Annotated in this window: 51 protein-coding genes, 1 pseudogene and 1 riboswitch (2 of these 53 running past the window's edge); of the genes and pseudogenes, 24 read left to right on the top strand and 28 right to left on the bottom strand. The window is 59.8% G+C overall.

Translation table 11 applies throughout. The annotated features are described in order from the left end of the window. Positions 1-182, bottom strand: partial view of an argininosuccinate lyase gene (argH, locus tag PH605_RS06955; protein WP_142844781.1) — the start only. 1,219 nt of this gene lie to the left of the window's left edge; 182 of the gene's 1,401 nt are visible here — the first part of the coding sequence; the start codon lies at positions 180-182; its stop codon lies off the left edge, out of view. Positions 183-206: 24 nt separating this feature from the next. Here argH and tlpA point away from each other — a divergent pair, with 24 nt between their 5' ends. Further along, positions 207-875, top strand: coding sequence for a thiol:disulfide interchange protein TlpA (gene tlpA, locus PH605_RS06950; RefSeq protein ID WP_065657062.1), 669 nt, complete (start codon positions 207-209; stop codon positions 873-875). 48 nt (positions 876-923) lie between these two features. Here tlpA and PH605_RS06945 read toward each other — a convergent pair whose 3' ends face one another. The 7 genes from PH605_RS06945 to PH605_RS06915 all read right to left on the bottom strand — a co-directional run bounded on the left by PH605_RS06945 (position 924) and on the right by PH605_RS06915 (position 6,241). Continuing rightward, a complete protein-coding gene (locus PH605_RS06945; RefSeq protein WP_003523331.1) occupies positions 924-1,805 on the bottom strand; it encodes a 3-hydroxybutyryl-CoA dehydrogenase in 882 nt (293 codons plus the stop codon). A gap of 116 nt (positions 1,806-1,921) precedes the next feature. Beyond that, positions 1,922-2,851 (bottom strand): electron transfer flavoprotein subunit alpha/FixB family protein, encoded by a 930-nt coding sequence (locus PH605_RS06940; RefSeq protein WP_078053341.1) that lies wholly within the window; start codon positions 2,849-2,851, stop codon positions 1,922-1,924. A gap of 25 nt (positions 2,852-2,876) precedes the next feature. Beyond that, positions 2,877-3,623 carry an electron transfer flavoprotein subunit beta/FixA family protein gene (locus tag PH605_RS06935; RefSeq protein ID WP_065657064.1) on the bottom strand — a complete coding sequence of 249 codons (747 nt, stop codon included), beginning with the start codon at positions 3,621-3,623 and terminating at the stop codon, positions 2,877-2,879. A gap of 184 nt (positions 3,624-3,807) precedes the next feature. After that, on the bottom strand, positions 3,808-4,581 hold the full coding sequence (locus PH605_RS06930) for a rhomboid family intramembrane serine protease (protein WP_142844780.1): 774 nt from the start codon (positions 4,579-4,581) through the stop codon (positions 3,808-3,810). A 32-nt stretch (positions 4,582-4,613) separates the two neighbouring features. Continuing rightward, complete coding sequence (locus PH605_RS06925; RefSeq protein WP_142844779.1) at positions 4,614-5,192, bottom strand: cob(I)yrinic acid a,c-diamide adenosyltransferase; 579 nt, start codon at positions 5,190-5,192, stop codon at positions 4,614-4,616. Position 5,193: 1 nt separating this feature from the next. Further along, the gene (locus PH605_RS06920; RefSeq protein WP_065657065.1) at positions 5,194-5,391 is read right to left on the bottom strand and encodes a twin transmembrane helix small protein; all 198 of its coding nucleotides are present in this window, start codon (positions 5,389-5,391) and stop codon (positions 5,194-5,196) included. A 16-nt stretch (positions 5,392-5,407) separates the two neighbouring features. After that, entirely contained in the window at positions 5,408-6,241 is an 834-nt protein-coding gene (locus PH605_RS06915; protein ID WP_078053342.1) for an SDR family oxidoreductase, read from the bottom strand. 179 nt (positions 6,242-6,420) lie between these two features. Between PH605_RS06915 and PH605_RS06910 the strand changes: the two genes are divergently transcribed. After that, positions 6,421-7,338, top strand: a complete 918-nt coding sequence (locus PH605_RS06910) for a YihY/virulence factor BrkB family protein (protein ID WP_142844778.1) — start codon at positions 6,421-6,423, stop codon at positions 7,336-7,338. Here the strand turns inward: PH605_RS06910 and gluQRS are convergent. Further along, a complete protein-coding gene (gene gluQRS / locus PH605_RS06905; protein ID WP_142844777.1) occupies positions 7,306-8,205 on the bottom strand; it encodes a tRNA glutamyl-Q(34) synthetase GluQRS in 900 nt (299 codons plus the stop codon). The two genes, PH605_RS06910 and gluQRS, sit on opposite strands and share 33 nt — an antisense overlap. A gap of 39 nt (positions 8,206-8,244) precedes the next feature. On the opposite strand from gluQRS, the gene PH605_RS06900 reads away from it, so the two are divergent. After that, positions 8,245-8,901 carry a DNA-3-methyladenine glycosylase family protein gene (locus PH605_RS06900; protein ID WP_161987827.1) on the top strand — a complete coding sequence of 219 codons (657 nt, stop codon included), beginning with the start codon at positions 8,245-8,247 and terminating at the stop codon, positions 8,899-8,901. Positions 8,902-8,906: 5 nt separating this feature from the next. On the opposite strand, the gene PH605_RS06895 is transcribed toward PH605_RS06900, so the two are convergent. Then, positions 8,907-10,325, bottom strand: a complete 1,419-nt coding sequence (locus tag PH605_RS06895; RefSeq protein ID WP_142844775.1) for a helix-turn-helix domain-containing protein — start codon at positions 10,323-10,325, stop codon at positions 8,907-8,909. 118 nt (positions 10,326-10,443) lie between these two features. On the opposite strand from PH605_RS06895, the gene PH605_RS06890 reads away from it, so the two are divergent. The 8 genes and pseudogenes from PH605_RS06890 to PH605_RS06855 all read left to right on the top strand — a co-directional run. Then, positions 10,444-11,976 (top strand): acyl-CoA carboxylase subunit beta, encoded by a 1,533-nt coding sequence (locus tag PH605_RS06890; RefSeq protein ID WP_142844774.1) that lies wholly within the window; start codon positions 10,444-10,446, stop codon positions 11,974-11,976. 102 nt (positions 11,977-12,078) lie between these two features. Then, entirely contained in the window at positions 12,079-12,975 is an 897-nt protein-coding gene (yghU, locus tag PH605_RS06885; protein ID WP_078053346.1) for a glutathione-dependent disulfide-bond oxidoreductase, read from the top strand. Between the two features lie 103 nt (positions 12,976-13,078). After that, a complete protein-coding gene (locus PH605_RS06880; protein ID WP_003520841.1) occupies positions 13,079-13,456 on the top strand; it encodes a hypothetical protein in 378 nt (125 codons plus the stop codon). A 36-nt stretch (positions 13,457-13,492) separates the two neighbouring features. Beyond that, positions 13,493-13,894: a hypothetical protein gene (locus PH605_RS06875; protein WP_142844773.1), complete on the top strand. Its 402-nt coding sequence runs from the start codon at positions 13,493-13,495 to the stop codon at positions 13,892-13,894. Between the two features lie 4 nt (positions 13,895-13,898). Next, entirely contained in the window at positions 13,899-15,902 is a 2,004-nt protein-coding gene (locus PH605_RS06870) for an acetyl-CoA carboxylase biotin carboxylase subunit (protein ID WP_142844772.1), read from the top strand. 132 nt (positions 15,903-16,034) lie between these two features. Further along, positions 16,035-18,176, top strand: a complete 2,142-nt coding sequence (gene scpA / locus PH605_RS06865) for a methylmalonyl-CoA mutase (RefSeq protein WP_142844771.1) — start codon at positions 16,035-16,037, stop codon at positions 18,174-18,176. Positions 18,177-18,189: 13 nt separating this feature from the next. Continuing rightward, a complete protein-coding gene (gene mce / locus PH605_RS06860) occupies positions 18,190-18,606 on the top strand; it encodes a methylmalonyl-CoA epimerase (protein WP_080857427.1) in 417 nt (138 codons plus the stop codon). Positions 18,607-18,778: 172 nt separating this feature from the next. Then, positions 18,779-20,320 (top strand): annotated as a pseudogene (locus tag PH605_RS06855) (glycerol-3-phosphate dehydrogenase); the annotation flags it as partial. 22 nt (positions 20,321-20,342) lie between these two features. Here PH605_RS06855 and PH605_RS06850 read toward each other — a convergent pair. Beyond that, positions 20,343-21,575, bottom strand: coding sequence for an ROK family transcriptional regulator (locus tag PH605_RS06850; protein WP_161987826.1), 1,233 nt, complete (start codon positions 21,573-21,575; stop codon positions 20,343-20,345). A 243-nt stretch (positions 21,576-21,818) separates the two neighbouring features. On the opposite strand from PH605_RS06850, the gene xylF reads away from it, so the two are divergent. The 4 genes from xylF to metE all read left to right on the top strand — a co-directional run bounded on the left by xylF (position 21,819) and on the right by metE (position 27,875). Beyond that, on the top strand, positions 21,819-22,859 hold the full coding sequence (gene xylF / locus PH605_RS06845) for a D-xylose ABC transporter substrate-binding protein (RefSeq protein WP_142844769.1): 1,041 nt from the start codon (positions 21,819-21,821) through the stop codon (positions 22,857-22,859). Positions 22,860-23,047: 188 nt separating this feature from the next. After that, positions 23,048-24,352, top strand: a complete 1,305-nt coding sequence (locus PH605_RS06840; RefSeq protein ID WP_374996978.1) for a sugar ABC transporter permease — start codon at positions 23,048-23,050, stop codon at positions 24,350-24,352. Positions 24,353-24,370: 18 nt separating this feature from the next. Then, positions 24,371-25,153: an ATP-binding cassette domain-containing protein gene (locus tag PH605_RS06835; protein ID WP_059753655.1), complete on the top strand. Its 783-nt coding sequence runs from the start codon at positions 24,371-24,373 to the stop codon at positions 25,151-25,153. A gap of 61 nt (positions 25,154-25,214) precedes the next feature. Then, a riboswitch (cobalamin riboswitch) is annotated at positions 25,215-25,426 on the top strand. 100 nt (positions 25,427-25,526) lie between these two features. Next, the gene (gene metE, locus PH605_RS06830) at positions 25,527-27,875 is read left to right on the top strand and encodes a 5-methyltetrahydropteroyltriglutamate--homocysteine S-methyltransferase (protein ID WP_142844767.1); all 2,349 of its coding nucleotides are present in this window, start codon (positions 25,527-25,529) and stop codon (positions 27,873-27,875) included. 191 nt (positions 27,876-28,066) lie between these two features. Here the strand turns inward: metE and PH605_RS06825 are convergent, their stop codons facing one another. From PH605_RS06825 to PH605_RS06795, 7 genes are all read right to left on the bottom strand, one after another. Next, on the bottom strand, positions 28,067-28,300 hold the full coding sequence (locus PH605_RS06825) for a hypothetical protein (RefSeq protein WP_065657079.1): 234 nt from the start codon (positions 28,298-28,300) through the stop codon (positions 28,067-28,069). Positions 28,301-28,394: 94 nt separating this feature from the next. Continuing rightward, entirely contained in the window at positions 28,395-28,832 is a 438-nt protein-coding gene (locus PH605_RS06820; RefSeq protein ID WP_003520859.1) for a helix-turn-helix domain-containing protein, read from the bottom strand. 123 nt (positions 28,833-28,955) lie between these two features. After that, positions 28,956-30,101, bottom strand: a complete 1,146-nt coding sequence (locus tag PH605_RS06815) for a hypothetical protein (RefSeq protein ID WP_142844766.1) — start codon at positions 30,099-30,101, stop codon at positions 28,956-28,958. After that, the gene (locus tag PH605_RS06810) at positions 30,098-30,811 is read right to left on the bottom strand and encodes a TfuA-like protein (protein ID WP_142844765.1); all 714 of its coding nucleotides are present in this window, start codon (positions 30,809-30,811) and stop codon (positions 30,098-30,100) included. The genes PH605_RS06815 and PH605_RS06810 overlap by 4 nt, the downstream gene beginning before the upstream one ends. After that, positions 30,808-32,004 carry a YcaO-like family protein gene (locus PH605_RS06805; RefSeq protein WP_142844791.1) on the bottom strand — a complete coding sequence of 399 codons (1,197 nt, stop codon included), beginning with the start codon at positions 32,002-32,004 and terminating at the stop codon, positions 30,808-30,810. The genes PH605_RS06810 and PH605_RS06805 overlap by 4 nt, the downstream gene beginning before the upstream one ends. 37 nt (positions 32,005-32,041) lie before the next feature. Next, positions 32,042-32,470: a hypothetical protein gene (locus PH605_RS06800; RefSeq protein WP_003520863.1), complete on the bottom strand. Its 429-nt coding sequence runs from the start codon at positions 32,468-32,470 to the stop codon at positions 32,042-32,044. 8 nt (positions 32,471-32,478) lie between these two features. Then, positions 32,479-34,431, bottom strand: coding sequence for a BTAD domain-containing putative transcriptional regulator (locus PH605_RS06795; RefSeq protein ID WP_161987825.1), 1,953 nt, complete (start codon positions 34,429-34,431; stop codon positions 32,479-32,481). A gap of 172 nt (positions 34,432-34,603) precedes the next feature. Here PH605_RS06795 and PH605_RS06790 point away from each other — a divergent pair, with 172 nt between their 5' ends. The 3 genes from PH605_RS06790 to PH605_RS06780 all read left to right on the top strand — a co-directional run bounded on the left by PH605_RS06790 (position 34,604) and on the right by PH605_RS06780 (position 36,905). Continuing rightward, on the top strand, positions 34,604-35,095 hold the full coding sequence (locus PH605_RS06790; protein WP_080857422.1) for a hypothetical protein: 492 nt from the start codon (positions 34,604-34,606) through the stop codon (positions 35,093-35,095). Positions 35,096-35,256: 161 nt separating this feature from the next. Further along, positions 35,257-35,565 (top strand): hypothetical protein, encoded by a 309-nt coding sequence (locus PH605_RS06785; RefSeq protein ID WP_236775008.1) that lies wholly within the window; start codon positions 35,257-35,259, stop codon positions 35,563-35,565. Between the two features lie 425 nt (positions 35,566-35,990). Continuing rightward, entirely contained in the window at positions 35,991-36,905 is a 915-nt protein-coding gene (locus PH605_RS06780; RefSeq protein WP_142844763.1) for a TIM barrel protein, read from the top strand. 79 nt (positions 36,906-36,984) lie between these two features. Here PH605_RS06780 and PH605_RS06775 read toward each other — a convergent pair whose 3' ends face one another. After that, complete coding sequence (locus PH605_RS06775) at positions 36,985-38,382, bottom strand: family 16 glycosylhydrolase (protein ID WP_142844762.1); 1,398 nt, start codon at positions 38,380-38,382, stop codon at positions 36,985-36,987. A 253-nt stretch (positions 38,383-38,635) separates the two neighbouring features. Here PH605_RS06775 and greA point away from each other — a divergent pair, with 253 nt between their 5' ends. Further along, positions 38,636-39,118 (top strand): transcription elongation factor GreA, encoded by a 483-nt coding sequence (gene greA / locus PH605_RS06770; RefSeq protein WP_078053359.1) that lies wholly within the window; start codon positions 38,636-38,638, stop codon positions 39,116-39,118. A gap of 9 nt (positions 39,119-39,127) precedes the next feature. Here greA and PH605_RS06765 read toward each other — a convergent pair whose 3' ends face one another. Then, positions 39,128-40,546 (bottom strand): O-antigen ligase family protein, encoded by a 1,419-nt coding sequence (locus PH605_RS06765; protein WP_161987824.1) that lies wholly within the window; start codon positions 40,544-40,546, stop codon positions 39,128-39,130. Positions 40,547-40,676: 130 nt separating this feature from the next. Further along, positions 40,677-42,014: an SGNH/GDSL hydrolase family protein gene (locus PH605_RS06760; RefSeq protein ID WP_161987823.1), complete on the bottom strand. Its 1,338-nt coding sequence runs from the start codon at positions 42,012-42,014 to the stop codon at positions 40,677-40,679. 411 nt (positions 42,015-42,425) lie between these two features. Here PH605_RS06760 and PH605_RS06755 point away from each other — a divergent pair, with 411 nt between their 5' ends. Then, positions 42,426-43,574 carry a glycosyltransferase family 4 protein gene (locus PH605_RS06755; RefSeq protein WP_142844758.1) on the top strand — a complete coding sequence of 383 codons (1,149 nt, stop codon included), beginning with the start codon at positions 42,426-42,428 and terminating at the stop codon, positions 43,572-43,574. Between the two features lie 56 nt (positions 43,575-43,630). After that, positions 43,631-44,731, top strand: a complete 1,101-nt coding sequence (locus tag PH605_RS06750; RefSeq protein ID WP_142844757.1) for a glycosyltransferase family 4 protein — start codon at positions 43,631-43,633, stop codon at positions 44,729-44,731. Positions 44,732-44,752: 21 nt separating this feature from the next. On the opposite strand, the gene PH605_RS06745 is transcribed toward PH605_RS06750, so the two are convergent. The 7 genes from PH605_RS06745 to PH605_RS06715 form a co-directional block, all read right to left on the bottom strand. Continuing rightward, positions 44,753-45,952, bottom strand: coding sequence for a glycosyltransferase family 4 protein (locus PH605_RS06745; RefSeq protein WP_142844756.1), 1,200 nt, complete (start codon positions 45,950-45,952; stop codon positions 44,753-44,755). Positions 45,953-46,008: 56 nt separating this feature from the next. Beyond that, complete coding sequence (locus PH605_RS06740) at positions 46,009-47,580, bottom strand: O-antigen ligase family protein (RefSeq protein ID WP_142844755.1); 1,572 nt, start codon at positions 47,578-47,580, stop codon at positions 46,009-46,011. Positions 47,581-47,659: 79 nt separating this feature from the next. Continuing rightward, the gene (locus PH605_RS06735; RefSeq protein ID WP_161987822.1) at positions 47,660-48,337 is read right to left on the bottom strand and encodes a hypothetical protein; all 678 of its coding nucleotides are present in this window, start codon (positions 48,335-48,337) and stop codon (positions 47,660-47,662) included. After that, positions 48,324-50,582 (bottom strand): polysaccharide biosynthesis tyrosine autokinase, encoded by a 2,259-nt coding sequence (locus PH605_RS06730; RefSeq protein ID WP_142844754.1) that lies wholly within the window; start codon positions 50,580-50,582, stop codon positions 48,324-48,326. The genes PH605_RS06735 and PH605_RS06730 overlap by 14 nt, the downstream gene beginning before the upstream one ends. A gap of 130 nt (positions 50,583-50,712) precedes the next feature. Continuing rightward, the gene (locus PH605_RS06725) at positions 50,713-51,564 is read right to left on the bottom strand and encodes a hypothetical protein (RefSeq protein WP_142844753.1); all 852 of its coding nucleotides are present in this window, start codon (positions 51,562-51,564) and stop codon (positions 50,713-50,715) included. A 181-nt stretch (positions 51,565-51,745) separates the two neighbouring features. Next, positions 51,746-51,919 (bottom strand): hypothetical protein, encoded by a 174-nt coding sequence (locus PH605_RS06720; protein WP_236781172.1) that lies wholly within the window; start codon positions 51,917-51,919, stop codon positions 51,746-51,748. Between the two features lie 124 nt (positions 51,920-52,043). Beyond that, positions 52,044-53,372, bottom strand: a complete 1,329-nt coding sequence (locus PH605_RS06715) for a hypothetical protein (RefSeq protein WP_142844752.1) — start codon at positions 53,370-53,372, stop codon at positions 52,044-52,046. 493 nt (positions 53,373-53,865) lie between these two features. Here PH605_RS06715 and PH605_RS06710 point away from each other — a divergent pair, with 493 nt between their 5' ends. The 3 genes from PH605_RS06710 to PH605_RS06700 form a co-directional block, all read left to right on the top strand. Continuing rightward, on the top strand, positions 53,866-55,089 hold the full coding sequence (locus tag PH605_RS06710) for a glycosyltransferase family 4 protein (RefSeq protein WP_125144886.1): 1,224 nt from the start codon (positions 53,866-53,868) through the stop codon (positions 55,087-55,089). 73 nt (positions 55,090-55,162) lie between these two features. Beyond that, positions 55,163-56,635: a lipopolysaccharide biosynthesis protein gene (locus PH605_RS06705; protein WP_142844751.1), complete on the top strand. Its 1,473-nt coding sequence runs from the start codon at positions 55,163-55,165 to the stop codon at positions 56,633-56,635. A 36-nt stretch (positions 56,636-56,671) separates the two neighbouring features. Continuing rightward, positions 56,672-57,549, top strand: the 5' portion of a protein-coding gene (locus PH605_RS06700) for a polysaccharide pyruvyl transferase family protein (RefSeq protein ID WP_125144884.1). The gene runs 70 nt beyond the window's last position; only the first 878 of its 948 coding nucleotides appear in the window; its start codon is at positions 56,672-56,674; the stop codon falls past the right edge of the window.

Raw genomic sequence — 57,549 nt, 5'->3', positions numbered from 1 at the left:
GAAATAATGCCTTTAGATGCCAGCATGGCGGCATGCGCCATAGAGCCGCGGATATCCTGGGCGTAAAGCTTCTTGTCGAAGCCGATGGAGGCATTTATCTCTTCCATGATGGCAGACGGCCCGGAAGCGAAACGCCCGCCCCACATCTGGTTGGAGGATTTCTGATCTGTGCCGTCAGCCATGTTCGCAGTGCCCTGGAGTATTCGATGACAGAAAAAAGGCCGTTCAGGCTTCCTTCCGCCAAGTTGGTTGCAATTGCTGCCGTTGCCGGTGTCTTAAGCGGCGCGGGCGCGGTCTGGTTCAGGCATATTGGGTCTGAGAGCCCGGTTCAAGGGGCAGCGGTGACTGACGCCGGTTTATGTGAGGGGGCGGCGAACCGCATCGCCTCGCTGAAGCCGTTTCTGAAGGGGCAGGTGGCGGCCATGTCGGCCACGGACACGCCGCGCGTCATTCCCCTCTCCTTCAAGGGGCCGCAGGCGCAGGATATGACGCTTGCCGATCTCAAGGGTAAGACGGTTCTTCTCAACCTCTGGGCCACATGGTGCGTGCCCTGCCGCGAAGAGATGCCGGCGCTGAACGCACTTGAAAAGGAAAAGGGCGGTAACGCTTTCGAGGTCGTGGCCGTCAACATCGATACCGGCGCGGATGAAAAACCGAAAGCCTTCATGGATGAATACAAGATCGATGCCCTGAAGCACTACCGTGACAGTTCCATGGGCGTCTTCAACGTTCTGAAAAAGGAAGGCCTAGCCTTCGGCCTGCCGGCAACCCTGCTGCTGGACGAAAACGGCTGCCTGCTCGCCGCCATGAACGGCCCGGCGGCATGGGACAGCGAGGATGCCAAGGCGCTGGTATCGGCGGTGAAGGCTAAATAATTTTTAAATTCGTGCGGGAGGGTTTTCCCTCCCTCATCCGGCATTCGGTCAGCGCGTCGGAACCGGAGTTTCGCCGCGATAGTCGTAGAAGCCTCGGCCGGATTTGCGGCCGAGCCAGCCGGCCTCGACATATTTGACCAGCAGCGGGCAGGGGCGATACTTGCTGTCGGAAAGGCCGTCATGCAGCACCTGCATGATCGACAGACAGGTGTCGAGACCGATGAAATCGGCAAGCTGCAGCGGTCCCATCGGGTGGTTTGCGCCGAGGCGCATGGCGGTGTCGATGGCTTCCACCGAGCCGACGCCCTCATAAAGCGTATAGATCGCCTCGTTGATCATCGGCAGCAGGATGCGGTTGACGATGAAGGCCGGGAAATCTTCGGCAACGGTGATCGCCTTTTCCAGCGTCCGCACATAATCCTTTGCCGCATCGAAGGTCTTTTCATTGGTGGCGATGCCGCGCACCAGTTCCACCAGCTTCATGACCGGCACCGGATTCATGAAGTGGATGCCCATGAACTGTTCGGGACGGTCGGTGGCGGAGGCGAGCCGGGTGATGGAGAGCGACGACGTGTTGGTGGCGAGCAGCGCCTCGGGCTTCAGGATCGGGCAGACCTGCGCATAAATCTTGCGCTTGATCTCTTCGTTTTCCGTCGCGGCCTCGATGACGAGGTCCATGGCTGCCAGATCGTTGATGTCGGTCGAGCCGCTGATCAGCGCCAGCGCCTGCTTGCGGGCGTCGTCGGAAAGCTTGCCGTTGGTGACCTGGCGGGCGAGATTGCCGTTGATCGTGGCAAGACCGGCCTCGATGCCTTCCTTGGAAAGATCGTAGATATGGACCTTGTAGCCGGCGATGGCGGAGACATGCGCAATGCCGCATCCCATTTGACCGGCTCCAATGACACCGATGTTCTTAAAGGGGGCGGTCATAGGCTGGTCTCCTCTCAGGGATTTTGTCTGCGTTATTGCCGGCGATGTTACGCATATCGCCGAAAAAGAGAAGGCGGCGCGTTTAAAAAACGCGCCGCCTCCAATTTATGCTTAAATTACAGCGATTTTTCGAGTTCCGGCAGCGCCTCGAACAGGTCTGCGACGAGGCCGTAGTCGGCCACCTGGAAGATCGGCGCTTCCTCGTCCTTGTTGATCGCGACGATGACCTTCGAATCCTTCATGCCGGCCAGATGCTGGATGGCGCCCGAGATGCCGGCGGCGATGTAAAGCTGCGGCGCAACCACCTTGCCGGTCTGGCCCACCTGCCAGTCGTTCGGCGCGTAACCGGCATCGACAGCCGCACGGCTGGCGCCAACGGCAGCACCCAGCTTGTCGGCGACGGGAAGAATGACTTCCTTGAACTTCTCCGACGAACCGAGCGCACGGCCACCCGAGATGATGATCTTGGCCGATGTCAGTTCCGGACGGTCGGACGATGCCAGAGCATCGGAAACGAAGCTGGAAAGGCCGGGGTTTGCGGCCGCACCGATGGTTTCAACTGCTGCCGAACCGCCTTCAGCGGCGGCTGCAAAGGCGGTCGGACGCACGGTGATGACCTTCTTCGCATCGGTCGCCTGCACCGTCTGGATGGCGTTGCCGGCATAGATCGGCCGCTTGAAGGTGTCAGGGCTGACGACCTCGATGATTTCCGAGACCTGCGCCACATCGAGAAGGGCCGCAACGCGCGGCGTCACGTTCTTGGCCGAGGCGGTGGCCGGCGCGATGATGACATCATAGGAAGGCGCGAGCGAGACGATCAGCGCCGCCAGCGGTTCTGCCAGCGCATTGGCATAGGAGGCGTCGTCGGCGAGCAGCACCTTGGATACGCCGGAGAGTTTCGCGGCAGCGTCCGCGGCGCCCTTGGCGCCTGAGCCAGCGACCAGCACGTGGACGTCGCCGCCGATTTGCGTTGCCGCCGTCAGCGTCTTTGCCGTCAGGTCGGAAAGGGTTGCGTTGTCGTGTTCTGCCAGAAGAAGAATGGCCATAAGAATATCTCCCTTTTCCGAAACCTTAGAGGACGCCGTCGGCTTTGAGCTTTTCGACCAGCTCGGCAACCGAGCCGACCTTGATGCCGGCCTTGCGGCCTGCCGGCTCCTCGGTCTTCAGCACCTTCAGGCGCGGTGAAACATCGACGCCGAAATCGGCCGGCGACTTTTTGTCGAGCGGCTTCTTCTTCGCCTTCATGATGTTCGGCAGCGATGCATAACGCGGCTCATTGAGACGAAGATCGGTGGTGACCACGGCGGGAAGCTTCAGCTCCACCGTCTGCAAACCGCCATCGACTTCACGGGTGACTGCGACCTTGCCATCTGCGGGCACGACCTTGGAGGCAAAGGTGCCCTGGCCCCAGCCGAGCAATGCGGCCAGCATCTGGCCGGTCTGGTTCGAATCGTCATCGATTGCCTGCTTGCCGACGATGACGAGGCCGGGCTGTTCGGCTTCCGCCACGCCCTTCAGAAGCTTGGCGACGGCGAGCGGCTCAACCGTTTCATCGGTCTCGATCAGGATGGCGCGGTCGGCGCCCATGGCGAGCGCGGTGCGCAGCGTTTCTTCCGCTTTGGCCGGGCCGATGGAGACGACCACAACCTCTTCGGCCTTGCCGGCTTCCTTCAGGCGCAGCGCCTCTTCCACCGAGATTTCGTCGAACGGGTTCATCGACATCTTCACATTGGCAAGCTCAACGCCAGAACCATCGGCTTTCACGCGGATCTTCACGTTGTAATCGACGACTCGTTTAACGGGGACAAGGATTTTCATCGGCGGCTTTCCTCAAACTCCTGTCCGCTTTGGCCAGTTGACCGCGCGGACCTCCAAAAACAGGTTGGCGACATGGATAAGCATTTTTCCCGCAATTACAACGGAGCAATCTTCATTATCACATGCACGTAAGGCATATCTTACGTTGACGTTCACGTAAATACTCTATCTCTTTCACAAGAGCTCATCTGCTCCCGTCATAGCCCCGTTCGATTTGCGACAACCCCGCCGTTTGCGACGGATTCTTGAACTGTGCCGCCCTCGGCGGAACAATGGTGCGGTCAAACAGGGGAACGCCTCGCCTGCGCATGAAGATCACCATGATTGCGCCCGCAATGATGCCACCCACATGCGCGCCCCAGGAAACGTTTTCCTCGAGCCCGAGCGCCAGCATCAGGAACTGCTGGCCGATCCACAGCGCCAGCGGAATGAAGGCGGGCAAAGGAAGCGGAATGCGCATGAAAACCAGCACCCAGACGCGCACCCTGGGATGCAACAGGAAATAGGCCGCGACAACGCCGGAAACCGCACCCGAAGCGCCGATCAGCGGCCCTTCGGAGGTGGGGGCGACGATACCGTGAAACAGCGCGCCGGCGATGGCGCAGACGATGTAGAAAATCAGGAAACGGAAATGGCCGAGCGCATCCTCGACATTGTCGCCGAAGACCCAGAGAAACAGCATGTTGCCGGCCAGATGCCAGAAATCGAGATGCAGGAAAGCATAGGTGACAACGGTCAGGTCATCGGGCACGACCTGCAGGGCGGGTTCCAGATAGGCGTAGTCGAACACCACTGCCGGAATGAAACCGAGGCCGAGGGCTGCGGCATTGGCCTGCGTGTCGCTGGCAAGCACCCCGGTAAACAGCCAGACCAGCACATTGACCACGATGAGGCCGATGGTGACATATTGCAGCCGGATATGTTTGAGGGAATTCGCATCGTGCAGCGGTATGAACATCGAACGCCCTTTGGTTGCGTCATTGAAACGCTTTAGCGGTTCTTGCCGGGAACCCACAATATATCGGCCTTGCCGGCATCATTGGCGAAGCGGGCGGCGACGAACAGGAAGTCGGACAGGCGGTTGGCATATTTCAGCGCCGCCGGGCTGACGATCTCATTCTCAGTAACGGAAAGTTCCACCATCAGTCTTTCCGCGCGCCGGCAGACGGTGCGCGCCATATGCAGGCTGGCCGCCGCAGCGCTGCCGCCCGGCAGCACGAAAGAGGTCAGCGGTTCAAGGGCGGCATTGAGATCGTCGATTTCGTTTTCCAGCCGCGTGACCTGGCTTTCGACGACGCGCAGCGGCTCATAGGAAAGCGGTTCGCCGCTGTCCGGCGTGGCGAGATCGGCGCCGAGATCGAAAAGATCGTTCTGAATGCGGAAAAGCATGGCATCCAGCTTTTCCATCCCGCCGGTATGAAGTCGCGCGACACCGATGGCCGAATTGGTCTCATCCACCGTGCCATAGGCCTCGACGCGAAGATCGTGTTTCAGGCGGCGCGGGCCGGAAACCAGCGCCGTGGTGCCCTTGTCGCCGGTACGAGTGTAGATCTTGTTCAGCTTCACCATGTCAGCGGCCACCGCCGGTGAGCCAGAGGGTGAACATGATCAGCACAATCGCCACGGCCTGCAAAAGCAGGCGAAGCTGCATCAGCTTGTTGGAGCGGTTGGCGTCCTGTCCCTTCAGCATGTTGAAGAGGCCGCGTATCAGCACGATGACGACGAGGCCCATGAAGATAAGGGCCAGAACGGTGGTGAAGCCGGACATGCGGTATTACTCCTCCTCAATCGAATCTGCGCAGCAGACGATAGAAAAGTCCGGCAGGCAAGAGCCGTTTCAGCACAAGCCCCTGTTTGGCCGGCACGGTAACGGGATAATGCGGTTTCGGCCTTTTGGCGGTCAGGGCATGTTTCAACACGGCATAAACGGCGTCCGGGCCGAGCTTGTGGCGGTTGACGGGGCCGGAACCATCCATGCGCGCCAGCTGGCGTTTATATTCCGCCGCATGGGCGGAATTTTCGAGATCGATGTGCTCGTTGATATGGGCAAGCGCCGTCGCGGTGAATTTCGAGGTGATCGGCCCCGGTTCGATCAGGCTGACATGGATGCCGCTGCCCTGAAGCTCCATGCGCAGCGTGACGCCCAGCCCCTCAAGGGCGAATTTCGAGGCGGTGTAAGCGCCGCGATAGCGATAAGGCACAAGGCCGAGGATGGAGGAGCAATTCACGATGCGCCCCGCACCCCGGGCGCGCATGAAGGGAATGACCCGCCGCGTGAGATCGTGCCAGCCGAAGACATTGGTTTCGAACTGCGCCCGCAGCGCCTCGACAGGCAAATCCTCCACCGCGCCCGGCTGGCCATAGGCGCCGTTGTTGAAAAGCGCATCGATGCGGCCGCCGGTCCGGGCTGCGACGGTGTCCACCAGCGCGGCAATCGTCTCCGGCTTGGTGTAATCCATGATCAGGGTCTCGATGCCCTGGTTTTCAAGCGCCGCCATGTCGGCGATGCGCCGCACGGTGGCGAAAACCCGCCAGCCGTCCCGGTGGAGCGCGCCGGCGCAATGGGCGCCGATGCCCGAGGAACATCCGGTAATGATGATGACGGGTTTTTCAGACATTTGCCGCTCCGGGAAACCGACTGTTGCTCTGGCCCGATTGCCCGGCCCGTTAAAATCCGTTCGCGCGAAATCCATGCCCTTCTGGAACCGAAAGGCCAGCTTGCGCGCTGTACAAAGCGAAGCTGATTTCCCATATTCGGCTCGAAGTTACAAATGAAATGCCGATGAATGGAGGTGACATGGTTGCCGCAGTGCGCCTGGCAGGCAAGGTTGCCTTCGATGCCTATTCCCATTTCGCCGAGGATGACGGCTGGGCGATGGCGAGCCATATGGCGCTGTCGATCCTGCTGGCCCTGTTTCCGTTCCTGATCTTCGGCACGGCTCTTGCCGGTTTTCTGGGGGCGGACCAGTTTTCCGAAACGGCAGTGCATCTGATTTTCGACACCTGGCCAGCGGCGATTGCCGGGCCGCTCGCGGCGCAGGTGCAGCAGGTGCTGACCATTCCGCGCGGCGGGCTGCTGACGATTTCGGTGCTGGCGGCGGCCTATTTTGCGTCCAATGGTGTCGAGGCGCTGCGCATTTCATTGAACCGCGCCTATCGTGTTACCGAAACGCGCTGGTGGTATGTCACCCGCCTGCTCAGCCTGTTTTATGTCCTGATCGCCGTCGTGGTCTTTGCCGGCATCAGCATCGTACTGGTCGCCGTGCCGGTCGCCACATCTTTTGCCGAGCAGCGGTTTCCGTGGCTGACGGATGTGCTGAACACCATCTCCAGCCTCGGTCTTTATGGCACCATCGTCGTGCTGACGGCGGGGCTGGTGGCGGCGCATCTGTGGCTTCCGGCCGGCAAGCGCCGCATCTGGGATGTCTGGCCGGGCATTCTCCTGACGATGATCTTCTGGGTCATCGGGGCCGCGATCTTCGCCTATTACCTCTCCACCTTCGCCAATTATGCCGCTACCTATGCCGGTCTCGCCTCAGTGATGGTGGTGCTGGTGTTTCTTTATATGGTCGGCGTCATCTTCATGCTGGGGGCTGAGGTGAATGCCGCGCTGATGAAATACAAGGTCCGCCAGATCATCCGCCGCAATATCGGTGGCAACGGCGCGCGCCGCGGGCAGGTACTAGACGAGACCGACAAGCCGGCGGATATCTGAGGGCGCAGCACCTTCCGAACGAAGGGCAGAAAGCCCGGTGCTGCCTTCGCTTTTCGAGAGCTTGCGCCCGTCCGCGCCCAGGATCAGCCGGTGATGGTGATAGGCCGGCTGCGGCAGGTTCAGCAGGTGTTGCAACAGCCGGTGAATGGCGGTGGCGTGATAGAGATCCATGCCGCGCACCACATGGGTGATGCCCTGCAACGCGTCATCCACCACAACGGAAAGATGATAGCTTGAAGGCGCGTCGGAGCGCGACAGCACCACATCGCCCCAAAGCGCTGGCAGGGCCTCGATCTGCCCCGTCTCGCCGTCGCCGCTCTCTTCCCAGAATAGAGGGATGCCGGCGGCGCGGATCGCCTTTTCCATGTCGAGCCGCCAGGCGTGCGGACGGCCGGAGGCGAGCAGCACATCCCGCTCCGCCCTTGGCCTCTCCCGGTCGATGGCCGGGTAAAGCGGCGCGCCATCGGGATCGCGGGGCCAGAGCCCGCCCTCCGCCTCGAAAGTACGAACGATCGCTCTGGTTTCTCCACGGCTTAGAAAAGCAGGGTAAGCAAGTCCTGCCTCGATCAGCCTGTCCAGCGCCACGCGGTACTCTTCGAAATGCTCCGATTGCCGCCGCACCGGTTTCTCCCAGTCGAGACCCAGCCAGCCAAGATCGTCATAGATCGCCTGTTCCAGCTCCGGGGTGCAGCGCGTCTGGTCGATATCCTCGATGCGAAGCAGAAAGCGGCCGCCATTGTCTCGCGCCATATCGTGGTTCAGGAAGGCGGAAAGCGCGTGGCCGAGATGCAGAAGGCCATTGGGGCTTGGCGCAAAACGGTAAACCGGTTTTTGACGGAAAGGCGAAGGCATGGTTTCTTCTGCCATGTTTTAAAGCACCCTACCAGCCGGCTGGCGGCATATGGAATGACGGACATGAAAATCATTACCGGGATGGACGACATCAGCGAAGGGCTGGAGCATCTCGCCCAACTCGATCCGGCTCTCGGCCTCGTCATCGGAAAAGCCGGCCCGCTGGAACTGCGCATTCATGAGCCCGGCTTTTCCGGCCTTGCCCATATCGTCGTCTCGCAGATGGTGTCGCGCGCCAGCGCCAATGCCATATGGGCGCGTATTTTTGCCGGCACCGGCGGCGCGGTCACGGCGGAAAATTATCTCGGCGCGTCGGCGGAATTGCGCGCCACTTTCGGCCTTTCGCGCGCCAAGGCGACGACACTGGAAGGACTGGCGCGCGCCGTCACGGAAGGGCAGATCGATCTTGACGGTGTGGTGCGCAAGGAGGGGCGTGTGGCCCTTTCCGAGCTTGTTGCGCTTCGCGGTATCGGCCCGTGGACGGCGGAGGTCTATCTGATGTTCTGCGGCGGGCATCCGGATATTTTTCCGGTTGGCGATGTGGCGCTGAGATCGGCGGTGGCTCATGCGCTTGCGCTGGAGGTGAGGCCGGAAGCGAAATGGCTGGCGGAGCGGGCGACAATCTGGTCGCCATGGCGGTCCGTGGCCGCGCGGCTTTTCTGGGGCTATTATGCCAACATCATGCGGCGCGCCATGGTGCCGCTGCCCTGAGCGGGTTAAAAATCGGCGATACTGTAGGGCAGGGCTCCGCGCGAGAGATGATCGAAATGCAGCTTCCGTTTCAGCGGCGGCACGGCGCGTTGCACGCAATCCACCCTCTCGCAGACCCGACAGGAAATGCCGATCGGTTTGAAGGAGGCCGCATTGCCGAGATCGAGCGTATCGGCATAAACGAAATTCTGCGCATGGGAAATTTCGCAGCCGAGAGCGATGGCATAACGCGGTCTTTCCGTATTGAAACCGGCGCCGGCCTTTTCGATCTGCGTGGCGATGGAAAGATAGCGCACGCCGTCCGGCGTTTCCGCCAATTGCCTCACGATCCTGTCGGAGCTTTCGAAAGCCTGATGGATATTCCACAGCGGACAGGCCGCGCCGAAACGGGCAAATTGCAGCCGCGTGGCGCTGTGGCGTTTGGTGATGTTGCCGGCGCGGTCGATCTTGGCGAAAAAGATCGGCACGCCCTTCATGCCCGGCCGTTGCAACGTGCTCAGCCGGTGGGCCACCTGCTCAAGGCTCGCGCCGAAACGCACGGCGAGAAGTTCGAGATCGTGGCGTAGCTCCTGCGCCGCCCGGTGAAATTGCCCATAGGGCAGGATGAGCGCTGCGGCGAAATAATTGTGCAGTCCGATACGACAGATTTCCGCAGCTTCCGCATTGCGGAAACCGGCGCCGGCCAGCACACTGTCCACCGTTGGGCCGGCGTGAAGCTGGGCGATCTGCAATGCAAGCTGAAAACAGCGGGTCGGCGCGGCCATGTAGGAGCTGAGGGCAAGGGTCTTGCCGGCAGGATCGAAGTGCCGGATCAGACCGCCTGCCGCCTCGGTTCGGGTGATATGGATGCCGTAACGGCTCTTCAGATGCGCCGCCAGAATGCCATAGGTCTCGCCGCCTTCAATCTCCAGTTCTTCCGCCAGCTCCTCGGCCAGAAGATCGATCTCGGCAACGTAATTGTCGACGAAGTGGAAGAAATCGCGCACCTCCTCATAGGGGGTTCTTTCCACCTGTGCGGTGCCCCGGCCCAGCCGGTCATCCAGCTGCACCAGCTGCTCGCTGTTCTGGCGATAGGCCTGATGGGCACGTAGCAGCGCATGGGCAAAACCCGGCGCGTTCTGGGCAATCAGCTTCAACTCCTGAAGCCCCGGTTCGTAATTCATGAACAGCGGGTCTTTCAGCGCCTCGCGCACGGCGGAAACCAGCCGGTCGCTTTCACCGGTCGCGAGTTCTGCCATGTCGAGCTGGAATTTTTCCACCAGCGTCACCAGAACGCTGGCCGAAACCGGGCGCTGGTTATTCTCGATCTGGTTCAGGTAACTCGCGGAAATGCCCAGCCGTTCGGCAAATTGCGCCTGCGTGGCGCGGGCGTTTTCGCGAAGGCCGCGAACCTTACGGCCGATAAAGAGTTTTTCCGTCGCCATGTTGCAACTTTGCAAAATTAAACATTGCAAATATTTATGGCACGCATACGCGCACGATCAAGGCTTCTTGGCGAATGTTTTCTGGGCTATTGATCGTGGCACAACGCATGGAGGAAACATGCCCGGCATTCTGGAGCAATTGGAAACGCGGCGCGCTGAGGCGCGGCTCGGCGGCGGCGTCAAGCGCATCGAGGCGCAGCATGGCAAGGGCAAGCTGACGGCGCGCGAGCGTATCGACGTGCTCCTGGATGAAGGTTCCTTCGAAGAGTATGACATGTACGTCACCCACCGGGCGGTGGATTTCGGCATGGCGGAGCAGAAGGTGGCGGGTGACGGTGTCGTGACCGGCTGGGGCACCATCAATGGCCGGCAGGTCTATGTGTTTTCGCAGGATTTCACCGTGCTTGGCGGTTCGCTCTCGGAAACCCATGCCCAGAAAATCTGCAAGATCATGGATATGGCGGTGCGCAACGGCGCGCCGGTGATCGGCCTCAACGACAGCGGCGGCGCGCGCATTCAGGAGGGCGTGGCCTCGCTCGGCGGTTATGCCGATGTGTTCAAGCGCAATGTCGTCGCCTCCGGCGTCGTGCCGCAAATCTCTGTCATCATGGGGCCTTGTGCGGGCGGTGCGGTTTATTCGCCGGCCATGACCGATTTCATCTTCATGGTGCGCGATACCTCCTACATGTTCGTGACCGGGCCGGATGTGGTCAAAACCGTGACCAACGAGATCGTTACGGCTGAGGAACTGGGCGGAGCCTCCACCCACACGAAAAAATCCTCCGTCGCCGACGGCGCTTATGAAAACGACATCGAAACGCTGGAACATGTGCGGCTGCTGTTCGATTTCCTGCCGCTCAACAACCGCGAAAAGCCGCCGGTGCGCCCGTTCCACGACGATCCGGCGCGGCTGGAAGCACGTCTCGATACGCTGATCCCTGATAGTTCCAACAAGCCCTATGACATGAAGGAACTGATCCACGCGCTGGCCGATGAGGGCGATTTCTTCGAGTTGCAGGAGGCCTTTGCCCGCAACATCATCACCGGTTTCATCCGTCTCGAAGGCCAGACGGTGGGCGTTGTCGCCAACCAGCCGATGGTGCTGGCCGGCTGCCTCGATATAGACAGTTCGCGCAAGGCGGCGCGTTTCGTGCGCTTCTGCGATGCCTTCAATATTCCGCTGCTGACGCTGGTGGATGTGCCGGGCTTCCTGCCGGGAACGGCGCAGGAATATGGCGGCGTCATCAAGCACGGCGCAAAACTTCTCTTCGCCTATTCGGAGGCGACGGTGCCGATGGTGACGCTGATCACCCGCAAGGCCTATGGCGGCGCTTATGACGTGATGGCCTCCAAACATATTGGTGCGGACGTGAATTACGCCTGGCCGACGGCGGAAATCGCCGTGATGGGCGCGAAGGGTGCGGCGGAAATTCTCTATCGTTCCGAGCTTGCCGATCCGGAAAAGATCGCCGCGCGCACGAAGGAATACGAAGAGCGTTTCGCCAACCCCTTTGTGGCGGCGGAGCGCGGTTTCATCGATGAGGTCATCATGCCGCATTCCTCACGCCGCCGCATCGCCCGCGCGTTTGCGTCGCTGCGTAACAAGAACGTGGAAACCCGCTGGAAGAAACACGACACCATTCCGCTCTGATCTGCTGCAGGGCTGGAAAAATGCTTCGGCCACCTTACTATATGTTTGTTCAGGCGCCCGGATGTCCGGATGTCCTCCCGAAACGCACAAGGACACATTTTCATGGCCGAAAATTCCTCCGCAGATAATTTCCCCGCCGGATATGAACCGCCCAAGGTCTGGACCTGGGAAAAGGGCAATGGCGGCCAGTTCGCCAATATCAACCGGCCTATCGCCGGCCCGACCCACGAAAAGGAACTTCCCGTCGGCAAGCATCCACTGCAGCTTTATTCGCTGGCGACGCCGAATGGCCAGAAGGTCACCATCATGCTGGAAGAATTGCTGGCTGCCGGCCACAAGGGCGCAGACTATGATGCCTGGCTGATCAAGATCGGCGAAGGCGACCAGTTCGGTTCCGGTTTCGTCGGCGTCAATCCGAATTCCAAGATTCCGGCGCTGATGGATCATTCGACGCCTGAGCCGACGCGCGTTTTCGAAAGCGGCTCCATTCTCGTTTACCTCGCGGAAAAATTCGGCGCCTTCCTGCCGAAAGAGGGCAATGCCCGCACGCAGGCGCTGAACTGGCTGTTCTGGCAGATGGGCTCCGCCCCCTTCCTCGGCGGCGGTTTCGGCCATTTTTATGCCTATGCGCCGGTGAAGATCAAATACGCCATCGACCGCTACGCCATGGAAGTCAAACGCCAGCTCGACGTGCTGGACCGGCATCTGGCCGAGAACCGCTACCTGGCGGGTTCGGAATATACGATCGCCGACATGGCCGTCTGGCCGTGGTACGGCAAGATCGCGCTCGGTCAGGCCTATGGCGATGCCGGTGCTTTCCTTGAGGCGGACGGTTACAAAAACGTCATGCGCTGGACGCTCGAAATCGGCGAACGCCCGGCGGTCAAGCGTGGCGTGATCGTCAACAAGACCTCGGGCGATCCGTCCGAACAATTGCATGAACGCCACGATGCCTCCGACTTCGAGACGAAGACGCAGGACAAGATCGGCAGGGCGTAACGAAAGATTAGAGCGCCAAAAGCGCTCTAACTATTTGAATTGGCGCATTTCCGGACGTAAAAGCAAGGCAGCTTTCACTGGAAATGTTCTGGAAGGACAAAAGATGGCGAACCTGCCCGAAATGACCAAACACAAGGGATTTCCCTCCGGCATGCCGAGCACGGGTGTCCAGTTCACCATCCGCCGCGCCAACCCCAAAGGGGTAACGCCTATCAAGATGATACCCCGCCGGGCGCGCAACGACACCAAGGAGCATCGCATCGATGCCGCCTTCCTGCATTCGCTCTGGCACCATTTCGGTGCCGAGCCCTTCGAGCGCGGCAATCTCGACGCCGCCCGCCTCAACCTGCTCTTCGGCCGCGAGGTGGTGCCGGCGGAGAAGAATTTCGATCCGCTTTCCTATCAGGCGATGCTGGTGATTGACGAGCGCGTCGCGCGGCAGAACTTCCCGGAATCCTTCGAGAATTTCTTCGAAATTTGAGGGCAGGCGGCGACATTTTTCCTGAGGGGGAGGAGCATGATTGTCGACATACTTCATATGGACCTGCAATGGCTGCGACGCTGGCTGGAACAACGTCGTGGTGGCAACGCAGGCAGGGCATCCGGCGGTCGTGATCCGAAACCAAAGATGACGCCGGAAGCCGCCCGGCTCGATCATCGGCAGATGTTGCGTTTCATGGCGCTCAATGCGGCAGTTGGCGTGCTGATCGGCGTCTGCGTCGGTGCAGGGCTGATCTTTCTCGACATTGGCGGTTTGGGCGCGCGCATCGGCCGCGCCGCAAATCCGGTCGTGCCCGTGCTGCTGGTCGTCATGCCCATTGCATCCCTGTTCGGCGCGGCCGCCACCGCCTCGGCAATCCTGATGATGCCCTATGAAAAGAAATTCCGCGACGACGATGACGATGCGAGGGGAGAATAACCGCATGATCAAGAAAATCCTCATCGCCAATCGCGGCGAGATTGCCTGCCGGGTCATCAAGACGGCAAGCAAGATGGGCATCGCCACTGTCGCGGTTTATTCGGATGCGGATGCCAATGCGCTGCATGTGAGACAAGCGGATGAGGCCGTTCATATCGGCCCGGCCCCCTCGTCGCAGTCCTATATCGTCATCGACAGGATTCTCGAGGCAATCGCGAAGACCGGGGCGGATGCTGTTCATCCCGGCTACGGTTTCCTTTCGGAAAATGCTGCCTTTGCCGAGGCGCTGGAAAAGGCGGGTGTCGTCTTCATCGGTCCGCCTGTTGGCGCCATCAAGGCCATGGGTGACAAGATCACTTCCAAGAAACTGGCCGCGGAAGCGGGTGTTTCCACCGTCCCCGGCCATATGGGGCTGATCGAAGATGCGGATGAGGCGGTGAGGATCGCCTCGCAGATCGGTTATCCCGTCATGATCAAGGCCTCTGCCGGCGGCGGTGGCAAGGGTATGCGCATCGCCTTTAACGATGCCGAGGCGCGCGAGGGTTTCCAGTCCTCGAAAAACGAGGCGAAATCCTCCTTTGGCGATGATCGTATCTTCATCGAAAAATTCGTCACCCAGCCGCGCCATATTGAAATTCAGGTGCTGGGCGACAAGCACGGCAACACACTTTATCTGGGTGAGCGAGAATGCTCGATCCAGCGCCGTAACCAGAAAGTCATCGAGGAAGCCCCATCGCCCTTTCTGGACGAAGCGACCCGCAAAGCCATGGGCGAGCAGGCCGTGGCGCTGGCGAGAGCCGTCGGTTACCATTCGGCCGGCACGGTGGAATTCATCGTCGATGGCGAGAGGAATTTCTACTTTCTGGAAATGAACACCCGCCTGCAGGTGGAGCATCCGGTAACGGAACTCATCACCGGCATCGATCTGGTCGAACAGATGATCCGTGTGGCATCAGGTGAAAAGCTCTCCTTCGGACAGGCGGATGTGAAACTGAACGGCTGGGCGATTGAAAGCCGGCTTTATGCCGAAGACCCCTATCGCAACTTCCTGCCCTCCATCGGCCGGCTGACGCGTTATCGCCCGCCGCAGGAGGGTGCGCAGGAGAACGGCACCGTCATCCGCAACGATACCGGCGTTTTCGAAGGCGGCGAAATCTCGATGTATTACGATCCGATGATCGCCAAGCTGTGCACCTGGGGCAAGGATCGCGGGGCCGCCATCGACGCCATGGGGCAGGCGCTGGATCGTTTCGAGGTGGAGGGCATCGGCCATAATCTGCCCTTCCTGTCGGCTGTCATGCAGCATGAGCGTTTCCGCGCCGGCCGCCTGACGACGGGTTTTATCGCGGAAGAGTTTCCGGAAGGGTTTTCCGGCGTTGAACCGGATGAGGCCACGGCGCGCCAGCTTTCCGCCATCGCCGCCATCATCCATCAGCGGCTACAGCGCCGCGCAGTCGAAATTTCCGGCACCATCGGCAATCACCGCCGCATCGTCGGTCAGGACTGGGTGGTATCGTTTGGCGCATCCCGTCACAGGGTCAGCGTTGAAACCGGCACGGATGGTACGGCTGTCCGTTTTAAAGACGGGGCGGCGCTCACCGTCGATACCGGCTGGCTTCCCGGCCAGAGCCTCGGCCTCTTCACGGTCGCGGGTGAGGTTATCGCCGCCAAGGTCGATCTTGCAGGTGCTGCGATCCGCCTGCGCTGGCGCGGCATGGATATTCGTGCCCATGTGCGCAGCCCGCGTGTGGCGGAACTGGCGTTGCTGATGCCGGAAAAATTGCCGCCGGATACATCGAAACTGCTGCTTTGCCCCATGCCGGGCGTCATCACCGGCATTTCGGTGGGTGAGGGCGATGAGGTGGAGGCCGGGCAGGCGCTGGCGACGGTGGAGGCCATGAAGATGGAAAACATCCTTCGCGCGGAAAAACGCGGCCGCGTTGCCAGAGTGGCAGCAAAACCGGGCGACAGCCTCGCGGTGGATGAAGTCATCCTCGAATTCGAGTGATGCCGCCGCCGTTTTTCCGGAACGCATGTGGGCCGGAGCGGTTTACGGTGTCGGACCTGCGGGCGGATCGTTCGATTTTCGTCACGATCACCGGCCACAGTGCTAAAATGAAATGCAGAAGGGGAGAGATGCATGTCGGGTGAAAAAACGGTGCGGGATTGGCTGCAGCTTGCCGAAAAAGAGCTGAAGCGTTCACCGGAAACGCTCGTCTGGCACACGCCCGAAGGCATTGAGGTGAAGCCGCTCTATACCGCTGACGATCTGCAAAAGATTTCCCATCTGGACAGCCTGCCGGGCTTTGCACCTTTCACGCGCGGCCCGCGCGCCACCATGTATGCCGGCCGGCCCTGGACCATACGCCAATATGCCGGTTTTTCCACGGCCGAAGCCTCGAACGCCTTTTACCGCAAGGCGCTCGCCGCCGGTCAGCAGGGCGTTTCGGTTGCCTTCGACCTCGCCACCCACCGCGGTTACGATAGCGATCATCCGCGTGTGGAGGGCGATGTCGGCAAGGCGGGCGTGGCGATCGACAGCGTCGAGGACATGAAAATCCTGTTCGATGGCATTCCGCTCGAAAAAGTCTCGGTGTCGATGACCATGAATGGCGCGGTCATTCCGGTGCTCGCCAGTTTCATCGTTGCGGGGGAAGAGCAGGGTGTGCCCCGCGCCGCCCTTTCCGGCACCATTCAGAACGATATCCTCAAGGAGTTCATGGTCCGCAACACCTATATCTATCCGCCGGAACCTTCGATGCGGATCATTGCCGACATCATCGAATATACGGCGAAGGAGATGCCGAAATTCAATTCCATCTCCATTTCCGGCTATCACATGCAGGAAGCGGGCGCGACGCTTACGCAGGAGCTGGCCTTCACGCTGGCGGATGGCCGCGAATATGTGCGGGCGGCGCTGGCCAAGGGACTGAACGTCGATGATTTCGCCGGCCGCCTGTCGTTCTTTTTCGCCATCGGCATGAATTTCTTCATGGAGGCTGCCAAGCTGCGCGCCGCGCGCCTGCTCTGGTCGCGCATCATGGAGGAGTTCAAGCCGCAGAAGGCGTCGTCGCTGATGCTGCGCACCCATTGCCAGACGTCCGGCGTCTCGCTTCAGGAGCAGGACCCTTATAACAATATCGTCCGCACCGCTTTCGAGGCCATGTCCGCCGTGCTGGGCGGCACGCAGTCGCTGCACACGAATTCCTTCGATGAGGCGATTGCCCTGCCGACGGAGTTTTCCGCCCGCATCGCCCGCAATACCCAGCTTATCCTTCAGCACGAAACCGGCGTCACAAAAGTCGTCGATCCGCTGGCCGGCTCCTATTATGTCGAAAGCCTGACTGACGAACTGGCAGAGAAGGCCTGGGCGCTGATCGAGGAGGTCGAGGCGCTTGGCGGCATGACCAAGGCGGTGGCGGAAGGCTTGCCGAAACGGCTGATCGAAGAGGCGGCAACGCGACGGCAGGCGGCGGTGGACAAGGGCGAGGAGGTTATCGTCGGTGTCAACCGTTACCGTCTCGAAAACGAGGAAGATATCGATGTTCTCGATATCGACAACGCCGCCGTGCGGGCCGCACAAATCCGCCGCATCGAAGAAACGCGCCGCCGCCGCGATGGCAAGGACGTGACCGCCGCTTTGGCAGCACTTTCCGAGATCGCCCGCAGCGGCAAGGGCAATATTCTCGAGGCCGCCGTTGTCGCCGCCCGCGCCCGCGCGACGGTGGGAGAGATTTCCGATGCGCTGCGTGCGGCCTTCGGCGACCATGCCGCCGTGCCGGAGGTGGTGAGCGATATCTACGGCGAGGCCTACAAGGACGAGCCGGAACTTGCCACGCTCGCCGCCCGGCTTTCCGGTGTGGCTGAGAGGATCGGCACCAAGCCGCGCATCATGGTCGCCAAGCTCGGGCAGGATGGCCATGATCGCGGCGCGAAGGTCATTGCGTCTGCCTTCGGTGATATCGGTTTCGATGTGCTGGCCGGCCCCCTGTTTCAGACACCCGTTGAAGCGGCCGATCTCGCTGTTCAGAACAAGGTGCATGTGGTCGGCATGTCGTCGCTCGCCGCCGGTCACAAGACGCTGGCGCCGCAGCTGGTCGAGGCGCTGAAACAGAAGGGCGCGGAAGATATCATCGTCGTCGTCGGCGGCGTCATTCCGCGGCAGGATTATCAGTTCCTGCTCGACCACGGTGTCTCGGCGATTTTCGGCCCCGGCACCAATGTCATGGATGCTGCGAACAAGGTGCTCGACCTGCTAGAAGGCATCAGGCGCAACGCGTGAGGGAAAGACGGCCATGTTCGGAAGATTGAATCACGTCGCCATCGCGGTGCCCGATCTGAATGCCGCCATCGCCCGTTATAGGGGGCTCGGCGCAGATGTCTCGGAACCGCAATCGCTACCCGAACACGGTGTGACGGTGGTTTTCATTCAGGCTGACAATACCAAGATCGAGCTTCTTCACCCGCTCGGCGAAGATTCGCCGATTGCCGCTTTTCTCGAGAGAAATCCGGGCGGCGGCACGCATCATCTCTGCTTTGAAGTGCCCGACATTGTCGCGGCGCGCGACGATCTCGTCAAAAAGGGCGTTCGAATTCTGGGTGATGGCGAGCCGAAGATCGGCGCGCATGGCAATCCCGTTCTTTTCCTGCATCCGAAGGATATGGGTGGCGTGCTCTATGAGCTTGAGCAGGTTTCCCAAACATACGGCTGAAACACAGACCCCGTAAGAGGCTGGCCATACGGTGAACGGCGCGCAGCTGCCGTTCGCCTTTGCCGGAACGTGTTTCGTTTGTTTTCTTTTGACATTCGTTTTATTTTCGTTTTTATGGCAATTGTCTTTCAACGATGGGGGTGCGATCCCCCGACGCTGTCGTGGAGGCTCTATGTCCGGCGAGAATATTTTCGATCTTTTTGTCATCGGTGGCGGCATCAACGGCTGCGGCATTGCCCGCGATGCGGTGGGCAGGGGCTATTCCGTCGCGCTTGCGGAAAAGGGCGATTTCGCTTCCGGCACGTCTTCCGCCGCCACCAAGCTTATTCATGGTGGCCTGCGTTATCTCGAGCATTACGAGTTTCGTCTGGTGCGCGAAGCGCTGATGGAGCGGGAAATCCTCTGGGCCATGGCGCCGCATGTCATCTGGCCCATGCGTTTCGTTCTGCCCATTCAGAAAGGCGGCGTGCGCCCGGCATGGATGGTCCGGCTCGGCCTGTTTCTTTATGACAATCTCGGCGGCCGCAGGCTTTTGCCGGCGACCCGCACGCTCGACCTTCGCAGGGACCCGGCGGGCGAGCCGCTGAAGCCGGCTTTCGCCACGGCTTTCGAATATTCCGACGGCTGGGTGGATGATGCCCGTTTCGTGGTCCTCAACGCGCGCGATGCGGCCAATCGCGGCGCGACGATCATGAACCGCACGCGGGTCGTTTCCGCACGGCGCGAAGGCGAGCTGTGGCTCATCGAGACGCTGGACGAAAAAACCGGACGCGCGGCCACGCACAAGGCGCGTATGCTGGTGAATGCCGCCGGCCCCTGGGTGGACAAGGTGCTTTCCGGCGTCTTCGGCCGCAACGACGTGCACAATGTCCGGCTCGTTCAGGGCAGCCATATCATCGTGCGCAAGAAGTTTTCCGACCCGCGCGCCTATTTCTTCCAGAACCCGGATAACCGCATCATCTTCGCCATTCCCTATGAGCGCGATTTCACGCTGATCGGAACCACGGACCGCGATTACAAGGGCGATCCGGCCAGGGTTCGCATCTCCGAGGAGGAGATTTCCTATCTCTGCAACGCGGCCAGCGACTATTTCAGCGAACCGGTCCGGCCGGAAGATATCGTCTGGACCTATTCCGGCGTTCGCCCGCTTTTTGATGACGGTGCATCGAAAGCGCAGGAGGCGACGCGCGATTATGTGCTGAAGGTTGAAGAGACAGCGGGTGAGGCTCCACTCCTCAATATTTTCGGCGGCAAGCTCACTACCTATCGGCGGCTGGCAGAACATGCGCTGGAAAAGATCGGTGCGGCGATTGGCGAAAAGGGCAAGCCGTGGACGGCGGGCTCCCACCTGCCGGGCGGCGATTTCGGTGCTGAGAGATATGAGGCGCAGGTGCGATCGCTCGTCTCCCGTTATCCCTTCCTTGACGGACGCCATGCCGAGCGACTTGTCAGAAACTACGGCACCAAGGCGGCGGAACTGTTGGGCAGCGCCACCGATATCTCCGGCCTCGGCCGGCATTTCGGCGGCACGCTTTATGAATGCGAGGTGCGCTGGCTGGTTGAGCACGAATGGGCCTGCGCGGCCGAGGACATTCTCTGGCGGCGAACGAAACAGGGCCTGCGCCTCAGCAAGGATGAGGCCGCTGATCTCGATGACTTCGTTGCTGTGCTGATTTGTGGCGGGCAAGAGGCCGAGGCCGTGGCGGAGCGGGCCCGAAAATCCGCCGGTTGCCCCGTCAGCTCCCGGAATTCCTCACCGGCCTCTCCGGGCCGTCGGCGCTCAGGATATAGTCGTCTGCGGCTGAAAGCGCGTGTTCCATGTGCCCTTCGAACACCAGTTCCGGCTCGTTGGGTGCTAAAGCGATTTTCGGCATGCCGCCGAAACGCACCGCCTGCGATTGCGCCAGACCGTCGCGCAGGCCGCTTTCCAGAAGATCGAAATAGCGGGTGCCGGGGCCGGTGATGAAGACCGGCATATGGCCATGCAGGCTGAAGAGGCGTGAAAGGCCGTTGCCGAGCGCAAGTCCGGCGGTGCGGAAGGCGAACCGCGCCATGCGGGCGCCGGTGCGGGCCGAGGCGGCGATCTTGTCCACCTCGGCGATCGGCACGAATTTCGCCGGTTCCGCCTGCGGCGGGGCTTCGAAAGCAGAACGCAGGATGGCGTAAAACCCGGAATAGGCCTCAATGCAGCCTTTGGTGCCGCAACGGCACAGTGCGCCGTCGGCCAGATGCAGCATATGGCCGAAATTGGGAGCGCTGACCTCGATTGCGCCGCCCGTCGAGCGGGCGATGCCAAGGCCGATGCTGTGGCCGAGCGACAGGGTGACGAGGGCTTCCGGCGCTGAGTTTTCCCGTGCCTGCTCCCGCATCCAGATGGCTTTTGCGGCCAGCAGCGTCTCGTTGTTCAGCGTCACGCGAATGCGGCCATCCCCGGAAACTAGCCGGTGGAAATCGATCCTTTCGTCACCGAGAACCGGCGACCAGACAAGCGTTGCCGCGGCCGCATCCACCAGTCCCTTGCTGCTGATCGACACCTGGAGGATATCGTGCCGGTCGATGCGCGAGCGATCGGCAAGTCTCGCGAGACCGGCGAGGATCGCGCCGCCGAATGTGCCTTTTTCAGCTGTAATCCTCTGTTCGGTGAAGCGGTCCACCAGCTTGCCGGCATAATCGACCAGCGAATATTGCACGCTGTCGGAAGAGATGATGACGATGGCGACATGGCAGAAAGCGCCGCGCGGGCCGAAGAGAATGCGCGGCCGGCCACGGCCGGCGGTGGCCAGCTGCTCTTTCCGCAGAATGAGACCGGCCCGCTCAAGCTCGGTGGTGATGGCGGACACGGTTGCTGAGGCAAGCCCGGTGAAGGACGACATGTCGGTATGGGAAAGGTTGCCGTGCAGGCGCAGCGCCGCCATCACCGACAGGCTGTTTTTCTGGCGCACCAGTTCCGTACTTGCAATGGCGGACATGGGCTGGGGCATGCTCCCTGAACGGCCTTTTTCCTGTCGTGCTGATCCACTCTGATGGCGCATGCCAGAGCGAAGATCAAGGCACCCGGATGCTGCCCGCAGCCGTTGTTGACAGCATGGGGAATCTCTGACATTAATTTTCTCGACTGTCGAGAAAATTGTGAAACCACAGAGACCGGCAGCTTTTTCCGGGCGTTTTTCCTGCATGGAGGTGCGGGGCTTCGCCCTTACCGGGAGGACATCATGAATTCTTTTGCCAAGCTTTTGGCGGGTACAGCCGTACTCGTTTCCCTGCATACCGCGGCTATCGCGGCCGATCTCGTCGTCGGCGTTTCCTGGTCGAATTTCCAGGAAGAACGCTGGAAAACGGATGAGGCGGCCATCAAGGCAGCGCTCGACAAGGCCGGCGCGAAATACATTTCCGCCGATGCGCAATCATCCGCCGCAAAGCAGCTCACCGACGTGGAATCGCTGATCTCGCAGGGCGCCAACGCGCTGATCATTCTGGCGCAGGACAGCGACGCGATTGGTCCGGCCGTTGAAAAGGCCGTTGCCGAGGGCATTCCGGTCGTGGGTTACGACCGCCTGATCGAAAACCAGAACGCCTTCTACATCACCTTCGATAACAAGGAAGTCGGCCGTCTGCAGGCTGCCGAAGTCTTCAAGGTGAAGCCGGAAGGCAATTACGTCTTCATCAAGGGCTCTTCTTCCGACCCGAATGCGGACTTCCTGTTCGCCGGTCAGCAGGAAGTGCTGAAGGCGGCCATGGACGGCGGCAAGATCAAGAATGTCGGCGAAGCCTATACCGATGGCTGGAAGCCGGAAAATGCCCAGAAGAACATGGAACAGTTCCTGACCAAGAATAACAACAAGGTCGATGCGGTCGTCGCCTCGAATGACGGCACGGCCGGCGGTGCAATCGCCGCTCTCGCCGCGCAGGGCATGGCAGGTTCGGTTCCCGTTTCCGGTCAGGATGCCGATTTCGCCGCGCTGAACCGCGTCGCACTCGGCACGCAGACGGTGTCGGTCTGGAAGGACAGCCGTGAACTTGGCAAGGAAGCGGCTGGCATTGCGCTGGAACTGGCCGGCGGCAAGAAGATGACCGAGATCAAGGGTGTCTCCACCTTTGAAGGCGGTCCGAAAAAAGTGAAGATGCAGTCGGTCTTCCTCAAGCCTATCGCCATCACGAAGGACAATCTGAACGTCGTCATCGACGCCGGCTGGATCAAGAAGGAAACGGCCTGCCAGGGCGTGAAGGCTAAAACGGTCAAAGCCTGCGATTGATCGAATAGGTCCCGGTTCGGGCGCTGCGCCATGGTTCATGGCGCGGCGCCTTTAGAGTATTTCCAGGAAAAGTCGAGCCCGGTTTTCCCTTCGGAAATGCGCCAGACAAAGATTTGGAGCGTTTTCGCGATTCAGGGAAAAGCGAAAACGCTCTAAGATGTGAGGAGCACCGGCAGTTCATGGCCGATATGACCCAGTCCAATACTACAGCGTCGCAGAAGACGGAAAAAACAGGCTCGATAACGCGCTTCATCAACGCCACCGAGCTGGATACCAGACTGCTCGGCATGGTCGGTGCGCTTCTTCTGATCTGGATCGGATTTCATATCCTGTCCGGCGGGCTGTTTCTGACGCCGCGAAACCTCTGGAACCTTTCCGTGCAGACCGCCTCCGTGGCCGTCATGGCAACCGGCATGGTGCTCGTCATCGTCACCCGCAATATCGACCTGTCGGTCGGGTCGATCCTCGGTTTTTCCGGCATGATCATGGGTGTCATGCAGGCGGAAATCCTGCCGCAAATCCTCGGCTTTGAACATTGGGCCACATGGATCGTCACGCTTCTGGTCGGCATTCTCGTCGGCGGCGCCATCGGCATGTTGCAGGGCTCCATCATCGCCTTCCTCAACGTGCCGTCCTTCATCGTCACGCTGGGCGGCCTGCTCGTTTGGCGCGGCGGTACCTGGTTCATCACCAGCGGCCGCACCGTGGCGCCGATGGATTCCACCTTCCGCCTGATGGGCGGCGGTACCAGCGGTTCGATCGGCGCGACATGGAGCTGGATCGCCGCTGTCATCGCCTGCGTCGCCATCATTGCGGCCATCCTGAACTCCCGCCATCAGCGCCGCCGTTTCGGCTTTCCGTTGCGGCCCGTCTGGGCTGAATATTTTCTGGCCGCGCTGGGCTGCCTTGTCGTCATCGGTTTCGTGGCGGTGGTCAACAGCTATCCATGGCCGGTCAACATCGCCCGCAACTATGCCGATGCCAATGGCATCGCCTGGCCTGAAGGCGGTCTGTTCATTTCGCATGGCATCGCCATTCCGGTGCTGATGGCGCTCGCCGTCGGTGCGGTCATGACTTTCATCGCCACACGGCTGCGTTTCGGCCGTTATGTCTTCGCCATCGGCGGCAATCCGGAAGCGGCCGAACTCGCCGGCATCAAGACCCGCTGGGTCACGGTGAAGATCTTCACGCTGATGGGCGTTCTGTGCGCCATCGCCGCCGCCATCTCCACCGCCCGTCTCAACGCGGCCACAAATGCCCAGGGCGAGTTGGACGAGCTTTACACCATCGCGGCGGCCGTCATCGGCGGCACTTCGCTTGCCGGCGGTGTCGGAACCATAGCGGGTGCGATGCTCGGCGCGCTCGTCATGCAGTCGCTGCAATCCGGCATGGTGCTGGTGGGCATCGATACGCCCTTCCAGCGCATCGTCGTCGGTGTGGTCCTGGTCGTCGCCGTCTGGCTCGACACCATCTACCGCGCCCGCGCCAAGTAAGAACCGAGGAGAACTCCTATGACGGACCAAGTCACGCCCCTCGTGGAAATGCGCAATATTTCCATTTCCTTCGGCGGTATCCATGCGGTGGAAAACGCCTCTGTCGATCTTTTCCCCGGTGAGGTGGTCGCCCTTCTCGGCCACAATGGCGCGGGCAAATCGACGCTGATCAAAATCCTCTCCGGCGCCTATCGGCGCGATGGCGGGGATATTCTCATCAATGGCGAGGATGCCGATATCCGCAATCCGCGCGACGCCAAGAAATACGGCATCGAGACCATCTACCAGACACTGGCCGTGGCCGATAACGTCGATGCGGCGGCCAATCTTTATCTCGGCCGCGAGCTGAAGACGAAATGGGGCACACTTGACGATGTCGCCATGGAAGCCTCGGCCCGCGAGGTCATGGGGCGTCTCAACCCCAATTTCCGGCGGTTCAAGGAACCGGTGAAGGCGCTGTCCGGCGGCCAGCGGCAATCCGTCGCCATCGCCCGCGCCATTCTGTTCGACGCCCGCATCCTCATCATGGACGAGCCGACGGCCGCACTCGGGCCGCAGGAAACGGCGCAGGTGGGCGATCTCGTCAAGGAGTTGAAACGGCAGGGCATCGGCATCTTCCTCATCAGCCACGATATTCACGATGTCTTCGATCTGGCCGACCGGGTCTTCGTGATGAAGAACGGCAAGGTGGTAGGCCATGCCCGCACGCAGGATGTCACCAAGGACGAGGTGCTTGGCATGATCATTCTGGGCAAGGTGCCGGCCGGTGCGGTGCCGGGGCCGGGTGCGGTGGCGCTCTAAACTTGGTGAAATAAAGATATAAAGATTTCTTTATGTCTATTGACATCGTGGCGCCCGTGGTGAAAAATGCGGGTGTCATGGTTCTCCGGGCTTGTTTGTTCGATCCCGGAGCTAAGAGGGAATCCGGTGCGCCGACGATCGGCAAGACCGGAGCTGCCCCCGCAACTGTAAGCGGCGAGCCTTTGTCCAACACGTCACTGGGGTAAACCCCGGGAAGACGGACAAAGGCGACGACCCGTAAGCCAGGAGACCTGCCAGGACAAAATAACGTCCACGGGCGGGGTGTCCCGGTGGTTGCTGCAATGGTCCGGCACAGGCCGGGCCTGCACGCGTCCGCTTTACCCATGCCCCCACAACCAAATGGGGTATGACAATGCCAGACAAGACCATTCCAGTCGCATCGCTCGGTTTTCCGAGGATCGGACGCCATCGTGAACTGAAGTTCGCGCTTGAAGGCTTCTGGTCCGGCAAGATTTCCGACACGGAACTGCTCGAAACCGCAGCTAGGCTGCGCGCCGAAAACTGGGCGCTTCAGCGTGGGAAGGGGATTACCCATATCCCGTCCAACGATTTCTCCCTCTACGATCACGTTCTCGATACGGCCGTGATGGTGGGCGCCATTCCATCCCTCTATGGATGGGCGGGTGGGGATGTTTCCCTCTCGACCTATTTCGCCATGGCGCGCGGCAGCCAGAGCGAAGGCCATGCAGGCTGCGGCCATGGGCATGAAGGACATTCGCATCATGGTCAGGGCGTTCCGGCGCTGGAAATGACCAAATGGTTCGACACCAACTATCACTACATGGTGCCGGAGGTTTCAGAGGATCAGCACTTCGTGCTCACCTCGCAAAAGCCGGTCGACCACTTCCTTGAGGCGAAGGCGCTCGGCGTCCATACGCGTCCGGTCATTCTCGGCCCGGTCACGTTCCTGAAGCTTGCCAAGGCGCGCGAGGCAGCCTTCAAGCCGCTCGATCTGCTGGCGAGGCTGCTGCCCGTCTATGAAGAGCTGCTGCGACGCCTGCGCGCGGCCGGTGCCGACTGGGTGCAGATCGATGAGCCGGTCGTCGTGCTCGATCTGTCTGAGGGGGAGCGTCACGCGCTGGCTGCGGCCTATCGGGCTTTGTCGAAGGCCGCGCCGGATTTGAAAATCCTGCTCGCCACCTATTTTGGTGGGCTTGAGGACAATCTCGAAGCCGTCGCAGCGCTTCCGGTCGCGGCCCTTCATATCGATCTGGTGCGAGCGCCCGATGCGCTGGAGACGGTGTTGAAGGCGTTGCCGGAAAATCGCGTCCTGTCGCTGGGTGTCATAGACGGTCGCAACATCTGGCGCGCTGATCTCGCTGCAATCATTACCCGATTGGAACCCGCCATCGCGGCACGCGGTGCGGCGGCGTTTCAGATCGCGCCCTCCTGCTCGCTGCTGCATGTCCCGGTCGATCTCGAACTGGAAACCGGCCTCGATGCCGATCTGAGAAGCTGGCTTTCCTTCGCCACCCAGAAGCTCGGCGAACTTGCCACGCTTGGCAGGGCTCTCGGTGAGGACAAGGCTGCTGTCGCGACGGAACTGGAGGCTGCCTCCAAGGCGGTTGCCGCGCGTGCATCCTCGCCGAAGGTAACGGACGTCGCCGTGCAAAAGCGTATCGCGACGATTGGCGAGGCCGACAGGAAGCGGGCGAGCCCGTTTGCCGAGCGGCAGAAAGTGCAATCGCAGGCCATCGCGCTGCCGCTTTTCCCAACGACGACCATCGGCTCTTTCCCGCAGACGCCGGAGGTGCGCAAGGCCAGATCGGCACATTCCAAGGGCGCGCTGACCGATGCGCAATATGAAAAATTCCTGGAGAAGGAAACCGAAGCGACCATTCGCTGGCAGGAGGAAATCGGTCTCGACGTTCTCGTGCATGGCGAGTTCGAGCGCAATGACATGGTGCAATATTTTGGCGAACAGCTTTCCGGCTTCGCTTTCACCCAGCATGCATGGGTGCAGAGTTACGGCTCGCGTTATGTGCGTCCGCCCATCATTTTCGGCGATGTGTCGCGTCCGAAAGCGATGACGGTTCGCTGGTGGGAATATTCCCAGTCGCTCACCGACAAACCCGTCAAGGGCATGCTGACCGGGCCGGTGACGATCCTAAACTGGTCCTTCGTGCGCGACGATATCGCCAGAAGCCTGACATGCCGCCAGATCGCGCTCGCCATCCGCGATGAGGTCAATGATCTCGAAGCAGCCGGCGCGCAGATGATCCAGATCGATGAGGCGGCTCTTCGAGAAGGACTGCCGCTTCGGCACCGGGACTGGCAGGATTATCTCGGCTGGGCGGTGGAATGCTTCCGCATTTGCTCCAGCGGCGTGGGCGACCGCACACAGGTTCACACGCATATGTGCTATTCCGAATTCAACCAGATCATCGATGCCATTGCTGCCATGGACGCCGATGTGATCTCCATCGAGACCTCGCGTTCGAAGATGGAATTGCTGAATGCGTTTCGGACCTACAAATACCCGAACCAGATCGGTCCCGGCGTTTATGACATCCACTCGCCGCGCGTGCCGGCGGTTGGAGAAATGGTCGATCTTCTGGCGCTGGCGCGAGAGCGGCTTGACGACCGGCAGCTCTGGATCAATCCGGATTGCGGCCTGAAGACGCGTAAATGGGAAGAGGTGAGGCCCGCTCTGGTCAACATGGTCGCCGCCGCTGCCGAGCTTCGCCGCGCGGTGCTTTGATATGAATGGAGGCCCGGCGAGAACCGGGCCTCCATCATGGCTTACGCCTGAAAAATTTGGGGGAGGGCATATGAATGCCTCTCCGGGAGGATGGAGCCAGTCGGACAGGCAGAGAGACCGTTTCCGGGCTGCGACTGGAGATCGGTATGGAAACGCTCAATCCCGGCGAATCTAGGCCGTTGCGAAAGCGCTCAATGCAGATCGGCCTGAGCGAAGGCGCCGACATTCAGCTCTGCGCTTACCGGCGGCAGACCCTGCTGATTGATGTCCTGGGCCAGCGACAACAATGCCATCTCAAGGAAATAGGTCGACATGCCCAGTTCCAGAGATTTCGAGCGCTGGCAAAGATAGGAAACCATCCGCCCGAGCGCCAGAATCTCGTCTGCATTGTCCTGTTCAAGTATATCTGTGGTAGACGCCGCCATGATTCCCTCTCGACAGTCGACAGTATGAAAACGCGATGATGTTGCGTTGTTCATTTTCGACCACATCGAGCGTCACGCGAGCGTCACACCTGCGTCAATCGTCGTTTTTGTCCGCCGGCGCGGCGGCATTTTCCGCCGCTTCAGTGGCGGCGAGCGATGTCACGAGAGCGACGATGCTTCTACGCACCGCGGCGCTCTTGATGCGCGAAAAGGCCTGGTTGAGCGAAAAGCCTTCATTCGAGGCCACGAAGGTCTGCATGGCATTGATCGTGCCAAGGGCCGGATTGGCCGGGTCGCCATCGGGCGTGGCATTGGCGAACAGGGAGCTGACCTCAACGCCGAGAATCGACGCAATGGCCTGCAGACGGGACGCGCCGACACGATTGGCACCCTTTTCATACTTCTGGACCTGCTGGAAGGTGATGCCCAATCGCCCGGCCAGTGCACTCTGGCTCATGCCGAGCGACTTGCGGCGCATTCTGATTTGTGCGCCGACATGGACGTCGATCGGGCTGGGTAGTTTGGCGTGCATTACAAATTCCTCCGGTTGAGGTTCCTAAATCCGATGCTCAATTAATATCGTTGAAGGTATACATTCAACACAATTTCCACGGGTATTATGACGCTTTATTGACGAAATTGCACGATTTTTCGTTCATAATCGCGTGTCCGGCCCGCGATTTATTATTTTTGTTGCACAACGCAACGCGCCGTTGCGGCTGGAAAGATGGCTCCATCCGGCCACGCCGATGGTCTGAAAGCCGATTCTGTCCCAAATTTCTCGGTTCATTGCATCGAATTCCTCAAGCGACTCGGTATCGCCGAAATGCGGAACCCAGACGAATGGCCGTTTCTGACCGGAACGTATGACATTTTCAAGAAGGACATTGTTGTAAAGTCTGGGCAGGCATTTGTTGGTGTCGATGGCCGGCGAAAGCGGGATGGGATTTCGTTCTATCGCAAAGCCCTGCCGCGCGAGCCAAAGTGACGAGGCGTCCAGTTTTCGTTTCAGCTCGGTTGCGGCGCGGGTATTGCATCCGCCATGCGCGACAGGGTCGGCAACGAGCAATAGGGGCCGGCCGCCGCTTCTCAGACCGGTGACGGAAACGAACTGGTCAACGTGGAAGCCGCATTGGTGCATTTTTTCGCCGGCCATTTCAGCTTCGCAGGTCTCCGTCGTGGAAAAATCGGAAGAGACCGGGACTTTGCCGAGATATTCCGGCCGATATCCGAAACTGAAGATGTTTCTGCCGTCGAGAGCCTGAATTTTTCGCCACCGCTGCGAAGGGATGGCCGCATTCCTTCCTATCCCCCTGTCATCCTGCAGGCTGGCATGGCCCACCAGCCGAAAATCCGGGCCGACAAGCTGGTTGCCGCCTGCCAAGGCGACATCCGCATGCGTGGTTGCCGCTCCCAGATATTCGGCCAGGCTGACGCCGATGGCCTTCTCCGCCACCAGGACGAATTCTGTCGCGGGATCAATCGCACGCACATGGAAGATGTCCTGTATCCAAGGATGCGAAACGCTGTCATTTCCGGCAAGGGGTATCAGCTCGGTGCCGCAGGAGGCTGGCAGGCTGCCGAGCCAGTCTCGCGCTGACGCGAGACTGGCTTGATCGGTCACGATAAAAGCGGTGATATCTGCGGGCAGGGCCGAGAGCAGGTTTCCGATTGGAATGAGCGGTGAAACAGTGTCAGTGGCCCTGTTTTCCGCAAAAAAAGCGGCGGGTAGTGCGAGCGCAATCGTGCGGATCAGCCCGCCGCAATCGGGCATAAGAGGCAGGGGCTGGATGGCGCTCAAGACCTTTTGTCCCCTGCCGCCTGCCTTGCTGCCAATTGCTGGAAAAACATCGTATTCTGAAGCTTCCATGATGGCGGCGGTGGGGATGGCAACGTTTCTCCCGTGATTGTTGCCAGAAGCCTTGCCGCATCGTTTCTTTTGATGGAAACCGCATTAGCCGCGAGCAGATTCGCCGTCTCGGAGCCGAGGCCCGCTTCCGCGGCGACGGCGCGCCATGTCCTGCGGGTAAAATGCAGATTGTTGGCTGCGCAGGTGAGCGCGTCATATTCCTCTGGAGCGACCGTCTCGCGGCAGACGGCGAGCGTCGCCTCGGCATCGACCAGCGCGACTGTCAGCGGGCGGTAATCGAGCGCGCCGGGTGCATGGCTCACCGCCACATCGGCATCGGAAAAACGCCGCCCGTCGCGATAGGCCTCGAAAATCTCGCCGATGCCGATCATGCCGAAGGGGGCGCATTCCGCCGCCCTGAGCGCCCCCATGCTGGCGGCGCCGAAAAGGGTAACGCCGCTCGCCAGTGCAAACAGGATTTCCTTGTGCCAGACGGCGGCGCAATCGCCGTAAAGCCCGTCGATCAGCCCGATTGTCCCCACACCTTGCCGAGCCGCATCGAAAATATCGCCGCAGGCGGCCGGACCGCGAAGATCGAGACCGGACATATGTTCGCCTGCGATGCCGTGGATGGACGGGCCTGCAAAAACCACCGGCTTCATCCGAGGCCTCCGACGGTCAGCAGGTGATCGAGGGTGCGCTGCGAGATGTGTTGCAGGCCGCCGCCGGCCGGAGCAAGGCCGCTTGCCAGAACCCGCACCACATGCAGGCCGGATACCTCCGTTTCCAGCGGAAAGACATAGATATCCTCGATGTCGCCGCCGAACAGGTGCGTCGCAAGCTGGTGCCATGGCGGTGAAGACGCGTCATATATAAAATCGAGATTGGCCGGCACCCTTTCCATCGGCTGCACGCCGGAGGCCGAAGACCCGGCCGCAACCATATCCCGCTGATAGCGGAGAGGGGAAAGATCGTCCCTCGCGCCGCTGATATCGGTCAATCGCGACTGGATCGCCTCCAGCAAGGCTGCAATGGCAGCGCCATGGATATCAGGCCGGCAGGCGGCCCCGGCGGCGCTGCGGGTGGCTGGCCCGTCCTGCGCCTGAAGCGACCGGGGCAGGCTCGCCATCGCCACCGGCACGCCAAGCCCATTCGTCATGTCGAAGAAGGACGGCGGCAGGCCGATATCCGACAGGTGCTGAACAAGAACGTCGAAGGAAGGATCGACGCCCGCCGGAATGAGGACCGGTCGCGGTGCGATGGCGCGCGTCTCGAAAGTGTCGACGAGAAAGCAGGCATCGTTTTCAATGAGTTCGAGCAGGGCATGGAGGACCGCATGGTCATGGTCGAACCCCGCCGCGAGCCCTTGGGAACTCATGCGGAAGGCCTGCCGGTCCCATGGGAAATCCACCCGGAAATCCATGCCGACAAGTTCGTAAGGCGCAAAAACCTCCCCCTGCCGGCGAATGGATGTGCCCTTCACCCAGGCGCGTTCTTTTCGCGGATCGAGCGCGTCGCAATCGACCCTGCCGATGGTTTCGAAAGGAATGAGAGGAGTTCCCTTATCCCGCATCTCCTGAACGGAGCTGAAGGCGGCGATATGTTTACGGGTTTCTTCCGCGACCGCGCCTTCGATCGCCTCCATGATCGCCGATAGCCGGGCCTGTTCCGCGACAAGCCCCTTGCCCTGCGAGACGGACAGCCCGCGCGAATTGGGCCGGGCCGCGAACCAGACGGGAATGCCGATAATATCGAGGCCGGTCACGTCGCCGACACGGGTAATCCCGAACCGCCGAAGCAGTCCGGGATCGAAGAACGAAGCGTCGACATGCCTTGAAGCCGCTGTCGCTGATATGGGAGCATCGGCGCCGGTCAAGGCTGCGAGACCGCGATCAGGGCGCCGTGTTGCTGTCGTCGGCAAGGATGGCGTCGAACAGCTCGCCGGTGACGGAGCCGGCCGGGCCGACAGCCTTCAGGGCCGCTTCGATCGGCGCCTGTACCATGCGGTTGAAATCCCAGCCGGCGTCGTTCACTTCGCCGATGAAGGCGAAATCGGCTTCGGAAACCACTGCGCCGCCGGAGACGAGGGCTTCGATGCCCTGGATCTGAACCTGGTCCAGTTCCGCTTCCGGCTGGCCGTTCTGGCGAACGAGCATGGACTTTGCGGCGGCTGCCACGCGGGCATAACCATCCACGCCGGGATGGCTGGCTTCATAGGCGGCAATCGTCTCATGCGACACGGACGCGACCCTGAGCGGCGCCGTGCGAATGAAGAGAACGCCGAAACCCTTTTTTCCGACAATGAAGAAATGCGAGGACATAGTATCTCCTATTTAATCCCAGCTAATCGAAGTGCGTGATAGAATTTTTCATTCGCTATCGGGTCCCGGTCTGGAGACAGGTTGCTGATCTCCCTCGCCGTCATACCCGGATAGTTTTCCTGAAGCCTGTTGCCGGATTCCCGGGCGGAGGCCAGATCGCCATGCAGCGCGTGGCTTGCGGTGAGGACGCGCAGCGCAGGCTCGTCATTTTCCATCCGCCCGCACAGTTCCACCGCCGTGCCGTAGTCCTCGCGCTTGAAAGCGATGCTGGCGCCAGCCCACCAGTAGATGTCGGGCGCCAGCGGATTGAGGTCGATGGCCTGCTGGAACTTCTCCCAGGCGATTTCCGCATCGCCGAAATGAGCGAGCGCATCGGCATGCTGGAGCAGGAGGTCGGCCGAATTGGGCGCCAGCGCCTCCGCCTCAAAGAATTTTTCGGCGGAGATGTCGAAGTCCCGCTGGTAGAGCGCCACCACCGCGCACATCCAATGGCCCACACCGAGGGCGGGGTCGATCTCGACGGAAGAATCGGCCTCCGCCTTGGCGCGGTGCAGGAGATGGGGGTCGTTTCCGCCCAGCATCAGCCATTCCAGCTGCAGGCTCTGTGCCACGCGGGCGCGGGCAACCGCCATGCTGTGGTCGAGATCGACGGCCTTGCGGAACATCGAACGGGCTCTTCTGAGAAGCGGCAGATCGCATTTGCCGCGCAGAAGCTGCTGGCCTTCCAGCAATTGCCGGTAGGCCTCGCCGCTATGGTTGCGGTCGGGCTCCACCTGAAGCCGCTCGATTTCGCGGGCAAGCGCCGCCGCCACCTGTTTGGAGAGCAGCCGGAAGGCGGCGTGGATATGTCGTTCGGTCAGGACCGCTTCCAGTGACCAGACGATTTCACCGCTTGCATCCTCGATCAGCGCAACCGACATGCGGGTTTCGTCGAACACGGTCGAAATGATGCGGTAATCCGCCCGCAGCATGGCGTAGCCGTCATCGGCCCGGTCATGCGCCAGCGCAAAGGTGCTGTGCGGCGAAAGGACGGTGAAGGTGCGGTATCGGACAAGGCTGTTGGCGACATCCTCGACGAAGGCTTGCATGACCGGCGAGACCGGCTGTCCGTCGACCCGTGCCGGGCGCACGAATGCGACACGCGGTTTTGCCATTGATTTTCGGCGACTGCCTTCTTCCGGCTCGGCGGGGGCCGTTATCGTGGCGGCCAGACTTTGTATTCTGCGCCTCAGCGCCACGGTTTCGGCTTCCGGCGAACGACCCTCCTGACGAAGCTGCTCCATCAGAAGCTGGTACATGCCCTCGCAGGCGCTGATATTTCCGATCCGCGCATAGGCCGCCATGGCGGCGCGGTAGGTTTCTTCGCGCTCCGGTTCGATCTTGCAGGCGCATTCGGCAAGTCTGGCGATGTCGTTCGAGCTAGCGCGGCCGAAGCGGGTCAATTCCTCCAGAAGCTGGGTGTAGCTCGAAAAGAACAGGTCCCTGAGACGGCGGCGCTCCGAAAGCAGCCAGAGATAAAGATGGTCCTGCCCGGCCTCCAGCCCCTCCAGCAACTCGCCGCCGAATTCGAGCAGCGCGTTGAGCCGCCGCATCGGGTCTTCGGCCCTTGCGCCGGCAAGGAAGATGGCAAGGTCGGTGCGCTGAGCCAGCTTGCCGGCCTTCAGGTCGTTTCCTTCGGTCAGAAGGATGGCATCGTCCTCATTGGGCAGTTTCTGTAGGCGGAGAATGAGCTGCCGCAAATTGCCGAGAGCCCTTTTCTGCTCGACATTTTCCCACAGCAGCGATGCGGCATGCTGGCGGGAAAGGGACTGGTTCGGCGCAAGGATGAGGGCGGCGGTAAGGGCGAAGCCCTTGGACGGGAAAAATGCCTCCCGCACCGCATCACAGCGCGGGGTGCCAAAAAGCCGGATCGGTATCAGTTCAGCGTTCCCAGCCACTTTCGTCCCCTCATGAATCATCATCTAACAACGTGTCCGGGAAATTGAAAGTCATCATAGCGTTCCATTTGACGCTGGTGTGACGCGGCCTGCCTATTGTCGCAGACAGAAGCATGAATGACGGGTGGAAAACAGCGGACATGCGACGGGCAGGCATCGGGAATTTTCGACAGTGATAGCGTTTAACGGAAGCTACATGGCCTTCGAGCCGCGTATCGAGCCTTACCAGCGTGCCGACGATGTCGGATATGCGGTCAGTGAATTCATGTGGTTCAAGGGCCGTCCGTTCTATCCGGTCTCGGCGCTGGTCCATGCGAAGGTCGCGCATGCCAGGCTGTCGGCGGAAAAGGGCGACGAAGAGGACGAGGATAATCTCGATATTCTCTTTCGGATGCCGTTGGTGGCGGGCGGGCACTTTTTCGAGATCGTGCTGCGTTCGAATGAGGGGACGTCCTACGGCGGCTGGGTGTGGGGAGAAGAACTGGAAATCCTGAATGAATTCGTCAACGGCTATCGCGTTCTGGCGGGCAAGTTCGACGACAGGCTCATCCGGTTCGAATATTCCAGGCGGTTTCAGCGTTACCGGACGATCGAGCCGCTGCCGGTGGAAAAATCCGTCTTCCTGATCCAGCGGGAGGCAAAACCCTATGCGGGCAGGCGTGGTCTGCCGGGAGTCCCGATGGCCTGACCGCGGGGGGCGCTCTTTGGGTTAACGGGCGGAAGGCATGGATGCGCGTATTGCGGCATGTCCGGTAAAGCACGGCTTTATCGGAAGTCACCCGGGAATATTTTTTTTTTATTGTGTGGAACATTATGATGCCCAATAGAGGTCAAGTGCGTAACGGGGGGATGTCATCGCAGCTTGTGGCGGTGAATTGCGTTTCCGACGACGATATTCTTTCCGATGCGGAGAGCGTTGAGGACGAGCCGCGCCCGCTTCTGCGCAGCGACAGGCTCTATGTTGTCAGCGAGCCCGTTTTCCAGACATTGCCCGCATCCGCCGTCGGCGATGATCGAGCCGGAAAAGAAGCGTCGGGCGGGGCCGAAATCCGAAACAGGATTGTCGATGCCGATATCAGGGCCGCAAAATGGGCCTGGGCGATATTGGCCATCGCGCATTGCTGGCTGATTTATTTCATGGTGCACAATCTCGGTTAGCACCTCCCGCCGGAAGACATCCGGTGTCGACGTTCTGGCGCACAGGCCTATCGCCGCAATTTGCGGCCATTTCGCCGTTTGAGCGGACCCAAGCGTCCGCAACCTGACCTTCTGACAGCCTCCCGCGCACTTCTTCACGATGCCGCCGCCTGTCCGGCCGCGAACGCCCGCTCTCCCTGCTGTTTGCCTGCGGAAATGTCATAAAGCTGTAAATGAAGAAACTTAATTGAGTGATCGGTTTCAACGGAAACGGATCACCCTGTCCCGGTCGCTTTTTACCAACACGGCGGCGACCTGGGACTTTCTTACGACATCGCATCGCCCGGGATAGACGACGTCAATATCGACCGCCCGGACCTGTTTGAAGTGGCGTCGCATGTGCGGCGTCTGAACTCCCATGACCTTCTTGCCCTGGAGATGACGAAGTGAGCAATCTTATAGGTACCGGCTTCAACGCCGGCTCGGATGATGGCGAACTGGCCACCCTCGAATGCGATCTGCGCGCGCTTGCCGAAATTGGCTGCGATACCGTGGAAATCGCCGCAACAAGCCTCGACATGATCGCCGGCGGCCGGATCATCGAAGAGCGCGCCGACCGTTTCGTGTCGCTCGCAAAGCAGTTCGACTTCCGCTACACCGTGCACGGTCTCGTCTCTTCGAATTTCATGGATCCGGTGACATGCCGTTACCAGATCGATGCGGCCAAGGCGCTTGCCGTTCTATGCGACCGTATCGGCGCGGGCATTCTCGTCCAGCATAGCGGCGCGCTGCGTGCCGACCAGATCGCCGAACGGGCCGATGCAGACAGCCGCGAGCGGGAAGCGCTTTTCGAACTGGCGGAGTTTTGCCGGCCCTATGGCGTGCGCATCGCCCTTGAGAATATCTTCTCCACCGAACCCGGCCAATATCGCCAGACGCCGGCCGAAGTGGCAGAGACCGTGAAGGCTGTCGGTCACGACAATCTCGTTGCGCTGATCGACTTCAGCCATGCCTATCTCGAATCCACCTATCGTGGCCTCGATTTCCGCCATGAACTTCGTGCCATGGCGCCGGTTGCCGGCCATCTGCATGTGCACGATTCCTTCGGCCGCCCGCAGGGCTTCTATCAGCCCTATTTTCCGCAGGAAAACACAGCGCTGGGCATCGGCGATCTACACATGCCGCTCGGCTGGGGCGATATCGACTGGCAGGACATCTTCTCGGAACTTTCCTTCCTGCCCGATACCGTGCTGATGATGGAAATCGGCCGCCGTTATCGCGCCGAACAGCCCGCAAGCCTCGAAACGGCGCGGCACCTGATCTCGCTAAATAGCGCCCGCACCCAGCTCGCGGCCGAGTGATGGGCCTGAACGAGGCGTAAGCCGACAGGCTGATGTTTGAAACACCGGCAGTCCCGATGCGACTGCCGGTGTTTTTAATTCATGCTGCCCAGTCGGAGAGTGAATAGGCCCTGATATAATCGATCATCATCTGCGAGCCGTCGCTGAAATCCGCGTCCGATGGCGTTCCCGCAGTGCCGCCGACGGCAAGGTTGACGACCATATACATGGGGTCATGCATATCATCGGGCGTATCCGTCTGCGCCACGGCGACATCGTCGAAATACCAGGTTATGTGCTCGGCATCCCACAACAGGCCGTAAGTGTGGAACCCTTCGGTGCTCGGCACGCTGACATTGTTGATGACTGAGGTCTGTTCACCGGTGGCGTTGGAATGAGCGGACATGATGAGCGTATTGGGGTTCTGACCGCGCATTTCGATGACATCGAGTTCAGGCGGCCAGGAGCCGTCTTCGGGCAGGAGCCAGAAGGCAGGCCAGGCGCCCCGGTCGGTCGGCATATCGGCGCGGATTTCGAAATAACCATAGGTCTGGCTGAAGGAGGAATAGGTGTTCAGCATCCCCGAGGTATAATCATAACCTTCGACCTCGTCGGCAATCGACTGCGGGGTCTCCTCGGCGGTAATGGTCAAGACGCCGTTTTCGACGCTGAAAGGGTTGACCTCCGACGTGCCGGCATAGGCCGGGTTGATGTACCATTGCGCCTCGCCATTCGTCGTCAGCGAGCTTCCCTTTTCCGGCGCCCACCAATATTTGGCGTCCCAGGTGCCCTGATCGCCGCTGCGCAGCGACAGCGTATCGAATTCATCGGCAAAGGTCTGGGTGAGGGACGATCGGTCGAGGCTGAGTTCGAACTGGTCGGCCTGAAGGTCGTCTATGGTCGTTCCAGCAAGAACGATGGCCTCGCCATTCGAAAAATTGAGCCACAGGTCGCTGCCTTGCTGCGTGGCGCTGCCGACAAGCTGATCGAAAGAGGTGATGCCGTAGCCATTGAGCCGTATCGTGTCATTGGCGCTGAAATCCGTGATGAGATCGGTGCCGTTGCCGCTCGTGAAAACAAAGGTGTCGGCCCCGCCGCCGCCGAACAGCACGTCGTTGCCGGCCCCGCCATCGATCGTCTGGTTGCCGGACCCGCCGGTGATGATATTGTCGAGCGAATTGCCGAAGGCATAACGCCCGTCACCCGTTACCCGCAGATTCTCGAAATTGTCGGGCAGGGTGTAACTCATCCAGGTATCGATGGTGTCGATACCTTCCCCGGCATTTTCGGCGGCGCGATTGATGCTGGAATAGAGATAATAAATATCGTCGCCCGTGCCGCCCGCCATGGTCACATTGACGGAACTGTCGCCCCACATGGAATCATTGCCTGCGGTGCCGGTGAGCAGCGGGCCGGAACCCGTGGCGGAGAAAAACCCCGTGGAACTGCCGCTGTAATAGAGTGTGTCTCCAAGCGCATTCACTACTGTCCGGGCCATGAACCGTCTCCTGTCCGTTAGCGTTGGTGTCTCACTCCTCCTGCTGCACACCCTAACAGGGCAAAAAGCCTCCTGTTAGGCCGAAATATGAGGGGTATGTTCCGTTGCGGTTGCATTCAGCTGTTCGACCGGACGCGTTGTCATGACCCGCTTCCGCCTGTTACATATTCCTTTTTGAACCGGCGCAGCACGGTCTTGCGGTGCTCATGCGGGCGGTGGCAGGATTGGGTATATCGGGAATGGAGTGTCAGGATTGAGCGTAGCCTTTACCAAGGAAGACAGTGCGGAAACCGCAGCCGAAACCGTTCTGCCGGATCGGGTAATCTCGTCTCATCCCAATCTGGTAACGCAGTCCGGGCTGAAGGCGCTGGAAGAGCAGTTGCGGGCGGCGCGCGAAGCCTGCGAGGCGGCCAATGCCATTGAAGACATCAATGAAAGACGACGCATTTCCGCCAACCCGCTGCGCGATCTGCGATATTTCTCCGAGCGGGTCCGCACCGCGCAGTTGATGCCTGATCCGCCAGCGGATGGCGTCGTCGCTTTCGGCAGCCTGGTGACATTCAGCCGCGATGACGGGCGAACGCAACGGTTCCGGATCGTCGGCGAGGATGAGGCCGATCCCGCTGCGGGAACGATGTCCTATGTTTCCCCGGTTGCAAGGGTGCTGATGGGAAAAGCGGCCGGCGATCTCGTCAGTTTGGGCGGGAGGGAGATCGAGATCCTCGACGTCGCCTGAAACGTTCGGTCAGAACATAGGTGTACTTAGATCAGGCCTGTTGCCGATGAGATTTGCCTCTTCCCGGTTGCGGGCATTGTCTGCCGTTCCGAGCATCCGCATCATAGTGTTTTTTAGGAAAAGCCTGAAGTCCAGATCAATGGCGGCATAGGCAAGCGCAAGTCCCACATGGGCCATGAAGACGGGGTTGAAATTCAGCTCTTCAAATTGATAGCCGATAATGACGCCGATTGCCGAATAGGCGAAAAAGCCGATTTTCCGTTTCCGGAAAATTACATAAAAGAGCGCGAAGGCGCTCATGATGCAAAATCCCAATCCGGAAGCATAGGCGGTGGCCATAAAACCATTATGTGGCGTGCCGATCCTCGATATCTGCGCAAGTTCTTCATATCGCGCGGTAAATCCTATGCCCAAAGGATGTTGGAACATGACCTGAAAGCCGCCGGTGATCGTCTCCCACCGCTCATGCAAGTTGTTGCTGCTATTGCTGTCTTCCAGAAAACGTTTCGAAAAGGCCTGTTCCGCAAAGTCGAAAGCGCCGAGCGGCAACACGGCGGCGATGACGAGGGCACACAAGGCAAAACCGAAATAGGTGCTGAGCAGCATTTTGACCGAAAAATTCCGGACGTAGAAATAGAGTCCGATGGCAAGGACGGCAAACACCCCCGAGCGGTTAAGCGTAAGGGTAAAGCTGGCAAGATATACGAGCAGAAACACGGCAAACAGCGCCGGGCGCTTGTGGCGTTCGGCGACATAGGCCGCTGCTGATCCGGCCAGCGCGAAGGCCGGTCCAGCCGTGTTGCCAACGGGCCAGATGCCGCCTGCCTTTTCGACGCGCAAAAGCAGCGGCGTTATCTCACCTTTTGCCGCAAGCTCCAGCACGCCCGCCTCATCGAACATGAAGGACAATCCGAGGGAGGCGAGCTGGTCATGGATGACGATGTCCAGGAAAAGCAGGATCGTCACCGCTATGAAGCCCGCAAATACGCCCCAGCAGAACAGTTCGAGCAGGTTTTCCTTGAACAGCATATAGGCAAAGAACAGAAAATAGACCGCATAAAAATAGGTCATCGCCGTCGTGTAAAACTCGCCATCGCCGCGCGCATCGGCAAAGAGCGTCGTGAGAACAAACAGCACCGTCAGCGGGAGAAGATAAAACAGGATAATCGACGGCGTCAGGCAGCGAATGTAAAGCAGAGCGATGACGGGCAGCGTCATCAGCACCAGCATGTCGGTTATGTTGAGGAAACGCAGGCCAATATTGCTGGTCGCCACATTGCATTGAATGAAGAAACCAATAGCGAAAACGAATGTCGTCAGAAAGATGCCGGGAATATTGATTGTCTTTGAAGGATAAAGCGGCATTGCCAAAACAAAACCCGGTATAGCGGGCTGGCGCGATGCCGCATGATTTGCTGGTCTTTTCATCCGCGGTCTCAATCTTTTGTAAGCGGATTTCGACTGTCCACAGGACAGCGCTACCGCGTGGCAATCAATATAATATGGCGACTATTAGTGGGCTCGATGACGTCGCCGCGCAAGATATTTTATCGTTTCGTCATGAGATCAGATTGCCTTTCGGCAAATCCCCTTCGACGGCAATGATCCGCTGAATGTGAACTGGTTCATTTGAGGTGGGCGCGCTGGTACCGAATGCCGGCAGGATTCGCAGATAGAAATTATACCCCGCCGGGTTGATATCGGGGTCTATGGCGATGCCGTTGGCGATCGCCCACATCCAGCCGCTATTACCGGAGGTGTTGGCGCCTCCGAATTGCAGGGCGGAGCAAACGATTGTCCGGACTGCGCCACCGCTTTTTGCAACCAACGTGACGTAAGGCAAGCGCTGCTTCTCGTTATTTTTGTAAAGTACGGCAAAAGAAACGGTCCTGCCTATCATCGATATTGCTTCCGCGTTACGGAAATTGCGCGTAAGCCCGGCGATCTGGCTGCCATTTGGATAGAGGGCGAGGCTGCTTGCGAAGGACGAGGAGAAGATGATTTCGATGGCTTTGGTGGCGGAGCCTGGTGAAGTCATGCCCCAGCCTGTCGGAACGGAACCAGTCCAATCGGTGAAATCGCCATTGCCGATGAGATTGGCGGCAGGCAGCTTTGGCCAGCAAGGTGTCTGGAAGTTGTTATCGCGTGCCGATCCCAAATAGGAATCGAACAGGGTCCGGGCGATCAGCCGGGAGCCCGCCTCGTTCGGGTGAATATTGTCCCGATAAAGGGCGGCGTCCTTGCCCTTCGCCAGAAATGCGGCATGCGTATCCACCAGCGTGAGGTTCGGATGGGCTCGGGCCAGGTCGAGGATTGCCTGATAGACCCTGTCGTAACCCGTTCCATCCCGCCACGGGTTTTGGGTGGTGATGAGTTGCGGAGCGTTTGGCCACTGCCATTCAGTCATTCCCAGCGGTCCGAGCAGGGTGGATCGTCCGGAACTCAAAATGCCGCCGTACGCTTCGAAGGTCTGCATATTGTGGCCATGGTGCATGATGCAGAGATCGGGGCGGGGGATCTTCAGCGCTGCTGCGCGCTGTTCCGCAAGCATGTAACCCGCCATGCCGCCGGGCAGCGTCGCAAGATAGAGCGTCAGCGTCGCCTCCTTGCCGGCGCGCAGCGTGACTGGGGCTGCATAGGTTTTTGGCCCGGTGGCGGCGCTCGTCTCCCATTCCGCCCAACGGTATAACACCACCGTCGCATCGTGCAGATCGCCAAGCATCATCGCAAATTGTTGAAATGGTCCGGCTTCGGCATGGGCGGTGCTGTCGCCGTTCACGAAGATCGTGGCATGCTGGCCGGCCGCCAGACGGGCCCGCAAGGGCGAGAACGCGGTCAGGGAAAAACCGATGTCACCCATGTTTCCGGGACGTATGCCGAGCGTTAAGCCGATCATGCCACCACCTCTTCCGTTCGCGCCGTATATATGCATATGTTGTGTTCGGGCGGTGTCATCGTTCGTTCTCCTGGTCTGGCTTCAGAATAGTTCCGCCACGAGGACCGGGGAAAAATGCCGGGCGCGAAACAGAAAACAGCGCATAAAAACGAGCGTCAGGAATTTTTCTCTGATTTCGCTTGAAGTATAAAAATAGAATATTATTCTAGAATTATTGTTATTATTGAATTTTATTACGAGAAAAGGTTTAAGGCTGGTGTTTTTATCTGGCGACATGCGGTTCCACGCAGCTTTCGATGAAGATATTCACGTCGCTTTCGGGCAGGTTCGTTCTTTTTGCCGGCCGGCTGTTCATGCCCGCAATCACAGACAGGTGCATCGTCGGTCCTCTCATCCGGCAGGAGAGATGCCATGACATCTGCTCTTTTCGTCAGCCATACCGGAGAGAAGGGCGGCGCCGAACTTTTTCTGACGGACCTCGTCAAGGCGGGCCCGCACTTCTGGCGCGCCTGTTTTCTCAGTGGCGGTGCGGCCGCAGATGATCTCGTTGATGCAGGGCGGGCTCCGATCATGCTGTCTGCCGGAGAGAAAATGCTGTCGATCCGCCGCAACGCGTCCTTCGGGGCCCTGTTGCGCGGAGCGGCCGACGTGATGGCGGTTGCCTGGCAATTGAGCCGGGAGGCGAGGCACTATGATGTGATCTGCGCCAACTCGCAAAAGGCGCTTTTTGTCTGCGCCTTGGCCGCAAAGCTCAGCCGCCGGCCGCTTGTCTGGATTTTACACGATATCGTCACCGATCCGGCTTTCAGCGCCACCAATCGCCGCGCCTCGCTGGCATTTGCGCGCCTTTTCGCCAGGCTGGTGGCTGTCAATTCCGAAGAGACGGGCCGGGCTTTCATCGAGGCCGGCGGCGAGGCGGATAAGGTTCGCATCGTTTACAACGGCTTCGACCCTGCGAAAGCAAGGCTTTACGAGCCTGGCGTCGCCGCGCGGCTGCGTGCGGAACTGGGCCTTGGTCCGCAACCGCTTGTCGGCCTTTTTGGCCGGCTGAGCGAATGGAAGGGACAGCATGTGTTTCTGGACGCGATTGCGGCGATGGAGGGCGTGCAGGCGGTCATCGTCGGCGGTGCGCTTTTCGGGCAGGAGGCCTATGAAGCGCGCGTCCGCAAACAGGCGTCCCGTCTCGGTCTCGAGGGTCGCGTCCGTTTTCTCGGTTTCCGCCCGGATGTGCCGGAACTGATGGCGGCGATGGATGTGGTCGCTCATACCTCGATTGTTGCCGAGCCCTTCGGCCGTGTGGTGGTGGAGGCCATGATGTGCGGGCGTCCGGTTGTCGCCACGCGCGGCGGCGGTGTTACCGAAATCATCCGTGACGGCGAAACCGGCCTTCTCGTGCCGCCGGGGGATGCATCGGCCCTGGCAGCGGCGATCGGCTGTGTCCTGTCGCAACCTGCTCTGGCGGAAAGGCTGGCGCAAAAGGGGCGGGAGGATGTGAGCCAGCGTTTCTCGCTGGAGGAAACCTGCCGCTCCGTTTCCGCGCTGCTGAGGGAGGCGGCGTGAAGTTTCGCCCCGGCGATCGACAGGAACAGGCAATGCCGGCAGGCGGAAGGGTCAGGATGCGCATTCTCGTAAACATGCCGAGCCAATATGGTGGCAAGGCCTCTGGTGTGGCCCGCGTGACCTTCAGCCTGCTGGAGCGGCTACTGGAGCAGACGGGTGACGACTATGTTCTGCGCTCTCCCTGGACGCGGGCGCAACTGCCTGAAAACCTGCGCGACAGCCGCTTGCAGCTCATCGAGACTCCCCGGCCGCGCGTCATGGTTTTCGATGTGGTGCGTCAGGCCGCGATGCTGCCCGCGCTCTGCCGCCGGCACGGTATCGATGTACTGTTTAATGCCGATCCTTTTGGAAGTCCCCTCGGGGGCAAACGGCGTCTCACCCTTGTTCATGATCTTTATTTCAAAACCATTCCCGAACAGATCGGCTGGCGGGCGACCCTGACGACCGATTTCATCTTTAAGCTGATGATGGCCGGTTCGGATCGGGTCATCTGCGTATCCGAAGCGACGCGGAAGGATCTGGGGCGTTTCTATCCAGCCGCTGCCGATAAGAGCATCACCATTCATTCCGATAGCACGCTGAATGTCGATCCCGGGGTTTTCGACACGCTGCCGCCTGTTCCCGGACGCTACATACTGGCGGTCGGAAACGCGACGTCCAATAAGAATTTCGCTCTCCTGGGCAAAGCCTTTGCCATACTCGGTAAAAAATGGCCGGATTTGCGCATCGTGCATGTTGGCCGCGACGAGGCGGAGGAAATCGCCGGCGCGCTGGACGATCCGGAATTGAAAGCCCGGCTGATCCGGCTTTCCGGCATAGATGACCGGCAACTGGCCGAACTTTACCGTCACGCAGCCTGCCTTTGCGTCCCCTCCACCTATGAAGGCTTCTGCCTGCCGGTGCTGGAGGCGCAGCAGCTGGGATGCCCGGTCGTCTGCTCCAATCGTTCGGCAACACCGGAGATTGCCGGCGAAGGCGCCCTGACTTTCGATCCGGCGGATGCCCAGAGCCTTGTCGACACGCTTGAGCGACTTTTGGACAATCCGGAACTGGCAGAAAATCTCCGCCAGGCGGGTTATGAAAACCGCAAATTATATTCGTGGCGGAAGGCGGCGGAGAGCTACGCGCGGCTTTTCAAGCAAGGAGCCGCAGCCTGAAGAGGGACGCTGTCGTCACGGTCATGCGGTTTTGCACACATCCGCATAGAGCTTTTCATAGGCCGCGATGACCCTTTCGGGCTCAACGCCTTGGCGAATTCGCTCCCGGGTTTCAGGTGTTTCCGCAAGCATGGCGGGATTGCGCATCGCTTCTGCCATGCGTGCGGCCAGTTCGGCGGCATTGCCCGGGGCGAACAGGCGTTCCGGCCTGTCCGCGCCGATCTGTTCGGCGACACCCGCAAGATTTGAGCCGATGACGGATACGCCGCGCAAAATGGCTTCAGCGACGGTGCGGCCGAAGGCCTCCGGCCATAGGGGTGGCACGATGAGGCAATCTATGCCGGCGAAGAAACGATCGGCCTCCACATAGCCCGGAAATTCGACAGGCAGGCCGGCTGCCTTTTGCTGATAGGCCTCGATGCCATCCGGCGCGCGGCCCGCCATGACCGCTCGCCAGCCCTGCGGCGGCAAAAGCCGCAACGCTTCTATCAGCAAGTCAGCCCCTTTCGCCGCTTCGATGCGGCCCAGATAGCCGAAAACCAGCGGCTCGCCGGGCGTGCGGGGAATGCGCGGTTCTGGCGAATCGGGTGGTGAGATGGCATTCCAGATCACCGTGCGGCGGTTTTCGGGAACATGGGTAAAAAAGCCTGCCCGCACGTGGCGTTCGACGATATCGCGACCGACGCCGGCGAGAGCATCGACCGCGCATTGGCAACGCCGGTGGAGATAAGAAAAGGCACGGCATTTTTTGCTGCTGCCATCGCAGATATGCCCGTCATGAAACAGGGAGCCATTGGTGCACATGCTCGTGAAATCATGCAGGGAATGAACCAGCGGAACGCCGCGCTTGCGAATCATCGGCCAGATCAGCGGCGTCAGTTCCGATAGTGAATGGGTATTGACCACGTCCGGCCGGAAATCATCGATGACACGCGCAAGCCGGCGAACGAGCCGCGGATCCAGCTGCACAGCGATCTTGTAGTATTTTCGCTTCCATTCCGGTTGTTGCCCCCAGTCGCCGATAAAGAAGGGCGTGGTATGCCCGAGACGGTGAATGGTGAAACCGTCGCGTTGTTCCGCTGCCTGCTCTTCACGCGAGATGGCGGCCACCGCGACGGTGTGCCCCTTATCCGCAAGTCCACGCGCGAGGTCTTCCACGAATACTTCCGCGCCGCCCACCCGATCGGGAGAAAACAGCGAGGTTATTTGCAATATCCGCATGCTCAAATTCCTGCGCCTTCAAGATCACGAAACCTGTTTTGCATTCGTAAAATCCGTTATTGCAGACGAAGCGGCGTTTGTACTGTCTGGTCGGAACGGACCGGCACCGGCATTGCAGCGTCTTCCGGAAATTGTCTCCGCCGTTTGCGGCCTTCCCGCTCCATTCCCGGCGGGTTCAGACAAAGCGTGACGACCGGGGCGAGGAAAACGGCATAGGCCATGGCAAAGCCTGGAATCTGCAGTGAAAAATCAAGCGTCGAATGCAACAGGACGAGTAGCAGCGCGGCAAGGCCGAGATGAGAGGCATAACGATAATTTCTGCGTTTCAGCGCCCCGCGAATGAAAATCACCAGTTGGATGAGCACAAAAAAAGCGAGATAAAACGGGAAAGCCGTACCGAGTGTCAGCAATCCCTCCGCGTAGACGTTGTGGGCATGGGTGACGACGGCGTCCACCCCGCACCGCGCCACATGATAGGGCGCATAGACTTCCGTAAAGCTTGCAAGGCCCGACCCCTGCGGCCAATTGTCGGCGATGGCGCGGGCGATGCCCGGCATGTAGCAGAAGCGCATATCGTCTTCCAAACGCGTTTCCATGCGAAGCGCCACCCGGTTGGCGAAAAGCGCGAAGAGGGCGATGGCGATTGCGATCAGGAGCGCGGCACGACGTCTCGTCCCGCGCTGCCTACGCCGGCTGGAGGCTCCATTGCGGCCGGTTCTGGGGGGAGAGTTGAACACAATCAGCAGGATCAGGACAATCAGCGCTGCGAGGCTTGAGCCGATCCCCGCACGCGATCCCGTCAACATTAACGCGATGAAACAAAAGCCCGCGAGGACGCCAAGAAAAGCGGCCCTGCGGATGAGCTGTTTCTGCTCCGCCGGCACGGTGAGGCGATTTGCCACGAGCGCTTTTACCCTAGCCCAATCCGGAGCGAGGAGGCTTTTGTGTAATAGTGCGGCGAGCGTGAGAAGGATGAGACCGAAGAAGGTCGCGGCGGTATTGCGATTGACAAAAAGGCCGGTAAGGCTGCCGAGGTAGAAGCGCTTCTGGATGAGGCCGAGAGCTTCGGGAAAAAGCACGAATTGCACGATGGAAAACAGCGCGAGCCAGCCACCGGCGATTGCGAACCATCGCAGCGTCTTTGCCGCACGCTCGTCGCTATCGAAAAGCACAAGGCCGGCCATGAAGGCGCCGAAGGGCAGGGCGGCGCTCATGAGGCCGAGCCGGTCATCCGCCGGCGTCAGTGAGATTGTGGCGGCTGGCGCAGTCTGCATGAACATGGCGGCGGTGGACCATGCCGGATTGAGGCGCGCGATGCCGGGTATGGAGGAGGTCTGCAACAGCACCTGAACGATGAGCGCTCCCAATAAAAGGCAGGCTGCTGCGAGTACCTTACCCGCACCGGCCTTCGGTGGTCCGAACAGGAGGATCGATGGCAACAGCAGGAGATAGATCCCGGCCGTGACGACGATGCGACTTTCTATTTCCGTTGCGCCCCTATTGAGAAGCGCCAGCAGAAATATTGCCCAGAATGCGGCTATTGCGACCGGCCGGACATAGTCCCGAACCGCCACCAGTGGGGGCTGCGGGGAGGAGAGCGGTTCTGATCGGGCTTCGGTGAGCGACATATCTTTGGGCTTTGTCGGAATTGTTTGTGGTGGCTATGCCGCGAATATCGACGCGGCTCAGCCGCTTCATTATTTTAGATCATGACAGCGGCGCGGGACGTTTTGTGTCTGCCGGCGGTGGCTTTGGGCAGATTTCCGCCAGTGTCCATCGCAGGATTTCCCCCTGCCTGCCACAGACGACGGCCGTATCCGCCTCGCGGGCCGACTCGGCCTCGGGCAAGGTGTTCTTCGGAAACTGCTGCCACATCACGAAACGCCCACGGATCAGATTGGCATCGGCAGGCCCATAGAGCTGGGAGAAATTCATCAGCACGGCGACTTCCATCGGCGAGGCGTTGCGCAGCGAGCGAACCATGGCAAGACGCAGCCAGACATCGCCATTTGCGGGAAAACAAGAGAGCGAATGGCGAATAAAGGTTTCGGCAAAACCGAGACGCGTCGCGCCGGGATCGGATGCCGGATCGACGCCATTTGCATCGAGATCGGCTAGAACGAGCCTTAGTCCGGCTTTGACGATATCCGAACGGCAGATTTTTTCGCTAACGATGGGCTGGAGTTCAGGGACCGTTTCCGCAAGGAGATCTGGCGCGAGGCCATTATTGTCGTCGGCGATCCGCGCCAATGCGACAATATCGGAAAACCGCCGGCTTTGCGAAAAGGCCTGCGCCGCCACGGACAGGACAAAGATGGAAATGACGAGGACCGGTACGACCGCGAGGATTTTCCGCAGGCGCACCACACCGTCACGCCTGGTCATGGTAATATCGTGTATAGCGCGAATGATAATATTCGCTCGACCCATAGGCGCGATAAAGCTTCAGCTTTTCGGTGTCCACCTTGTTGAGGACGACGCCGAGGCACTTCTTGCGGATATGAACCTCATTCTCCACCGTGTTCCGCACTGCCCTGCGGGCGGTTTTGCCCCATTCCGTGACGAAGATGAAACCGTCGATCCGCCCCGCTATGGCGCGTGCATCGACCACCGGCCCGAGCGGGGGCAGGTCGACGATGATATAATCGAAAGCATTGCTCACTTCGGCCAGCAGCTTGTGCATTTGCGCCGAGGTCAGCAGTTCGGAGGAATGAGGGACACGCTGTTTGACCACCGTGGGCAGGAAAGCGAGCCGTGTCTTTTCGTCACGAAGCAGCACATCCTGCACGCTACGGCCTTCCAGCAATACTTCGAGTAGGCCTTCGCTCGCGTGACGCGCCATGGCGCGCGTGGCGCCGGGATTGCGAATATCGGCATCCAGCAGCAGGACCCGCGCACCCTGCCCGGCAAGCAGCTGCGCCAGATTGATGGAGATCGTGGATTTCCCTTCGCTCGGCAAGGCTGAGACGACACCGACAATCCGCGCTCCGCTTTTGGCGGGAATACCGAGATCGATGGCGAGCCTGGTGCTGCGCAGGGTTTCGGCGAAGGAGGAGAGCGGATGGTCGACCGCGTAGCGCGCAACGCTGGTGGGGCGCGTCAGGGCCGGATGGCCGCCTTCCTGATCTTCTATTATCGCCTTGTTGTTCTGGATGAGCGGGGTATTGCCGAGGAATTCCAGCCCGAGAACGTCTCGAACCTGTTCCCCGGTGCGAAAAAACCGGTCGCGGAATTCACGGAACATGGCGATGCCGCCACCGGCCGCAGCGCCCATGATCATGAACAGGGCCAAAATGAGGGGCTTGTTCGGCTTGCTCGGAATTCTGGGCGGCATAGCCTTGGAAATCACGCGCGCTTCCGTCACGGGGAAGGATTGCTGCTGCATCGCTTCCTGATATCGCTGCAGGAAGGTCTGGTACATGTTCTTGTAGGTTTCGGCCTCGCGCTGCAACTCGCGCAGCTGAACCTGTGTCTCGCTGGCGGAGTTGCTGATGTCGGTCGCCTTGGCGACACTCTCGGCAAGCGACTTTTCCCTCGCTTCAGAGACTTCCAAATCGCTTTTGTAACTTTGCGCGATACGGCTGATTTCCTGAAACATCAGCCGTCGGTATTCCTGCATTTCATTGCGCAGACGTACCGCCTGAACGTGGTTGCTGCCGAGCCTGCCGGTGATTTCCGCTTCGATCTTGGAAGCTTCGAGATATTTTTTGCGCAGGTCGTTGGCGACCGAGCTGTCGAGAATATCGGTAACGACCGCATCGACATCGTCGGTGGCGAGAATATGTTCGATGCGTTGCACCCGCGCCCTTGCCCTGGCGGTTTCCGACTGCGCCAAAATCAGAGCGCTATTGGATTCCGCCAGCTGCTGATCGGAGAGCAGGCTGTTATTGCCGGTCGAGATCAGATTATGTTCGGCGCGAAACTTCTGCACGGCCAGATCGGTTTCGAGCGCCCGCTGGCGCAGCTCGGCAATACGGTCGGACAACCAGTCGCTGGCCCGCCGCGTCGCCTCATATTTGGAATTCAGCTTGTCCAGCAGATAGGCCGAGGCCACGGCATTGACGATCTGCGCGGCGAGAACCGGCGATGTCGAATTATAGGTGAGTTCCAGCGCGTAGGTCCGGCCGATGCGCTTGACGCTGAGGCCATCCAGCAGCTGGTCCGACAGCGATCTCTTCAGGGTTCCATTATCAACCACCGCCTCTTTTTTCGCTGGCGAGAACCATTGCGAAACATTGACGAGCGAGCGGATCGTGCCGAATATCGAGCTCAGAAGCGACGCACGCGTTGCCCTGAATTCCTGATTTTCCGTGAGATTGAGACTATCGACAACGGCAAGCCCGATGGTTTCCGATTGCAGCACCTCGACCTGACTGAGAATGGAAGCCTCATCCTCTATGACTCCGCCGATTGTCGAAAGCTGTTCGACAATCTGGCTGTTATTGCGGTCGATCAGCAGCGTCGCCGTCGCAGAATAGATCGGAACGGCCGTTGCGGCAAAGGCGAGGCCGATTGCTCCGGCGACTGCCACCGCGGCAAGCACGATGCGCCACTGCCGGCGAATCATCGCAAGAACGGCGTCGATATCGATAAACTCGGACGTCAGCCCGCCTTTATCGTAGTCAGCCATCGTCAGGGGATCGTGCCTTTGCAACAACTGTCAGCCTCGCTCTTTTAGGCGGGCGCAGCGCCCGCCAAGTCACGGTTGCATCACAGAACTGGCAGCAGCCTTCCCTCAGGGAAAGGCGACAAAGCCAAACTCAAACGGGACTTGTGCTCGTCGTCGTGCTGGTGCTGCCGGTTGAAAGCGATCTGCCGCGGCCAGCCGGCGGGCTTCCGCCACCCGCCTGTGCGGTGCCGCCTGCGGCACCTGCCGTTCCCGAACCGCCGATGCTGTTGGCGCTTGCCGGCGAGGAACCGGCGCCGCCGATCGGCGAAGCCGCCGCTGCGGCCGCCGCAGGGGCGGCCGGACCGGCAGCCGTTCCTTCGATATTTTCGCTAAAGGCGATCAGCAGATCGGCGGGTACGTTGGCGCCCTTTGTCTGCAACTGGATGGCGGCTGCGAGTATCGTGTTGCCGTTCCTCATCGCGGTGGCGTGGGCGAGCGCCAGGCCTTCGCCGACGACTTCGGAGAAGGCCTTGTTGCCGACCTTCTGGGCCAGTGCGACGATGGTCGGCAACTGGCCGGAGTCCCTCAGGATGAGGCCGGAAAGCTGTTCGGAGAACTGTGCCGCGCTGGTGGAAACGGCGATGATCGGAAACCCGCTCGTCACTTTTCCGGTTACGTCGGCTGTTGCCGCATCCGTGGTGGAAGCGATGGTGACCAGATCCCTGATCATGCCCTGCGTCGGAGACTGCTTGAACAGTTCCGCTGCGGCAATGGAAACCGTGTCCGGATTGGTGGTGTTGACGCGGCTCAGAAATGCAGCGGTGGTTTCATCGGCGGCCTTGACGGGTGCGCCTGTTGCCGCGCTCTCAACGGAGGGCGCCTGCTGCGGTGTGGCCGGCGGTGCGGTTTCCACGTTCTGTGCGTTGGCAACAGCGGAAAAGAGACCCATGCTGGCAATAAACATCGCACCAACGAGCATCGAGCCGTTACGAATGCGGGGCATCCAACTCTCCAAATCTTTTAAAATACGACTTTAAATACATCCAATGCCGGGCAAGGTTACCCAACATCTAAAATTTCTTTTTAAATCGCACAGCCCAAGCAAAGGATCAAGCGCTAAAATAAACCTGCGGCGGAAACCCTCAGCTATTGTTAACGGCCGCCCTTGCCTTTCTCTGGTTTGCTCATGACACGGCGACTTTCCGTGGCGCTGTTATCAGCCGGTCACGCAGCCAGATGTTGGCCGGCCTTTCAACAAGGACGTGGAAGGTGTGGGCTATGGCGACGGTGCTGACGACGATGACGAGATAAACGAGGTTGCTCCACTCGGGCGGGAAGGTGACGCCCCTGAAGAGCATCAAGACGCTGCGACCCGGCAGCGCCCGCTTTTGCGGGGCGGAAGTTCAGTATTCAAGCAGGCTATCATGCAATAACGCGACGCGATACACACAATTTTGCGATGCGGCATTTCGTCGGCGCCATTCAGAAAACTTCTAGAACCGTAAGCTGGTCGCTGACCGAAAGCCGGTATTGCCCGCTTTCCTGCGTAATTGTCTGCTGGCTCACGGAGCCGTCATCGCGGAAACGGTGTGCGATAACGTGACTATGCTGGCCGGCCACCGAAAATGTTGCAATCCGTTCGGCGGGCGGGTTTTCGATGCGGGCCGGCCATTGCCAGCCGGAAATTCCAAGCCAGACGGGCACGAGCAAAGCACCGTCCGGTCTCACCAGATGCAGCGACAACCTTTGGGAATCGGCAGTGAGGAAATCGAGCTGTCGTTTCTCCGGTCCGGTTTGCCGTTCTGCCCTGCAGAGGGAAAGAAGGGCGCGAACGGCCTCGTAGGCTGGGGTGCGGCTCAGATCGTGGCGCAGGAGGCCGAAGGAGGATTCCGGGTTTGTCTCATCGGCGGCGAAGCTTGAAACCATTTCATAGATGTAGGACCGGCGGATACCGCTGATGAAGCACCAGAGCAGCATGCGCGGCATATAGCGCGCCTTGATGCCTTCGGTGACGGGGAAATGAAAGGTCTTGGTTTGCAGCGAGGTATGGTAGCCCATTTCCGTGGCGAGCACCGGCCTGCCGGCCGCTATATGCGCCGAAGCGGCGACGGATTTCGAGAGTGCCCCCGGACCGGTCGTTTCGGGATGCTCCATCCCGGCGTAAGCGTGGATATTGCCGTAATCGCAGGCATTTTTCAGGTCCAGCGCCAGCGCTCTGTTCGACAGGACATAACTTGGCGCCGCAACGGGCACCGCACTCAGGCGCGGAACCGAGCGGATGGCGTCGTGCAGCGCCGCCTGATGCTCCGCCGAAATACGCGGAGCATTTTGCGGGTCCTTCGTCAGGTTAGGCTCATTGCTGCCCTCGAAAATATCGATACCCGCGTCGCACCAGTCGTAAAAATCCGCCAGTCTGTCGAGCGGCGTGGAAACGTAAGGGTTTAGATTATCGTAACAGATGATGGTGAGGCGAACGCCCGCCGCCACGATCCGGCGCAGCCGCCGAAAGACGGGGCTGTCGCGACTGTCTCTCGCGGTGATCAGCCCGTCATCGCGCAGATGCCGGACGCCCAGTGCTTCGAGTTCGGGCACGATCCGCTCGAACTGTTCCGGATAGACGCCCGTGGGACGGGTGAAGTGACCGCACACCCCTACACTGTCCAGAAAGGCTTCGGTACTGGCCGAAGCAACCGTCTGCGCCCGTGCGGGAATGGCCTGCAAACCGGAGGCGGCGACTAATGCAAGCGGCGCGGCTGAAAGCAGGTTGCGCCGTGTCAGGCTGCCCATGGCGATCGGCGTTTTTCCATTCATCTGCGCCTCCTGGTGTGTCCGGAGAAAATATAAGCCGGACGTCATCACACGGACGTCGCCGTTTAAATGGCGGTGATGCCTCCCAAGGCTTCGAGATCAGAATGTCCTGGAAGTTTTCGGCATCCACAATCGCCCTGAAATTCATGTCTCTGAAATAAAACAGATATTATCAACTCGAATATTATCATCAGCTGCAATGCAACCGATTTCTTCCGATTGCCTGCACTTTAAAGTGGCTAAACCGTAACACGACACCGGTTCTTTTCGCAACACCGCATGGCTTTTGCCGCGCCGCAAAAAAAATCACTTGAAATAGCGCCGATTCCCGTGCTTTTTGAAAAGTAGATTTTGGTAATTCATATTTCAAACATTAGTTCTGCTCCGGCTCTTTTATTTTTGCAGATGTCTCACTGGTCTCCTGGAATGAGGTGAGACGAACGAGCCCGGGATGGACGCCATAGATTTTCGATGAAGGAAAACAGAGCGTATCCGCATGAGAATTCTCCATCTTAGCAGCCTTTATCCGCCGCATATCGTTGGTGGATGCGAACGCTCGGTCGAACACCTCGCCGAGGAACTCGTTTCCATGGGACATACGGTCGGCGCCGCCTGTATCGAGCGACAGGCCGAACCGAAAACCATGCGCAACGGCGTGACCGTTTACCGCATGTTCCACAACAACGATTTCTGGCTCGAGGACTGGCCGCAATATTCGCCGCAGCAGCGGCGCATGCAGAAGCTCAAGCAGCAATGGAATTTCGACGTCGAAAAGCAGTTCGAAGCCGTTCTCGACGATTTCAAACCTGACGTTCTCAACACCCACTCGCTTCTGGATGTGACGACGCTGGTTTGGCGGGCGGCGCATAAGCGCGGCATTCCAATCGTTCACACGATCTGCGAATATGATCTCCTGTGCGGCAACGCCGCCATGTTCAAGGGCGGCAAGCCCTGCGAGCACATCCATCTCGGCTGCCAGGCGGTGAATTTCACCAAGAAATTCACCCAGCGCTATATCGCGGCTGTCGCAAGCGTCGGCACGGAAATCCTCAAGACGCATGTCAATCACGGGCTTTTCCACCACATTCCGGAAAGCCTGCGCCGCGTCATCTTTTATTCCTGCACGGTTCCCGAGGGCGATCCCGTCGCCCGCCGGCAGATCGACCGCACTGGCCGGCCGCTGACCTTCGGTTATATCGGTCGTATCAATACGGAAAAAGGCGTCGGCAACATGGTCGATGCCTTCAAGGAAATCGGTCACGGCAACTGGCGCTGTCTGGTCGCCGGCCATGCGATGGACGATTCGATCGAACGCTTCACGGCTCAGGCCGGCGATCTGCCGATTGAATTCGTCGGCTGGGCGAAACCGAAGGAGTTTCTCGAAGAGATAGACGTGCTCATCGTTCCTTCCTTCTGGGCGGAGCCTTCGCCACGCACGATCTACGAGGCGTATGCCATGGGCGTGCCGGTCATCGGCGCAGCCTCCGGCGGCATTCCGGAGCTGATTGGCGAGACCAACCATGACTGGCTGTTTGAGCCAGGCAACGCCACCGACCTTGCCGCCCGTATCCGCCGGGTGCTGACGCTTTCGCGCGAGCAATTGCCGACGGAGGCCGATTTCGGAAACATCGTCGAGGAATCCACCTCACGGCGGGTCGGCGAAAATTATGTGAAACTCTATGAAGACGTGCTGGCGAAAAGCAAGGCTGCAGCCGCATGACGGGCCTGCGGATGCCACGCGCTGATCTTTCAGCCGCGGGCAGGGCGCCTTCCCGTGTTTCCGGGTTTTGCAGATGTTGAAGTTGGACGAAAACGCTCCCCGTCTTGAAAGGCGCTCGGTCACGAGCGCCCTGTGGAGTGCGGTCGGCGGTTATGGCAACGTCTTTCTGTCTTTCGTCGTCTTCCTCATTCTGGCGCGCCTGCTGACGCCGGACGAGTTTGGGCTTGTCGCCATTGCAACGGTTTTCGTGGATATCATCCTCGTCATCGCCCGCGGTGGATTGCCGGAGGCGGTGCTGCAGCGACCGGAGCTGGACGAAGACTATGCCGACACGGCCTTCTGGTTTTCACTCCTGTGGGGAGCCGTGCTGTGCGCTTTGCTTTCGCTGGCGGCGCCTTTCCTCGCGGGCCTGTTTGGAATTGCAGAACTCAGCCCGGTCTTGATGGCGCTCTCCACCGTACTCTTCATTATGGGTGCCGGCACCATTCATGAAGCCCGCCTGCAGCGTGAGTTCGCGTTTCGCAAGCTTGCCATGCGTGCGCTCCTGTCCAATTTTCTTGCCGGGGTGATCGCAATCGCTCTGGCCCTGAATGGGTGGGGCGTATGGGCAATGGTCGTGCAGAGGCTGATTGCCAGTCTTGTGACGACTTGTATGAACTGGATTGCCTGTGGATGGATCCCGCGTCCGCGTTTCATCAGAGCTTATGTAGCGGATCAGTGGAGTTTCGGGTCGCGCATCTTTGCGGCAAATTTCCTGGTGGGTCTCAATGTCCGGCTGCAGGAGCTGATTGCCGCGACCTTTCTCTCGACCGCGGCCGTGGGGTACATCCGGTTGTCATGGCGGTGCATCGATCTCGTCAGTCAGCTGGCCGTCATTCCACTGACATCGGTGGCGTTGACGAGCTATGCACGCATCAATGCCGAGAACAAATCCCTCGAACATGCCTATTTCGGCTTCATCCGGCTGTCGGGCATCATTGCTTTCCCATGTTTCCTCGGTCTTGCGGCCACGGCGCCTGTTCTTGTTCCCGTTGCTTTCGGCGAAAACTGGGCGGCCGCCGCACCGGTCACGCAATTATTGTGTCTGACAGCTTTGCCGTTTGTCGCCAATTCATTCGTCTGGCCACTGCTGACCGCCATCCGGCAGGGCGGAAAAACCCTGTACCTGTCGTTTTTGCAGGTTGTTATCGGCTGTGGGCTTGGTCTGGCCGCTGCGCCTTTCGGCTTGGTGGCGGTTACTCTCGCTCATGTCGTGCGGGCTTATCTGACTTGGCCGGTCGCTTTGGTCAGTGTCCGAAACAGCGCCGGCATTTCGATAGGCGGCACGCTTCGCACCTGCATGCCACCGCTCATCGCGGCCTTCACCATGGCTGTTCTGGTTAGCGGTCTTTACTGGATGATGGGGGAACGTTTCTCCAAACCGGTAACACTATGCCTGCTGGTCTCGGCAGGGGCGGTGATCTATCCGGCTCTGCTTTTTATCACCATGCCCGGGGACATACGGGGGGTGCTCAAAGAGGCCAGGGCGCTTTTTTCACGAAAATGAAATTGCAGAACGACTTAATTTCAGGACGAGGTTCCAATGAAGACGATTACCATTCTCGATACAACCGTAGCCTCGGACAATCTCGGCGATCAGATCATTCTCGATGCCGTCAAGGAGGTGCTGCTTGAGGTTGTTCCTCAAGCTTATCCCTATCATGTGGCGACGCATGAATATATGACGAACGTCTCGAAATCGCTGCTGCGCAAGAGCGAAGCTGCCTTTGTTGCCGGCACCAATATTCTCGCATCGAACATGGAAGCCCGCGTTTTGTGGAAGTTGCTGCCGTGGGATGCATTCGCCTTCCGGGAGGCTGTTCTGCTCGGCTGCGGCTGGATGAATTACATGAAACAGCCGAACGCTTATTCGCGCTGGATTCTGAAAAAAATTCTGTCGGATGAATTCACACATGCGGTGCGTGATAATTACACCGCCGAAAAACTTAGGTCATTGGGCAAGAAGGTTCTGAACACCTCTTGCCCGACCATGTGGGGCCTTGATCCGGACCATTGCAGGTCCATCCCTACTTCCAAGGCCTCTTCCGTTGTCACAACGCTGACCTTCTACCTCAACCGCCAGGAGGAGGACAAGAAGATGATTGAAATTCTGAAGGATCGTTACGACAACGTCTATTTCTGGCCGCAGCAGCGCGAAGATGCGGCTTATCTTGCTTCCATGAATATTTCCGGGCTGAAGTTCATCGATCCGACGCTCGCGGCCTATAACCACTTTCTTGATAATGAGGATGTGGATTTCGTGGGAACGCGCCTGCATGGCGGCATTCGTGCGATGCAGAAATTTCGCCGTGCCCTAATCGTCAAAGTCGACAACCGGGCCACGGAAATTTCCAAGGATACTGGTTTGCCGGCCATGGATCGTAAGGATTTCGACAGAATGTCGAACTGGATTTCCGGGAG

The organism is Agrobacterium sp. CFBP 3001 (assembly GCF_027871605.1).
Taxonomy (GTDB): Bacteria; Pseudomonadota; Alphaproteobacteria; order Rhizobiales; family Rhizobiaceae; genus Agrobacterium; species Agrobacterium leguminum.
The sequence above is the reverse complement of the archived record's forward strand: the minus strand, read 5'-3'. Positions and strand labels throughout refer to the sequence as shown.

Excerpts from the sequence above, each read along its gene's own strand:
- PH605_RS06940 (WP_078053341.1), bottom strand. The coding sequence starts at position 2,851 with ATGGCCATTCTTCTTCTGGCAGAACACGACAACGCAACCCTTTCCGAC.
- tlpA (WP_065657062.1), top strand. The coding sequence starts at position 207 with ATGACAGAAAAAAGGCCGTTCAGGCTTCCTTCCGCCAAGTTGGTTGCA.
- PH605_RS06705 (WP_142844751.1), top strand. The coding sequence starts at position 55,163 with ATGTTGAAGTTGGACGAAAACGCTCCCCGTCTTGAAAGGCGCTCGGTC.
- PH605_RS06930 (WP_142844780.1), bottom strand. The coding sequence starts at position 4,581 with ATGTTCATACCGCTGCACGATGCGAATTCCCTCAAACATATCCGGCTG.
- PH605_RS06715 (WP_142844752.1), bottom strand. The coding sequence starts at position 53,372 with ATGAATGGAAAAACGCCGATCGCCATGGGCAGCCTGACACGGCGCAAC.
- PH605_RS06795 (WP_161987825.1), bottom strand. The coding sequence starts at position 34,431 with ATGATGATTCATGAGGGGACGAAAGTGGCTGGGAACGCTGAACTGATA.
- PH605_RS06850 (WP_161987826.1), bottom strand. The coding sequence starts at position 21,575 with ATGTCCGCCATTGCAAGTACGGAACTGGTGCGCCAGAAAAACAGCCTG.
- PH605_RS06870 (WP_142844772.1), top strand. The coding sequence starts at position 13,899 with ATGATCAAGAAAATCCTCATCGCCAATCGCGGCGAGATTGCCTGCCGG.
- PH605_RS06910 (WP_142844778.1), top strand. The coding sequence starts at position 6,421 with ATGGTTGCCGCAGTGCGCCTGGCAGGCAAGGTTGCCTTCGATGCCTAT.
- PH605_RS06710 (WP_125144886.1), top strand. The coding sequence starts at position 53,866 with ATGAGAATTCTCCATCTTAGCAGCCTTTATCCGCCGCATATCGTTGGT.
- PH605_RS06745 (WP_142844756.1), bottom strand. The coding sequence starts at position 45,952 with ATGCGGATATTGCAAATAACCTCGCTGTTTTCTCCCGATCGGGTGGGC.
- PH605_RS06840 (WP_374996978.1), top strand. The coding sequence starts at position 23,048 with ATGACCCAGTCCAATACTACAGCGTCGCAGAAGACGGAAAAAACAGGC.
- PH605_RS06880 (WP_003520841.1), top strand. The coding sequence starts at position 13,079 with ATGGCGAACCTGCCCGAAATGACCAAACACAAGGGATTTCCCTCCGGC.
- PH605_RS06810 (WP_142844765.1), bottom strand. The coding sequence starts at position 30,811 with ATGAAGCCGGTGGTTTTTGCAGGCCCGTCCATCCACGGCATCGCAGGC.
- gluQRS (WP_142844777.1), bottom strand. The coding sequence starts at position 8,205 with ATGGCAGAAGAAACCATGCCTTCGCCTTTCCGTCAAAAACCGGTTTAC.
- PH605_RS06760 (WP_161987823.1), bottom strand. The coding sequence starts at position 42,014 with ATGATCGGCTTAACGCTCGGCATACGTCCCGGAAACATGGGTGACATC.
- PH605_RS06895 (WP_142844775.1), bottom strand. The coding sequence starts at position 10,325 with ATGGCGACGGAAAAACTCTTTATCGGCCGTAAGGTTCGCGGCCTTCGC.
- PH605_RS06890 (WP_142844774.1), top strand. The coding sequence starts at position 10,444 with ATGCCCGGCATTCTGGAGCAATTGGAAACGCGGCGCGCTGAGGCGCGG.
- PH605_RS06765 (WP_161987824.1), bottom strand. The coding sequence starts at position 40,546 with ATGAAAAGACCAGCAAATCATGCGGCATCGCGCCAGCCCGCTATACCG.
- PH605_RS06825 (WP_065657079.1), bottom strand. The coding sequence starts at position 28,300 with ATGGCGGCGTCTACCACAGATATACTTGAACAGGACAATGCAGACGAG.
- scpA (WP_142844771.1), top strand. The coding sequence starts at position 16,035 with ATGTCGGGTGAAAAAACGGTGCGGGATTGGCTGCAGCTTGCCGAAAAA.
- PH605_RS06800 (WP_003520863.1), bottom strand. The coding sequence starts at position 32,470 with ATGTCCTCGCATTTCTTCATTGTCGGAAAAAAGGGTTTCGGCGTTCTC.
- metE (WP_142844767.1), top strand. The coding sequence starts at position 25,527 with ATGCCAGACAAGACCATTCCAGTCGCATCGCTCGGTTTTCCGAGGATC.
- PH605_RS06735 (WP_161987822.1), bottom strand. The coding sequence starts at position 48,337 with ATGACCAGGCGTGACGGTGTGGTGCGCCTGCGGAAAATCCTCGCGGTC.
- xylF (WP_142844769.1), top strand. The coding sequence starts at position 21,819 with ATGAATTCTTTTGCCAAGCTTTTGGCGGGTACAGCCGTACTCGTTTCC.
- PH605_RS06725 (WP_142844753.1), bottom strand. The coding sequence starts at position 51,564 with ATGCCCCGCATTCGTAACGGCTCGATGCTCGTTGGTGCGATGTTTATT.
- PH605_RS06835 (WP_059753655.1), top strand. The coding sequence starts at position 24,371 with ATGACGGACCAAGTCACGCCCCTCGTGGAAATGCGCAATATTTCCATT.
- PH605_RS06730 (WP_142844754.1), bottom strand. The coding sequence starts at position 50,582 with ATGGCTGACTACGATAAAGGCGGGCTGACGTCCGAGTTTATCGATATC.
- yghU (WP_078053346.1), top strand. The coding sequence starts at position 12,079 with ATGGCCGAAAATTCCTCCGCAGATAATTTCCCCGCCGGATATGAACCG.
- PH605_RS06915 (WP_078053342.1), bottom strand. The coding sequence starts at position 6,241 with ATGTCTGAAAAACCCGTCATCATCATTACCGGATGTTCCTCGGGCATC.
- PH605_RS06740 (WP_142844755.1), bottom strand. The coding sequence starts at position 47,580 with ATGTCGCTCACCGAAGCCCGATCAGAACCGCTCTCCTCCCCGCAGCCC.
- mce (WP_080857427.1), top strand. The coding sequence starts at position 18,190 with ATGTTCGGAAGATTGAATCACGTCGCCATCGCGGTGCCCGATCTGAAT.
- PH605_RS06900 (WP_161987827.1), top strand. The coding sequence starts at position 8,245 with ATGACGGACATGAAAATCATTACCGGGATGGACGACATCAGCGAAGGG.
- PH605_RS06925 (WP_142844779.1), bottom strand. The coding sequence starts at position 5,192 with ATGGTGAAGCTGAACAAGATCTACACTCGTACCGGCGACAAGGGCACC.
- PH605_RS06945 (WP_003523331.1), bottom strand. The coding sequence starts at position 1,805 with ATGACCGCCCCCTTTAAGAACATCGGTGTCATTGGAGCCGGTCAAATG.
- PH605_RS06920 (WP_065657065.1), bottom strand. The coding sequence starts at position 5,391 with ATGTCCGGCTTCACCACCGTTCTGGCCCTTATCTTCATGGGCCTCGTC.
- PH605_RS06935 (WP_065657064.1), bottom strand. The coding sequence starts at position 3,623 with ATGAAAATCCTTGTCCCCGTTAAACGAGTCGTCGATTACAACGTGAAG.
- PH605_RS06875 (WP_142844773.1), top strand. The coding sequence starts at position 13,493 with ATGATTGTCGACATACTTCATATGGACCTGCAATGGCTGCGACGCTGG.
- PH605_RS06775 (WP_142844762.1), bottom strand. The coding sequence starts at position 38,382 with ATGGCCCGGACAGTAGTGAATGCGCTTGGAGACACACTCTATTACAGC.
- PH605_RS06750 (WP_142844757.1), top strand. The coding sequence starts at position 43,631 with ATGCGCATTCTCGTAAACATGCCGAGCCAATATGGTGGCAAGGCCTCT.
- PH605_RS06820 (WP_003520859.1), bottom strand. The coding sequence starts at position 28,832 with ATGCACGCCAAACTACCCAGCCCGATCGACGTCCATGTCGGCGCACAA.
- PH605_RS06755 (WP_142844758.1), top strand. The coding sequence starts at position 42,426 with ATGACATCTGCTCTTTTCGTCAGCCATACCGGAGAGAAGGGCGGCGCC.
- PH605_RS06720 (WP_236781172.1), bottom strand. The coding sequence starts at position 51,919 with ATGCTCTTCAGGGGCGTCACCTTCCCGCCCGAGTGGAGCAACCTCGTT.
- PH605_RS06790 (WP_080857422.1), top strand. The coding sequence starts at position 34,604 with ATGGCCTTCGAGCCGCGTATCGAGCCTTACCAGCGTGCCGACGATGTC.
- PH605_RS06785 (WP_236775008.1), top strand. The coding sequence starts at position 35,257 with ATGTCATCGCAGCTTGTGGCGGTGAATTGCGTTTCCGACGACGATATT.